Origin of the sequence: Mesorhizobium sp. LSJC269B00 (assembly GCF_000502815.1) — a bacterium.
Classification (GTDB): domain Bacteria; phylum Pseudomonadota; class Alphaproteobacteria; order Rhizobiales; family Rhizobiaceae; genus Mesorhizobium.
Window position 1 is genome coordinate 1 of sequence record NZ_AYVN01000003.1, and the last position, 57,671, is coordinate 57,671.

General features: G+C 60.1%; 43 protein-coding genes, 4 pseudogenes and 1 other annotated feature (1 of these 48 running past the window's edge). Of the genes and pseudogenes, 20 read left to right on the forward strand and 27 right to left on the reverse strand.

What is annotated here, in order from left to right; translation table 11 throughout:
* Positions 1-542 precede the first annotated feature (542 nt).
* From fni to X771_RS156705, 9 genes and pseudogenes are all read right to left on the reverse strand, one after another.
* A complete protein-coding gene (fni, locus tag X771_RS156740; protein ID WP_031202500.1) occupies positions 543-1,589 on the reverse strand; it encodes a type 2 isopentenyl-diphosphate Delta-isomerase in 1,047 nt (348 codons plus the stop codon).
* Between the two features lie 85 nt (positions 1,590-1,674).
* A complete protein-coding gene (locus tag X771_RS156735) occupies positions 1,675-2,577 on the reverse strand; it encodes a hypothetical protein (protein WP_023687318.1) in 903 nt (300 codons plus the stop codon).
* Complete coding sequence (locus X771_RS156730; RefSeq protein WP_023687319.1) at positions 2,574-4,124, reverse strand: hypothetical protein; 1,551 nt, start codon at positions 4,122-4,124, stop codon at positions 2,574-2,576. Before X771_RS156730 ends, X771_RS156735 begins: the two co-directional genes overlap by 4 nt.
* 146 nt (positions 4,125-4,270) lie before the next feature.
* Positions 4,271-5,272, reverse strand: a complete 1,002-nt coding sequence (locus X771_RS156725; protein ID WP_198025816.1) for a polyprenyl synthetase family protein — start codon at positions 5,270-5,272, stop codon at positions 4,271-4,273.
* Between the two features lie 121 nt (positions 5,273-5,393).
* Positions 5,394-6,737, reverse strand: a complete 1,344-nt coding sequence (locus tag X771_RS156720) for a cytochrome P450 (RefSeq protein WP_023687321.1) — start codon at positions 6,735-6,737, stop codon at positions 5,394-5,396.
* Positions 6,737-7,579 carry an SDR family oxidoreductase gene (locus X771_RS156715; protein WP_023687322.1) on the reverse strand — a complete coding sequence of 281 codons (843 nt, stop codon included), beginning with the start codon at positions 7,577-7,579 and terminating at the stop codon, positions 6,737-6,739. Before X771_RS156715 ends, X771_RS156720 begins: the two co-directional genes overlap by 1 nt.
* 168 nt (positions 7,580-7,747) lie before the next feature.
* Positions 7,748-7,873 (reverse strand): annotated as a pseudogene (locus tag X771_RS1000000169855) (ferredoxin); the annotation flags it as partial.
* A gap of 1 nt (position 7,874) precedes the next feature.
* Positions 7,875-9,164, reverse strand: coding sequence for a cytochrome P450 (locus X771_RS156710; RefSeq protein ID WP_023687323.1), 1,290 nt, complete (start codon positions 9,162-9,164; stop codon positions 7,875-7,877).
* Positions 9,165-9,254: 90 nt separating this feature from the next.
* Positions 9,255-10,457: a cytochrome P450 gene (locus X771_RS156705; RefSeq protein WP_023687324.1), complete on the reverse strand. Its 1,203-nt coding sequence runs from the start codon at positions 10,455-10,457 to the stop codon at positions 9,255-9,257.
* Positions 10,458-12,083: 1,626 nt separating this feature from the next.
* Here X771_RS156705 and X771_RS156695 point away from each other — a divergent pair.
* The 4 genes and pseudogenes from X771_RS156695 to X771_RS156680 all read left to right on the forward strand — a co-directional run bounded on the left by X771_RS156695 (position 12,084) and on the right by X771_RS156680 (position 16,313).
* Entirely contained in the window at positions 12,084-12,617 is a 534-nt protein-coding gene (locus X771_RS156695; protein ID WP_023687326.1) for a peroxiredoxin, read from the forward strand.
* Positions 12,618-12,686: 69 nt separating this feature from the next.
* The gene (gene rpoN, locus X771_RS156690) at positions 12,687-14,123 is read left to right on the forward strand and encodes an RNA polymerase factor sigma-54 (RefSeq protein WP_023687327.1); all 1,437 of its coding nucleotides are present in this window, start codon (positions 12,687-12,689) and stop codon (positions 14,121-14,123) included.
* A gap of 57 nt (positions 14,124-14,180) precedes the next feature.
* Positions 14,181-15,403 (forward strand): annotated as a pseudogene (locus X771_RS01000000164795) (MFS transporter).
* Positions 15,404-16,127: 724 nt separating this feature from the next.
* On the forward strand, positions 16,128-16,313 hold the full coding sequence (locus X771_RS156680; protein WP_156935974.1) for a hypothetical protein: 186 nt from the start codon (positions 16,128-16,130) through the stop codon (positions 16,311-16,313).
* 148 nt (positions 16,314-16,461) lie between these two features.
* On the opposite strand, the pseudogene X771_RS01000000164800 reads toward X771_RS156680, so the two are convergent.
* The 5 genes and pseudogenes from X771_RS01000000164800 to X771_RS156655 form a co-directional block, all read right to left on the reverse strand.
* Positions 16,462-17,608, reverse strand: a pseudogene (locus X771_RS01000000164800) (IS3 family transposase).
* Positions 17,217-17,325: a sequence feature (AL1L pseudoknot), on the reverse strand. It overlaps the preceding pseudogene by 109 nt.
* A 200-nt stretch (positions 17,609-17,808) precedes the next feature.
* Positions 17,809-20,376: a DEAD/DEAH box helicase family protein gene (locus tag X771_RS156675; protein WP_084566734.1), complete on the reverse strand. Its 2,568-nt coding sequence runs from the start codon at positions 20,374-20,376 to the stop codon at positions 17,809-17,811.
* 847 nt (positions 20,377-21,223) lie between these two features.
* Entirely contained in the window at positions 21,224-24,694 is a 3,471-nt protein-coding gene (locus X771_RS156665; protein ID WP_023687332.1) for an AAA family ATPase, read from the reverse strand.
* Positions 24,691-25,950 (reverse strand): DNA repair exonuclease, encoded by a 1,260-nt coding sequence (locus tag X771_RS156660; RefSeq protein ID WP_023687333.1) that lies wholly within the window; start codon positions 25,948-25,950, stop codon positions 24,691-24,693. Before X771_RS156660 ends, X771_RS156665 begins: the two co-directional genes overlap by 4 nt.
* 71 nt (positions 25,951-26,021) lie before the next feature.
* Complete coding sequence (locus X771_RS156655) at positions 26,022-31,610, reverse strand: DUF3320 domain-containing protein (RefSeq protein ID WP_023687334.1); 5,589 nt, start codon at positions 31,608-31,610, stop codon at positions 26,022-26,024.
* 476 nt (positions 31,611-32,086) lie between these two features.
* Here X771_RS156655 and X771_RS1000000166490 point away from each other — a divergent pair, with 476 nt between their 5' ends.
* Complete coding sequence (locus X771_RS1000000166490) at positions 32,087-32,974, forward strand: thermonuclease family protein (protein ID WP_081731062.1); 888 nt, start codon at positions 32,087-32,089, stop codon at positions 32,972-32,974.
* Positions 32,975-33,007: 33 nt separating this feature from the next.
* On the opposite strand, the gene X771_RS156650 is transcribed toward X771_RS1000000166490, so the two are convergent.
* The 6 genes and pseudogenes from X771_RS156650 to X771_RS01000000164815 form a co-directional block, all read right to left on the reverse strand.
* Entirely contained in the window at positions 33,008-34,162 is a 1,155-nt protein-coding gene (locus tag X771_RS156650; protein ID WP_023687335.1) for a DUF4236 domain-containing protein, read from the reverse strand.
* Between the two features lie 59 nt (positions 34,163-34,221).
* The gene (locus tag X771_RS156645; protein ID WP_031198374.1) at positions 34,222-35,262 is read right to left on the reverse strand and encodes an OmpA family protein; all 1,041 of its coding nucleotides are present in this window, start codon (positions 35,260-35,262) and stop codon (positions 34,222-34,224) included.
* Positions 35,259-36,572 carry a membrane protein gene (locus X771_RS1000000165855; RefSeq protein ID WP_023687337.1) on the reverse strand — a complete coding sequence of 438 codons (1,314 nt, stop codon included), beginning with the start codon at positions 36,570-36,572 and terminating at the stop codon, positions 35,259-35,261. The genes X771_RS156645 and X771_RS1000000165855 overlap by 4 nt, the downstream gene beginning before the upstream one ends.
* Positions 36,572-37,390 (reverse strand): hypothetical protein, encoded by an 819-nt coding sequence (locus tag X771_RS156640; protein ID WP_023687338.1) that lies wholly within the window; start codon positions 37,388-37,390, stop codon positions 36,572-36,574. Before X771_RS156640 ends, X771_RS1000000165855 begins: the two co-directional genes overlap by 1 nt.
* Complete coding sequence (locus tag X771_RS156635; protein WP_023687339.1) at positions 37,383-38,816, reverse strand: hypothetical protein; 1,434 nt, start codon at positions 38,814-38,816, stop codon at positions 37,383-37,385. Before X771_RS156635 ends, X771_RS156640 begins: the two co-directional genes overlap by 8 nt.
* Before the next feature lie 293 nt (positions 38,817-39,109).
* Positions 39,110-39,579: pseudogene (locus X771_RS01000000164815) on the reverse strand (IS1595 family transposase); the annotation flags it as partial.
* A 90-nt stretch (positions 39,580-39,669) separates the two neighbouring features.
* Here X771_RS01000000164815 and X771_RS01000000164820 point away from each other — a divergent pair.
* Together X771_RS01000000164820 and X771_RS1000000167980 are read left to right on the forward strand one after the other, a co-directional pair.
* Positions 39,670-39,873 (forward strand): DUF6471 domain-containing protein, encoded by a 204-nt coding sequence (locus tag X771_RS01000000164820; RefSeq protein WP_023731283.1) that lies wholly within the window; start codon positions 39,670-39,672, stop codon positions 39,871-39,873.
* Positions 39,874-40,161: 288 nt separating this feature from the next.
* Positions 40,162-40,755: a hypothetical protein gene (locus tag X771_RS1000000167980; protein WP_155923866.1), complete on the forward strand. Its 594-nt coding sequence runs from the start codon at positions 40,162-40,164 to the stop codon at positions 40,753-40,755.
* Between the two features lie 374 nt (positions 40,756-41,129).
* Here the strand turns inward: X771_RS1000000167980 and X771_RS156630 are convergent, their stop codons facing one another.
* The 4 genes from X771_RS156630 to X771_RS156620 form a co-directional block, all read right to left on the reverse strand.
* Positions 41,130-41,627 (reverse strand): hypothetical protein, encoded by a 498-nt coding sequence (locus X771_RS156630; protein ID WP_023687341.1) that lies wholly within the window; start codon positions 41,625-41,627, stop codon positions 41,130-41,132.
* A gap of 938 nt (positions 41,628-42,565) precedes the next feature.
* Complete coding sequence (locus tag X771_RS156625) at positions 42,566-43,177, reverse strand: nitrogen fixation protein NifQ (protein WP_023687343.1); 612 nt, start codon at positions 43,175-43,177, stop codon at positions 42,566-42,568.
* 331 nt (positions 43,178-43,508) lie between these two features.
* Positions 43,509-43,700 carry a ferredoxin gene (locus X771_RS1000000166495; protein ID WP_081725572.1) on the reverse strand — a complete coding sequence of 64 codons (192 nt, stop codon included), beginning with the start codon at positions 43,698-43,700 and terminating at the stop codon, positions 43,509-43,511.
* Between the two features lie 40 nt (positions 43,701-43,740).
* Positions 43,741-44,958, reverse strand: a complete 1,218-nt coding sequence (locus X771_RS156620; protein ID WP_023687344.1) for a cytochrome P450 — start codon at positions 44,956-44,958, stop codon at positions 43,741-43,743.
* Between the two features lie 493 nt (positions 44,959-45,451).
* Between X771_RS156620 and X771_RS1000000167985 the strand changes: the two genes are divergently transcribed.
* On the forward strand, positions 45,452-45,664 hold the full coding sequence (locus X771_RS1000000167985; RefSeq protein WP_156935975.1) for a hypothetical protein: 213 nt from the start codon (positions 45,452-45,454) through the stop codon (positions 45,662-45,664).
* Between the two features lie 137 nt (positions 45,665-45,801).
* Here the strand turns inward: X771_RS1000000167985 and X771_RS156615 are convergent, their stop codons facing one another.
* Together X771_RS156615 and hemP are read right to left on the reverse strand one after the other, a co-directional pair.
* Positions 45,802-46,893, reverse strand: coding sequence for a hemin-degrading factor (locus tag X771_RS156615; protein ID WP_023672205.1), 1,092 nt, complete (start codon positions 46,891-46,893; stop codon positions 45,802-45,804).
* 30 nt (positions 46,894-46,923) lie between these two features.
* Positions 46,924-47,064 (reverse strand): hemin uptake protein HemP, encoded by a 141-nt coding sequence (gene hemP, locus X771_RS1000000167990; protein WP_023687345.1) that lies wholly within the window; start codon positions 47,062-47,064, stop codon positions 46,924-46,926.
* A gap of 501 nt (positions 47,065-47,565) precedes the next feature.
* On the opposite strand from hemP, the gene X771_RS156610 reads away from it, so the two are divergent.
* Genes X771_RS156610 through nifW form a run of 5 tightly spaced genes read left to right on the forward strand, consistent with a single transcriptional unit; the run spans position 47,566 to position 51,106 of the window.
* Positions 47,566-47,886, forward strand: coding sequence for an iron-sulfur cluster assembly accessory protein (locus X771_RS156610; protein WP_023687346.1), 321 nt, complete (start codon positions 47,566-47,568; stop codon positions 47,884-47,886).
* Positions 47,887-47,941: 55 nt separating this feature from the next.
* Positions 47,942-48,292, forward strand: coding sequence for a hypothetical protein (locus X771_RS1000000167995; RefSeq protein ID WP_156935976.1), 351 nt, complete (start codon positions 47,942-47,944; stop codon positions 48,290-48,292).
* Between the two features lie 36 nt (positions 48,293-48,328).
* The gene (gene nifS, locus X771_RS156600) at positions 48,329-49,495 is read left to right on the forward strand and encodes a cysteine desulfurase NifS (protein ID WP_023672209.1); all 1,167 of its coding nucleotides are present in this window, start codon (positions 48,329-48,331) and stop codon (positions 49,493-49,495) included.
* 25 nt (positions 49,496-49,520) lie between these two features.
* Positions 49,521-50,729: a homocitrate synthase gene (gene nifV, locus X771_RS156595; protein WP_023687347.1), complete on the forward strand. Its 1,209-nt coding sequence runs from the start codon at positions 49,521-49,523 to the stop codon at positions 50,727-50,729.
* Positions 50,726-51,106: a nitrogenase stabilizing/protective protein NifW gene (gene nifW, locus X771_RS156590; protein ID WP_023687348.1), complete on the forward strand. Its 381-nt coding sequence runs from the start codon at positions 50,726-50,728 to the stop codon at positions 51,104-51,106. The genes nifV and nifW overlap by 4 nt, the downstream gene beginning before the upstream one ends.
* A gap of 52 nt (positions 51,107-51,158) precedes the next feature.
* Here nifW and X771_RS1000000168725 read toward each other — a convergent pair whose 3' ends face one another.
* Positions 51,159-51,368 carry a hypothetical protein gene (locus X771_RS1000000168725; protein ID WP_023708822.1) on the reverse strand — a complete coding sequence of 70 codons (210 nt, stop codon included), beginning with the start codon at positions 51,366-51,368 and terminating at the stop codon, positions 51,159-51,161.
* On the opposite strand from X771_RS1000000168725, the gene X771_RS156585 reads away from it, so the two are divergent.
* The 7 genes from X771_RS156585 to X771_RS156555 form a co-directional block, all read left to right on the forward strand.
* Positions 51,292-52,143 (forward strand): electron transfer flavoprotein subunit beta/FixA family protein, encoded by an 852-nt coding sequence (locus tag X771_RS156585; RefSeq protein WP_023672212.1) that lies wholly within the window; start codon positions 51,292-51,294, stop codon positions 52,141-52,143. The genes X771_RS1000000168725 and X771_RS156585 overlap by 77 nt on opposite strands.
* 17 nt (positions 52,144-52,160) lie before the next feature.
* Positions 52,161-53,270, forward strand: a complete 1,110-nt coding sequence (locus tag X771_RS156580; RefSeq protein ID WP_023687349.1) for an electron transfer flavoprotein subunit alpha/FixB family protein — start codon at positions 52,161-52,163, stop codon at positions 53,268-53,270.
* 10 nt (positions 53,271-53,280) lie between these two features.
* Complete coding sequence (locus X771_RS156575; RefSeq protein WP_023687350.1) at positions 53,281-54,588, forward strand: FAD-binding protein; 1,308 nt, start codon at positions 53,281-53,283, stop codon at positions 54,586-54,588.
* Between the two features lie 11 nt (positions 54,589-54,599).
* Positions 54,600-54,899 (forward strand): ferredoxin family protein, encoded by a 300-nt coding sequence (locus X771_RS156570; RefSeq protein ID WP_023687351.1) that lies wholly within the window; start codon positions 54,600-54,602, stop codon positions 54,897-54,899.
* Between the two features lie 738 nt (positions 54,900-55,637).
* The gene (gene nifB / locus X771_RS156565; protein WP_023687352.1) at positions 55,638-57,116 is read left to right on the forward strand and encodes a nitrogenase cofactor biosynthesis protein NifB; all 1,479 of its coding nucleotides are present in this window, start codon (positions 55,638-55,640) and stop codon (positions 57,114-57,116) included.
* Between the two features lie 31 nt (positions 57,117-57,147).
* The gene (locus X771_RS156560; RefSeq protein WP_023687353.1) at positions 57,148-57,342 is read left to right on the forward strand and encodes a 4Fe-4S dicluster domain-containing protein; all 195 of its coding nucleotides are present in this window, start codon (positions 57,148-57,150) and stop codon (positions 57,340-57,342) included.
* 98 nt (positions 57,343-57,440) lie between these two features.
* Positions 57,441-57,671: the 5' portion of a nitrogen fixation protein NifZ gene (locus X771_RS156555; RefSeq protein WP_023687354.1), read on the forward strand. It continues 90 nt past the right edge of the window; 231 of the gene's 321 nt are visible here — the first part of the coding sequence; it begins with the start codon at positions 57,441-57,443; the stop codon falls past the right edge of the window.

Here is a 57,671-nt window from a genome sequence, read left to right on the forward strand (position 1 = left end):
ATCCATCCGGGTTCGAAAGCAAAATGTCTTTGACGGCAGCGCTGGCGGTCTTAACTTCAGTCTTGGTCATGGCGGCGTTCCTTCGCGGGAATCAGGTGACGTGAATAATCACCAGCCTGCCATGACCGCCCCCTCTCAGCGCAGAACTCTCAGCACACTACCGGGGCAATGTGCATCGGTGCCTAATTTGCATAACACCAAGCAAACACAAGGGATTGAGGCTGACTTACCTTCTCCGTTGCTTGCAGGAATACTCCTTCATTGCAATGGATTTGCACCATCTGCTCCTGCCGGTCTCCCGCCGCACCTGGTGTTCCGGCCCTTTCAGGGGCTCGGCTCGATCGGCGTGACCACCCTGATCAAGCATCGACATAGCCGTCGAATACCGCTTTACTCTCGGCTGTCCGTTCGGGGCATGGCGGGGTGCCTCCCCGATCACGAAGCAGCACCCGAACAACCCCGTGACCAGCGCGTCCCCGCTTCCGAGACTTTCTCACTCAGTAAGGCTATGCGCCCGCCGCCACCTGCGGGCTACGCCGGCATCAACCGGCGGGCAGATGGGCCGAGGGCAATAAGCGGGCCTGGCGCAACGCCGCCAGATCAGCCGAGCCGGTGCAGAAGCAGGCGACGGCCAACTGGCGGATGACGATCTCGAAATGCGCGACAACGGCCTCGGTGGATACCGTAGCCGCGCGCAGCACGCCGGCTGCCTGCCCGGCGATGTCCGCGCCGAGGCGGATAGCCTTGGCCACGTCGACGCCGTCGCTGACCCCGCCCGACGCGATCAGCTTCACCGCTGGCAGCGCCCGACGTACCGCCTGCACGCTGGCCGGGGTCGGGATCCCCCAATCGGCGAACGCCATCGCAACTGTACGGTCGGCGGCATCGGGGGCCCGCTCGCCCTCCACTGCGGCCCAACTGGTGCCGCCGGCGCCGGCGACATCGATCACCGCCACGCCCGCCTGAACGAGCGCACAAGCCACCGAGGCAGAGAGGCCCGACCCCACTTCCTTGGCCACGATCGGCACGCCGACGCTACGTGCGGCGCGAGCGATCTGGGCCAGGACGCCGCGCCAGTCGCGGTCGCCCTCCGGCTGTACCGCTTCCTGCAGCGGATTGAGATGGACAATGAGTCCATCGGCCTCTAGTGCATCCACCGCCCGGCGCGCGAGGTCCAGGCCGTCGGCCTCGCGCAGTTGCGCGGCGCCGATATTGGCCAGCAAGGGAACGTCCGGGGCCAGGCGGCGCAGCGCGCGCGTCAGCCCCTGGGAGTTGCGGGATTGCAGGCTCACGCGCTGCGAACCGACGCACATGGCGATCCCCAAGGCTTGCGCTGCCTCGCTCAGATGGCGGTTAATGGCCTCGGCGCGTGGCATGCCGCCGGTCATGGAGCTGATCAGCAGAGGCGCGCGCATGGTCTTGCCCAGCAGCGAGGCGCTGAGGTCGATCTGGGTCAGGTCCAACTCGGGCAATGCGCAGTGTTCGAAACGAATGTACTCCCAGCCAGCGGCCTTGGCCCGTGCCGTTGGCCGATCCAGCACTATGTCCAGATGGTCGTCCTTGCGCCGGCTCAACTTGGTGTCGCTGATGCTCGCTCCATCCGCGTCATCGGGCGACGGCGTTGCGTCGGGTCGGACCGACGGCAGCGCGCGCACGCCGCCGTTTTCCGCTCGTTCAGGCCGGCGCACGCTGGGCTGCCCCCGCAAGGTCGCTGCGGTAGCGACTGTTTGAGGTCTGGTAGTACTGCACGCCGATGGCCGCCATGGCTTCGATCAGCGGTCCCCACGGCCGGGGAAAGCGTTCTTGCGCCATCACCCGGTGCAGCATGCGTGTGTGGCCGGCCAGCTCGTCCTTGAGGAACTCCACGACAGGCATGGCCGGATAGCGCTGCAGCAGCAGGATCGCCGCGTTGTTGGCCTCGCCGGCCGACCTATCCTTTTCTTGTCCATGCAGATCGTTCTGCAAGCGCCCTATCGCGGAGATGAGCCGCAGGACCTGGCGAAACGCCGGATGCGCGCGCAAGGTCGCCATGTCCAGCCCCCACAGCAACGACAGGCAACAGAACACGTTCGTGTAGGCGATCGAATCCACGCCGTTCTGCAAGTACTCGGCGTAGGACCAGCGCTCTGCCCCTGCCGCCTGCGCGTGTCCGGCGCGCAGCGCCGCGCAGTAGCACCGGGTATCCTCGAGAAGCTGTGCATAGTCGCGACGATCGTAGGCGAGCCCGGCGAGCGAAGCGCGCAGCACAGCACAGCCCTCGAATCCTGGTAGCGCGCACGGCACGCCCTGCCCCAGCGCCTGCTCCACCGCGGCGAGCTGCTCCTGCGCGATCAGGTCAAGGTCGTTGCAATCGTCCAGCCAGAACAGCAGCGCCAGTTCGCGATAGAAGGCCACGATCAGCGTTTCGTCCAGCGGATCGCGGCCGGTGCGGGCGCTGGTGTCGCGCAGGCTCGGATGGATGCGCTGTAGGATATACTGGCCGCCCCTGACTGCTTCCAGGCCATGCTCGTCGGCGAACCCGGTCAGGGAACGCCCCCATTCCAGCACCTGCTGCAGCGCGCGATCGGTCGGGATCATGGCCCGGCTCCTGTTCCCTCGGCCAAAACATGCCGCCCCCAACGAAGCGCCAGCCACAACCCGGCGAGTTCGGCCACGCGCACCACCCGGGTCGGGCAATACAGTTCCTTGCCGATCCACAGCGGCGTCTGGGGCAGTGAATGCGCCACGTGGCAGGCGAGCATCCACTTCAGCGCCCGCGCCACCGCCTGCGCGATGCCCCGGCGCCGGGTCGGCTCTTCGCTCCCGTCCATCACGTGCAACGCGAACAGCGCATAGGCGGTTTCCTCGAATGTGGACGCGCGACCGGCGCCCCAGCCGCCGTCATCGCGCTGCGCCTGCAGCAGCGCTGTCAGCGCGCGCTCCTCGCGCCACTGGGGCTTGCCTTGCGCGAGCGCAGCAATCGCATGCGCGGTGGGATACAGCCACGAAACGTGCCATTTTTCGTTGTCCCATAGACCGTGCGGGTTGCGATTGGCCTCGACGTAGGCGCTGGTGCCGGCGGCGGGTTTTCCTAACATTCGCAACGCATGCAGGGCATGGATGTTGGTCGACACCGAGGCATTGCGCTCGCCGGGGAAGGTGACGAACAGCTCGCCGGTTTCGAAATGGCGCAATGCATCGACCGCCGGGTCGCGGCCTGCAAGGCGAAGGACGCACAATGCAACGGCGGTGTCGTCCGCATCGGCCGCGAAGTGCAAGGCCGGGCCCAGACCGCGCACGCCGAGGCGGGCGTCAAGCTGCGCGATGATCACTTGCACCGCCTCGGCGAGCGCGGGATGCGCGAACAGACCGGCCAGATGCAGGGTGTACAGCGACCAGCATGGCTCGAACACATTGATCGGCCAGACGTTGGGAACGACACCTTCGATGCCGGTGCGCGTTGCCCGCGATGCCGCCTGCAGATACCCGTCGGTGCGCCCGACCTGCGGCGTTCTTCCCTGTGTCACGGCGTGCGCACGCCACGCGGCGGTGGCCGCCGGACTGATGCCGATGCTGCCGTCGTCGTCCGGGCATGCGGTGGCCGGCGACGCCCCCCAGGCTTCCCAGGAGTGCAGCAACGGATGGCCGCTCGGCAAGGTCGCCACAGCCCCCAGCTTGACCAGGCGTGCTTGCCGCAACGGCAACAGCGCCGGGTGGCGCGGAAACGCCAAGGCGCCCAGCAAGGATGCGGCCTCGTCGCACAACTGCGGCAGGATCAGCTCCGCGCCGATGGGCGCGTCTTCAGGCACCGCATGCGCGTAGGGATCGGGCTGGCGCTCGAGGAACCGGATTGCAGCCTGGACTGCGTCGGCGGCGCCGGGAAGAGGATCGGCACGCTGCAATGCCAGCAGCGCCGCCCAGGTGGGCGCATGGCGAAACAGCGGGAAGTCCGCACCTCCCCATCCGCCATCGGCCTGTTGCTGCGCGATGAGCCACGCGTATGCCTCGTGCCGACCGGTGACTTTGCCGTCGAACTGCAGAGCTCGCGCCGTGTCGTATACGGACGGACCGACGCTGCCGCCGTCGCTCATCTCGCTCAGCAGGTGGCGCAATTCGGAAAGGATCTGTTCGGACAGCGCGTTCACGCGGGATTTTCCTTCTGCAGAGGGCTATGAGAACAGAAACGGGCAGACGCCGCGCACGTCGCCGCCGACACGAACACAGTGCAGCATGCAGCGCCCGCCCGGCCGATCGCAGCAGCACAGCGGCAAGTCCTTATGGATGGGCGCGCTCATGCGTATGGCGCGGACAGATAGACGTTGGCCCGCTGCAGCATCTGCGCCAACCCTTCCGCACGCGCCCCCAGAGGGGCGATGGCCTCCCCGGCGTCGTGCAACAAAAACAGCGCGAACTGGCGCGCTGCCTGCAACCCCATGATCGACGCGCAGGTCGGCTTCTGCGCGGCCGCGTCCTTGCCGGGGGTCTTGCCAAGAGTCGCGGTATTCGCCGTCGCGTCGAGAATGTCGTCGGCCACCTGCAACGCCAGGCCATAACAGGCGGTGTAGCGATCGAGCGCACTGTACAGCGTAGTGTGCGCGGCATCCTCCGCGATGGAGTATAGCGCGCCCATGCGAACCGACGCGCGCACTAGCGCTCCGGTTTTCATCCGGTGCATCGCCAGGATCCTGTCCAGCCCGGCGTGCTTTCCGACCAGCGACAAATCCATGGCCTGCCCGCCTGCGGCACCCTCGGCGGACACCGCCTGCGCCAGTTCACGCACGAGCGCGATACGATTGTCGCCCGGCGCATCCAGGCTCGCCAGGGTCAGGAAGGCGTGGGCCTGCAGCGCATCGCCGACCAGGATCGCAGTGGCTTCGCCGAACTTTACGTGCACGGTCGGAAGGCCGCGGCGAAGCACGTCGTCGTCCATCGCGGGCAGGTCGTCGTGGACCAGGGTACAGGCGTGCATCATCTCGATGGCGGCAACGACGTCGTCGAGCATGTGCGCCGGCGTGCCCGCCAGTGCGCCGGCAGCCAGACAGAGCAAGGCTCTGGTGCGCTTCCCGCCATGCAAGGTGGCGTAGCGCATGGCTGCCATCAGCTCTGTCTTACCGTCGTCTTCGGCGCAGAGCAGACGCGCCAGCGCCTGTTCGACCCGCTTTGCGCCGTCCTGCATCCAGATCTCCGGGAGCAGCCCGCCAGATGCGCCGCGCGCCTGCGCGCCCAACCCGCCGAATGCGGAAACGCCAGTTCGGTCGTCGTGTATTGTGGAACCGGTTTGCATGTTGTTCATGTCCTTGTAGCTGAGACGGCCACGGCGAGCGCAAGTCGTCACACGAGTGCGTGCGCTGAGTGCAGCAATGCCGCGCCCCGCCGGCGCCGCTGCCTTGCCACACAGGGCGTGCGACGCCAGCTCATGAGAAGCCTATGCGGATTGCCATGGACGGATGTGCGGTCGGGTAATAGCGCCGGCCTTTTTCGACGTCGCTCAGCAACTGCGGCCGCACCCCGGCCTTGTGCATGGTCAGCGCCAAGGCGATGCAGAACTGCACCATTTCCAGCCATACCAGGTGGTAGCCGATGCAGACGTGTGGGCCGGTACCGAACTGCAGCATGTCCACGGGCCGGACCGGTTCTGTGCGTAGCAGCCACCGCGCCAGGCGGAACTGATCAGGCGCCTCGTGCAGCAGCGCCGAGGTCGAGAAATGCAGCAGCGGGATGCATAGGTGGGTGCCCGCGGGAATACGCCGTTGGCCGAGTTGCAATTCCTGCAGCGCGCGACGCGGCAGGAGCGTGGTCGCCGGATGCAGGCGCAGTGTCTCGCGGAACAGGGCCTCGGCGACCGGACACTGCGCCAGGTCCGCGTGCCGGGTCGGCACCGCGCCCACGCGTTGCGCCTCCTCGACCAGGGCGTCCCACAGCACAGGCTGCCTCGCCAGCTCGATCACGATCCAGGCCATCGTCGAGGCAGTGGTGTCGTGACCGGCAAGCAGCAGCAAGCGAATGTTCGCGACCAGGACGTCATCGGAGAGCGGACCGTCGCTGCTGTCAAAAGCGCTCACCATGTCGTTGATGAACCCGGTGCGCGCGGCATGCGCGCGCGCATCGCGGACGAACCGGCGCAACTGCGCGTCGATCCAGTCGCGGGCGGAGCGGCCGCGCCGCAAAGGCAATCCGGGCAGGTCGACCGGTGGCGCGATGATCAACTGCAGCAATTGCCGGTACTTGCGATGCCATCCCGGCAGGTCCTGCGCGGGGATTCCCATGAGGCTGAAGATGAGCTTCAGCATCAGGTCGCCGGTCTCGCGCAGGATAGTTACCTCGCCGCGGGCGCGCCACGCCTGCACCCGCGCCTGGATGACCGGCGCGAACAGGTCGCCGATCCCGGCCTGGGTCAGCCCCTTGGGCAAGAACGCTGCCTTGATGGCATCGCGCGCCTGCCGGTGCGCGCCGCCGTCCAGGGCAACCAACGTTCCGCCAAGCAATTCGGGCGCGATCTCTTCGATCAGCGCCGAGGACACGTCCTTGTGCTTGAGCAGAGAGAATGCGTCCGGATCCACACAGGTCATCAGATGTCCGGCAGGGCCGAAATCCAGCCAGAAGTGGCTGCCCAGCGTCCGTTCTGCGCGTTGCAGCAGGCGCGGCAGGTCGCAGACAATGGCGGGAAGATGCCCGACCAGGGGGAAAGCGCCGGGCATGACCGGGATGTCGGATCGCAGCCGGTGCCGACGGTTGAGTGGGTTGAGCAGTATGTCCATCAGCAGCGCGCCGCCGTCGCCGATTCGGTGTCGCCGGCAGGGCGCGCGGCGCAGCTGTTGCCACCGTCGGCGTATGTCGGCACATGCGCCAGCATGCCGCCATCGATGCACACGACCTGGCCGGTGATGAACGCAGCATCGGCGGAGAGCAGGAACGCCACGAGCGCGGCCACGTCCTCGGGGCGGCCGACGCGCTGCAGGAGCTGGTGCCGGCGCAGATGCCGTTGCATGCACTCGTCCAGCTTGGCGAGGAGACGCTCGGTCATGATAAGACCCGGCGCAACCGCGTTGCAGCGAATCTGCGCATGACCGTACTGGGTGGCGAGCGAAGCCGAGAGCATGTTCATCGCCGCCTTCGACGCGCCGTAGGACGTCTGCCCCTTGTCACCGCTGAGCCCTTGGCACGACGACATGTTGACGATCGCGCCACCGCCGCGGTCGATCATCCGTGGGATGGCCTGCCGGCAGCAGAGCAGCGTGCCGCGCAGATTGGTCGCCATGGTCTGGTCCCAGACTGCCAGGTCCAGGTCGAGGATCGCGCAGTCGCGCGGGGTCAGATGCATGGCGCTCGCATTGTTCACCAGCAGGTCGACCCCCCCGAAGTGCCGCTCCGCCGTCTCGAACAGCGCTGCCACCGCCTGCTCATCGGCGATATCCATGGCTATGGGCAGCGCGTGGCCTGCTTCGGCCGCGATCTGCGCGGTGCAGGCGATGGCCGCCGAGCCATCAATGTCGGCCACCACCACTCTGCCGCCCCCGCGCGCGATGGCGAGAGCGCATGCCTTGCCGATGCCGGCGCCGGCGCCGGTCACCACGGCCACCTTGCCTTCAAATCTTGCCATCGTGTCTCCTGAATTGCATTGGTCTTTCGCAGCATGCCGCTCGGCCTGCGCCGGAGAAGGCGCAGGGTCCGCGCTGGCGCGCTCGTCATGGCCAGCATCGCTTTCGATGACCCGAATGGCGGCGACCGGGCACTGGTTGGCCGCAAGCCGCACGGCGGCGTGCAGCGCCTGCGGGACCGTCGCCACGCACACTTCGGCCACCCCGTCCGGTTCGCGCTGGCGAAAGGCGCCCGGCAGCGTCAGCACGCACTGCCCGGTAGTTCCGCACAGATCCTGATCGACCACGACGCGCATCTCAGCCCTCCTGCCGATGCAGCCGCACCGGCAGCGCGCGGAACGTCCTAAGGAACGCGGAGGGCTCCCGGGTCGGCTGCTCGGCCAATGCCAGCGTGGGGAAGCGCGCCTGGATCCGCGGCAGGCTCTCGGCCAACTGCACCCGGGCCAGTTGCGCACCAAGGCAGAAGTGGATGCCGTGGCCGAAGGCCAGCATGATCTTCCCGTCGATCGATATGCCAGGACTGGTGCCGTAGAACCGCACGGGATCGAAGCGGTCCGGATCGGCGAAGGCGTCCGGGTCACGATTGCCGGCCGCGATCAGAACGCGCACGTCCGCGTTCTTCGGGATCACCACGCCGCCCAGTTCGATGTCGCGCTGGGCGATACGCGGAATGGAGCTGAACATGGCGGGCGCGTCGTAGCGCAGGGCTTCTTCGACGAATGCCTTTACCCCCATGGCATCTCCTTTCAGCCAGTGCCGCTGTTCGGGATACGCCAGCATCGCCAGGACAGCATGGCCGATGGCCGCGGCAGTGGTGGCGAAGCCGCCCAGCAACATGCCCCAGAGCATGCTGATCAATTCCGTATCCGACAGCATCTCGGCATCGCCGTCGTGTGCGCCGACCAGCATTGACACGATGTCGTGGCTGGAATCGGAGCGCTTGCGCTGTATGAGGTCGCCGAAGTAGGCCTGAACCTTGGCGCTGGCCGAGTCCGCCGCGGCGAGCTGGGGATCGCTGGCGTGCGGGCTCAGGCCTTCCAGAATGGCGCTGATGCCGGTGACGAGCCCGAGAATGTCGTCCGGGGGCATGCCGAACAGTTCGCCGAAAACCAGCATGGGCAAGGCCAGCGCGAATTCCCGATGCAGGTCCACCGCATCCCCGCGCTCCAGCGCGGGCGCCATGCCGTCCAGGCGCGCTGCGACAATGCGAGCGATGGTCGGCCTCAGGTTGTCGATCTGGCCGATGGTGAAATCGCGCGAGATCAGCCGGCGCAGACGCGTATGCGTTGGTGGTTCCTTCATCGCTAAAGTGGACGCCAGCAAACTTAGCGACAGGCTGGTCGCCGCACGCGGGAAATAGCGCGCCAGTTCGCCCGGCGCCGGTCCCCGAAAAGCATCGCCAGTGGCTTTAAGCGCCCAGTAGATGTCGGCGTGGCGGCTCAACAGAAAGAGGCCCGACGCCGCGCGATGTACCGGATCGTGCTCGCGCAACCACCGCATGAATGGGTACGGGTCCTGAATGCACGCTGGCGACGCGAGTTCGGCGAAGGCGTCCCGGCATGCTGCCGTGGTTTCTTGCACGTCCATCTTGGTCACCTGTTGGTTGGCTGATCTGATCGGCGCGCGGCAGGGGCGCCGGAATTCGAGGACATCGCGATTCCTCGTGGCGTCCGCGCATCACCAGAGCACCGGGAACTCCACGAACCCGCCAGTGATGATCTCCTTGCGCAACTCCAGTTCTTCGGGCGCCACCGCCAGGCGCAGCGCGGGAAAGCACTGGAAGATCGAACCGAACACCGCTTTTAGTTCCAGCCTGGCCAGCGCCAAGCCGATGCAGCTGTGCGGCCCGTAGGAGAACGCCAGGTGCGGGTTTTCGTCACGTCCGATGTCGAAGATTTCCGGGTCGTCGAAATGGCGCGGATCGAACGACGTCGCCGGCAGGCCGACCAGCACCTTGCTCTCTGCGGGAACATGCACGCCCGCGATGGTCACGTCGGTCCTCGGATAGCGCATGATGCCGTCCCAGCCGGCGCCCGGCGGGTACATGCGCAGGATTTCCTCCACGGCCTTGTCCACCAGGGATGGATCGCCCACCAGGCGTTCGCGCTGTTGCGGATGGCGGAACATGGCCAGCAGGCCAAATTCGATCTGTGCCACGGTGCTCTCGTGCCCCGCCACCAGCATGCCTGCCGCCAGGCCGATCGCCTCTTCCTCGGTCGCCTTGCCCTGGTCGACCGCCGCGAGCAGATCCGTCAGCACGTTGTCGCCCGGATCCTGGCGCTTGTCCCGCATCTTGCCGCGAATGTAGGCGCGGAGTTCTTCCCAGGCCAAGCGCGACGCGCTTCGCGGGCCGCTTTCATGCTGGTGCGTCATCACCTCGTCGGACAGCCCTGCAAAAAAGGCGTGATCCTCGTAGAGCACGCCCATCAGCGCGCCAATGACCATCGCAGGAAGCGGAAAGGAGAGGTGGCGCCGCAGATCGGCGGGCTGGGGCTGGGCCGCCAGCGTCTCGAACAACTGCGCGGCGATCGCCTCCACCTGCTGCGCGAGCTGCTTCACCCTGCCGTTGCTGAAGGCCGGCGCCACGATCGTGCGTAGCCGCGTATGCTCGCCCCCCTCGTGCGAGACCAGCCATCCTGGCGAACCGAGAATCACCGAATCCGGGGTGAATGCCGCCGGCGGCATTCCCGCGGGCCGGAACGCCGCGTCGGTCAACACCGCCTTGGCCTCGTCATAGCCTGTGACCCACCAGCCTTCGTGCCCGGACGGGAAGCGCACGTGGTGGATCGGACCATTGGTGCGTAGCGCCAACATCTCGGGCGATGGCTCAATGTGATCGAGGCGCCACATCGGCAGCGTCGGCAAGGGTTGTTCGGACATGGTGGCACTTCACTCAATAGCGAGGGCGGAAGGTGACCGGCGGGCGCTGCGGCAGCGAAGACCTAAGACGGCATATAGATGACGTCTCCGAAGGCAGACCGATTATCAAGAACGGCTAACGCGTAACTGTCTAGGCACATCGCGCGGCGAGATGCGGAACGTTATCTTGCACCTTCGAGGTCAGGACAAAGTCGGCGCGGTGGGCATTTGAGCCGCCGCCGGCCAAGCTTTCCTGCGCAAGGGTCGACAAGGGCGGCGAGCTGTTGGGTAAGGGCGGTTTCGCCGAGCACACCATGCCCATAGACGCTATCCGACGCGGATTTGACATTTTGCTTTTCTTTCTTCGTTCCATTCGTGCCATCCACGAAATGAAAGTCGGTCGGCGGCTCCCGGCCCGCAACGAAGAGGCTTCAAAACTCGTGCCAATTTGGCCGACCGAAGAAAAAAATCTGTGATGCTTTTAGGGGCTTAGCCTGAGGCCAGAGAAGAGCTAGGCGAAATAGGCCGGTGTCGCGGGCCAACAAAGGCGACCGAACAGTGTCGGACAGAACGCCTCGGCGACCTTTAGGTCGGGCTTGCGACATTCTGGTCCAGTTTCGAACATAAGAGGGCGGCAAACAGACACGATTGGGGAATTCGATCCTCACGGGGCCAAGGCGCTTGCCCAAGAGCGCGCGCTCATGTTGCCGCGAAAGGCGCGTGTTCGCGGTGCCTGCGCACCCATGAATGCTAGCGGCACACGCTACGCAATGACTGGAGTGCCCGCCAGCCTCAGGTAGTGCATCGGCTCGGCTTCCGGTCTTCTTTGCCCAGCCGGGGCCGAAGCGCCGAATATCCGCACCATACAGCATCGTTGTTGCCTGTGTGACGAGGCGGTTATAGCGCGCGCCAGATCTTCTAAGACACGGCCTCCGAGAAGGAGGGGGCGGTCAACAGCACCTCTATTCGAAATGGCACGCCGCTTGCTGCTCCTGGTTAGAGCACTATCAAATCACGATGAAAGCGACTTGCACCATGCCCGACACGCGAAGCTCTAGACCGTGGCCTAAGGAGACGGTGCTCCTTCCAGCTGAACATCGGGACATCGTCTCCTCCGGAAGTCCGTTCTGGATGGCCGCTTTGCGCATGGCTGGTCCGATGCCGGCACGCCAACACGGGCCGCGCGCGCAAATGCGGTTTGCCGGTTCTGTTCAGCATGTGAGTGCCGAAGAGTCCCCGTCAAAGGGTCCCCCAAGCCAAGGTCAGCGGGTCACCGCCACATATCGACAACACGCTGAACCAGTCCAGTGACGCGGGTCTGTTGCGTAAAGTCACATTTGAGGCCTGCACATGCTTGCGACATTGGCTACTTCCGGCCGCTATCACTTTTCCCTGGGCACGCGAGCGAGTGATCGATCCCGCTTGCAGCGCCATAGCCGTGGAAAGCAAACGGCTCGACGGTGTCCAGCTCGCTCAGATCGATTGCGTTCGGATGGCAAAGGCCAGCAGCCAGGACGTCCCCATACGTCGGGATCAGGAGGTTGCGAGCCGCGAGTCCTTCCGTGCCCGAGCATACGAGCCTTTTCTCGGTATTGCGTCAGCCTCTGCCAGAAATCAACGGCAGTTTTCTTCTTTAGGAGCAACTTGATGACATTTCAAAAGAAAGTTCCCTTCGTTACCTTTCTCACGCGTGTTCACGATAAGTCGGTCCAGGGGCCAAATCCATATCGCTGGGAAGAAAAGACATCTGACGACTACTTTGCCGGCAAGCGGGTCATCCTGTTCTCGCTGCCTGGCGCCTTCACTCCGACCTGCTCGACCTACCAATTGCCCAAGTTCGAAGAGCTCTATGATGAGTTTGAGAAGGAGGGAATTGACGCGATTTACTGCCTCTCAGTCAACGACGCCTTCGTCATGAATGCGTGGGGGAAGTCCTTGGGCCTGAAGCAGGTCAAGCTCATCCCCGATGGCTCAGGCGAGTTCACACGCAAGATGGGCATGCTGGTTGCCAAGGACAATCTCGGATTCGGGATGCGCTCATGGCGCTACGCCGCCCTGATCAACAATGGCGTGGTGGAGCACTGGTTCGAGGAGGAAGGTTTCTCCGACAACTGCGAGGCCGACCCGTATGGCGTCTCATCCCCGCAAAACGTTCTTGAAACGCTGAAAGCCGCCGCATGACCTAGAAAACGTCTCACTGGCGCCATTGCAGGCCCCAAGAGGCTCCTCGACAGGATTATCGCACTCACCATGCAATCTTCAGCAAGCCTGTTTCAGCGCCAGAAGCAATCCATCGTCGCATCGCCTCAACTCATTGAGTCGATTCGCTTGCTGCAACTGGCGCATACCGAACTGCATCAGTTCGTGGAGCGGGAAATCGAGAAGAACCCGCTCTTGGAATCTGCGTCAAACGATGGCGGGCCTTTTGACGATGCTTCGATTTCAGGAGCGGATCAGCCTCTCGGCCCTGGTGCAAACGCCGTTGAAGGACTGACCGGGGCAGGGTCGCCTGAACGGCTCGGTCAATGGAAATCACTTCGCAACACGACCAACAACCCGCCGGGCAATGGCCCTTCCCTCGACGAGTTTGCCACCCTCGCCGAAACATTGCACGACCATGTCGCTCGTCAGATCGCCCTCACTGCGTTCACACCACAGGAGCGGCTGATCGCTGGCCAGCTTGCCGCCGATCTGGAAGACACTGGCTATCTTCGGGCAAACCTTTTGGAGCTGGCCGAGAGCCTTAATGTCCATGAGGCTGTTGTGGAACGGGTTCTCGGAACCTTGCAGCAATTTGATCCACCGGGAGTTTTTGCGCGAAGTCTCAGAGAATGCCTCGAGATCCAGTTGCGCCAGCGAAACCGGCTCGACCCGGCAATGGCAGCTTTGGTTGCCCATCTTGAAATGCTTGCGCGACGCGATTTTGAGGCACTAAAGCAGCATTGCGGCGTCGATGAAGAAGACCTTCTCGACATGATGCATGAGATTCGGGCGCTCGATCCCAAGCCTGGGAACAGATTCCAATCCGGTGCGTCTGAATCAATTATACCCGACGTCTGGGTCACGCCATCGCCGCAAGGCGGGTGGCAGATCGAACTTGATCCCGCCACGCTGCCGAAGCTGCTGATCAACCAAACCTACTATGCCGAAGTCACGCGTCAAACTGCCCAAAATTCGAAAGATAAAGCATTTCTCGACGAATGCTTGCAAAACGCGAACTGGCTAATCCGCAGCCTGGATCAGCGCGCCAAGACGATTGTTAAGGTTGCGGCTGAAATCGTGCGTCAACAGGATGCCTTTTTGGAACATGGCGTCGCCCACCTGCGGCCTCTCAATCTCAGAACCGTCGCTGACGCGATCGGCGTGCACGAGTCGACGGTAAGCCGGGTGACCTCGAACAAGTACATGCTTACCCCGCGCGGCGTCTTTGAACTGAAGTATTTTTTCACCGTCGCGATCGCGTCCTGCCAAGGCGGCGATGCGCACTCCGCCGAAGCTGTCCGGCATCGGATCAAAGCGATCATTGCCGCAGAATCTCCCGGCGACGTGCTTTCCGACGAGGACATCGCTGTCCGGCTGAAGGAAACCGGCATTGATGTTGCGCGCCGCACCGTCACAAAGTATCGCGAAGCAATGAACATCCCCTCCTCCGTGCAACGCCGCCGGGAAATGCGCTTGTGTTTTTAGATTTGGGTCAAGGCAGCCAACATCACGTTGCATTGCATCAAAGTGGAGACTTCGTCCATGACCCGATCCGCAGCAGGCGTCATGAACGCTGTTCTGCACGACCCAGAAAAGCCCGTCCCACCGTCTGGTCCCGCATGGGGTGCCATCATTTCGCTTTCCTTGGGCACCTTCGGGCTGGTCACGGCAGAGTTTCTGCCTGTCAGCCTGCTCACGCCCCTCGCGCATGATCTCGGTATCAGCGAGGGNAGGGAGCGGCTGGACAGGCGATGACGGCGACAGCTACCGTCGGGGCGATCTCGGCGCCGACGGTGGCCATCATCACAAAGCGCCTGGACCGCAGGACCGTCATGTGGGCCATGACGCTGCTGCTGATCCTGTCGGACGTTCTGGCGGCCGGCGCGTGGTCGCTGGCGGTTCTCCTGACTGCACGCGTCGTGCTCGGCATAGCGCTCGGAGGCTTCTGGTCGATGTCGGCAGCACTGGCGATGCGGCTCGTTCCAAGCCACCTCCTGCCTCGCGCTATGTCGATCATCCTCACCGGCGTTTCCGTAGCTACCGTCTGCGCAGCTCCAATCGGCGCTTATGTCGGCGAGATCTGGGGATGGCGAAGCGCCTTCATGCTCGCCGCAGCCGGCGGCGTCGCTACACTGCTCGTGCAGCTCATAACCATTCCGAGACTGCCTCCGATTGGAGTGACTAGCGTCCGCAGCCTGCTGGATGTGGCAAAGATTCCGATGGTCAAGGTTGCGCTTTTTGTCATCCTGCTGGTGGCTTCCGGCCACTTCGCCGGAATCACCTATATCCGCGCCTTCCTCGAAAAGATTCCCGCGCTTGACGTTGAGACGATCTCGCTTGTGTTGTTTGCTTTTGGCATCGGCGGATTCTTCGGCAATTTGGCCGGCGGGCTTCTGGCCGAGTACAGTCTCAAGGCAGTCGCGGCCCTTGCACCGCTGCTCATAGGGATAGCGGCTGTTTCGCTACTGACGGCGGGAGCATCGGCCTTCGCCTCGGGGATTGCGGTTGGCGCGTGGGGCTTTGCCTTCGGCGCGGTGCCGGTGGGATTACAGACGTGGATGGTGCGGCGGGCCGTTCCCGAGCAGGCCGAAAGCGCCGGTGTGCTGATGGTCATAGCATTCCAAGTGGCAATCGCAGCCGGCGCGATTTTCGGCGGACTATTGGTGGAGAATGCGGGGATTACCAGCGCCATTGGCTACAGTGCTGTTGCCACGTTCGTCGCTGCCCTCATAGTGTTACTGCTCGGGCCGAAGCGCGAAACCTAGACCGCCTGACAGGAGAATCCAGCAGCGCAGCAACCCATCACCCGAACAGATTGAGGCGGACACCATCACCGCCCTGCTTGAGGCCGAAGAAGAGGAGCGCGAAGAGGGCGACCCTAGTCGACACGAGCAGACCCCTGAGGAGAGAGCCGCTTGGCCTGACCTCACAGACGAGGCAAGAAGGGGATGCCAGAGGGGCACCTTGAAGCCCTTGGAGAGCACATCGCCGACCTCCTGCGGGAGTATCGCGGGGCACTGGCGAGACGTAACCCCGAGATCGTCAGGGCGGAGCTTCACATTTACCTAAAGGCGCACCAGCTTCGGATAGACCCCTCCTCCCCTTCTACCGTGATGCTGGCCTTGCGGTGCTCAAGGGGCACGTGAAGGCCTATGAGATGATGGGGAGAAGGCGGGAGGACATCCCTACGCCCCAGCCTAGCGCCGGCAAGGGGCCGCTCCTCTCGGAGGCTTATGACCTGTGGCAGAAGGGCAGCCCAGCGAGGGGAGGAAAGCAGCCCCTCACCCCATACCCTTCGCGAGGCAGAGCGGCCGATGCGCTACTTCACTCAATGGCATGGCGACGTTAGGCTAGGGGACATCGGGGAGGACAAGGCCCGAGACTTCCGCAATGCGCTCGTCAAGATGCCGACGAGGATGACGGACAAGCAGAGGGCCTTGCCGCTTAGGGAGTTGCTTGCCGGGGACCTTGGGCCGCATGAGCCTGTGCATGGAGCCCAATCTGCTGTCGGCTATCGTCAGTGGGGCGGAGAAGGAGGGTTTGGTCGATGCGGTGTCGGGCTTCACCAATCCCTTCAAGCGCCTCGCCCTCACGGTAGACCGGCGCGGAGAGGATGGCAGGCGGGCACCGTTCGCTGAGGCGGACCTCAAGGCCAACTTCGGGACAGGGGTCTAAACCGCAGGGAAGCGGCCTGAGGGCGGCGGTGGTGATGCTGCTTACTGGTTTCCTATCATCGCCCTCCTCTCAGGGGCGCGGCTCAACGAGATCGCTCAGCTTCGCATTATGAACCGCACCGGGTTTTCCGGAGGCCGTTTCGTTTGAGTCACGCCGCCATGGCTGGCTCCTCCAGGCTGGCATAATAGCGTTCCTCGGCTTCGGCCGGCGGGATGTCGCCGATGGGCTCCAACAGCCGGCGAATGTTTGAACCAGTCGACCCATTCAAGGGTCGCGAATTCGACGGCTTCGAAGTTGCGCCATGGTCCCCGTCGATGGATCACCTGGGCCTTGTAAAGACCGTTGATCGTTTCGGCGAGAGCATTGTCGTAGCCCTCGCCGACGCTGCCTACCGAAGGCTCGACGCCGGCCTCCGCCAGGCGCTCGGTGTATTGGGCGGCCTCTGTCGCTGTGATGGATGAGCCTGCCCCCCTGCGCGGGNCCCGCCAGCCGACGATCCTTCGCGCATAGGTGTCGACGACAAAGGCGACATAGACGAAGCCCATCCAGGTCGCGACGTAGGTGAAGTCGGAGACCCACAGCATGTTCGGCGCCGGGGCATGGAACTGGCGATTAACGTGATCGAGAGGGCAAAAGTGCGGCCTTGTCGCTCACCGTGGTGCGGATCGGCTTGCCGAGGATGATGCCCTCAAGACCCATGGCCTCATCAGGCGGGCAACCGTGCAGCGGGCGACGTCGAAGCGCTCGCGCTGCAACTGCCGCCAGACCTTGCGAACGCCGTAGACGCGGAAGTTCGCCTCGAACACGCGTCGAACCTCATCCTTCAAAGCCTCATCCCGCTTCGCCCGAGCCGACAGCCGGGAAGGGATCGATGCGCTTGGCGACATGGTCGTGGTAGGTCGACGGGGCGATCGGCAGCACCTTGCAGATCGGCTCGACTCCATGCGCCTGGCGGTGATCGTCGATGAACGCGATGAACCGGCGGTCGAGCTTCGCCTGGGCAAAATACGCGGAAGCCTTGCGAAGGATCTCGTTGGCCTGGCGAAGCTCGCGGCTCTCGCGCTCCAAAGCCTTGAGTTTCGTCGCCACATCCGTAGGCACACCGGCGAGCACGCCACTGTCGCGCCGGCCTTCTTCACCCACTCATGCAGCGTCTGCGCCGTGCAGCCGATCTTGGCGGCGATCGACGAGACCGCCGCCCACCGCGAGGCATGATCGCCTTCGTGACCCAAAACCAGCCGCACCGCACGGGCTCGGACCTCGGGAGAGAACTTGTTGGTCGCCTTGCTTGTCATGGCTCCACCTTCTCAGGAGTTGGAGCCTCCGATCAACCCGGGGCGGTTCATAGAGCAGACTCACTGGCCCGGATAGCGTTGCCCGTGCCGTCTCTACCTAGCTCCGGATTGGCGCGGGGTCGATGGGCACGGGGGGAAATCGCTTTCGCAGCCCCTACGAGTTGGCGTCACAAGTTAGCGACCCCAAAACTTGAGAACTATTAAGTGTCTCGCAGACGGATACCTCGAAGCCGCTCAAATATGGCATCTGGCTGCCATTCGGCTCTAGCGCACACCGCCGTCATCTCCGCATAGCGGTCCAATGGAGCCATCCGCTGCAAGCTCCTAAGCATCTGCATTGTGTCTTCAAAGAGGGCCTTAAAGCGCGAGGTGTCAGATGCCCACATAATCTCGGATGGGGCCGCTTCGGGGGATTTTTTTGGAAGCGCGGCCACGATGATCAGACCGAGAATCTGACTCTCACCATGGCTTTGAGATACCCATTGAAGATGGTTATAGGCTTGGCCGACATCCGCCGCGTTTACCACACTGTCCTGCCGCTTTTTGCTTTTCAACTCGACCAGAATGCATTTTGAGGCCGAAGGAGATAGCCAGAGAACGTCAAGTGTGCTGTTCGTGTCAGACTCTTGTTCAGGGCGCGTCGCCTGGAATCCAACCAACTCGCCTAGGGTTCTCAGTGCTTCTTCGTGTTCACTCGCGGACCTGCTCTGGTCGAATAGCGGCGAAATCCTGCGCTCATATTTTGCAAAATGGTCGTTCTGAATCCTCACATCGTTGATGAAAATTTCAAGCAACCTGGAATGAAGTAGATTCCTCGGCTTTTGTTCCTGCGCCGCCGACTGGGTTGACTGAGGAATAGGCAGCGCAAGAGTATGATTTGTCCGGGATTTCGCTTCGGAGTATTGCTTTGCTGCGGCTTCAGTATCTCCTTCAAGCTCATACGTCATTCCGATTTGGATGTTGTACCACCCTGCTAGCCGTCGATCTGCTACAACAACCCTGTCCACGATTTCACCGAGCGCCATCCTCGCAGCTTGGGAATTGCCATCCCAAATGAAAGCTCCAAAATCAGCCTCAGCTAGGGCAGCCTCCGTAAGTAGCTGGTCATTGTCCGCCGCCTGCAAGCGTTGCTCTTCGGTAACGTCCAGACCGCGTACCGAATCTGTATAGTAAGCGAGCCAGTTTGGGTCACGGCTGACCATCTGGTTCACCAAGGCAGGGAATGTCGTAATGTCTTGAATTGTGAATTGCTGGACCATTGATTTGCCTAATAACAGTTGCCGTCTGAGCAGATCCGGAAGATGGGCTAGGTTGCGCGGCGTCATTAGCCAGGACACGAGCTGCGGATCCACTGCAAAGATAGCCGAATAGTCGTTGCGTCCGCGATTTGTTCGGCCAAACATCTGAGTGATGCGATTAGCTAGCTTGGCAGCGAAAGAATTCCGCATTTCCAAGAAATCGAACAGGTAGGACTCGTACAGCGAAAAGCCTGTCGGCAAGCCGTCAGCCAGCATTACCCGACAGGTAGCATGGGGCAAGTCGATCCCATCCACACGGCCAACCAACACGAAAGCGCCTGGGCTTGTAGATTTCCGAAAGGCATCAAGCGCTTCGGTAAATTGTCTTTGCGGCGGGGGCGACGCGATTTCACGATATTTCTCTGCAGCCGCATAGCTGGATGTAGTAATGAGGAGCTTATTAGAGCCTGCCAAGTACGCCGCAACGCGAGCAGGTTTGACATTGCCAACCCCCGCTTCGGTGAGCCTTGACGACTCCGTTAGTATGATCATCCGCTCGCCCATGCCAGCATCACTCTCCGGCTCAATTTTGAGCGAAGGTCGCTTTCCGAAGGCGCGGCAAAAATCTACCTCGCTGGTAAGAGTCGCCGACAAATAGACTCGCCTAACTGCGGGATCGGTAAGGTAGTCGATACGCTTCGAAGGGAGGAACGCGGGAGCAATCTCGATGGAGGAGCGGGAGATAAACATTGGGCAGACGTGGAGATGGTCGGCCAAATGTTGGAGCGCATAGGCAGTTTCACCTTCGTAGAGGCCGTGCTCGCGGAGTATCCCGAGTAGGTTCTGCTCTTTGCTGAGCGCAAGCATAGCTGGCGGAGGAACCAGCACCACGCGATGGACAGAGCCCCCAGAAATAACGTTGTGATAATAATCGGCCCGGCCAATTGCCACAAAATGGGGTCTAATGAGCTCCACAAGACGAGCAAAAAGCTGAGCATGGTCGTCAGAAGATATTTTTAGCGTATAGCAGTCTCGTATTATTTTTTCTGCAACGTGTGCATCGTCAAAGATAATTGCCTCCGGTCGGTTATCTCTCTTAAATACTGATCGGCTGTTAAAAAGAGCCTGATAATTTGTCAGGCAAAACCCTTGCCCTGTGATATAAAGTTCGTTTGAGAAACTTCCGCCCATACGCGTGGAGTGAGGGAAGCCCAACTTGTTTGTCACTTCACGAGAAGTTTGAGTGACCAAATCATTTGTGCCGCACAGATACAGGACACGCGCAGTACCCTCGTTGACCAAGCTTTGGGCGATGAGAAGGCCTACCAGTGATTTGCCTGCGCCGGTATGCAAGGAAATCAAAACATCTTTCTTGTCTCTCGCAAGATTCCATTGTTCCAATGCTTTTGATTGCCCCTGCCATAGATCGTTGGGCGACTCAGCGAGAGCGGGCGCATTCCGAAAGATTTCGACTGGATTTGTTGGGCGAGATGCACCCGAAGGCCTATTCAGGCTGCTGAAATCAAACATGACGCCAATCCTCCAATCAAAGACAACATTTTTGCTGAGTCGCCCCGTGCGAACAAGCTCACCACTGCGAAATTTCCGGCGTTAATCGAAATCTATTCGGCCGGGTCTTTTCTTAATACTCGCCGACGTTATTCTGAGGGCAGCTGTACGGCCTCCACTAGTGCCCTCTTCGCCTTCTCCGGGTCCTGCCCCGCGTAGCCATGCTGGCTTAGATCCAGGCTCTTCGCCCGTTGGCTATCCGATGCCCGACCACCCAAGTTATAGTCCACTCGTCAAAGCTCTCTGCCCCTGCAAGCATGGTAGATGCCTATCCTCCGGGGGCAGCACGAATGCATTTTCGGCAAGCGTCCTAGCCCTGAACGACCTGATCTTATCCTTGTAGTGCTGGGCGGAAGGGTTACGCCCCTTGAAGGGCTGGCGGTGGCGATACAGTCGCGCACCGCGATGCCACCCGACCACCACGCGCGGATCTTTGCCTTCCTCCGGAGCCGTCCAAACGATGTCGATCCCGTCGACAAATTCGTCGTGCTTGCCTGAACCCAAATTCTGGATGCGCACCTGCCGTTCCAATTCGCCCTTAATCGTCTCGAAGCGCCGTAAACGTACCCGTCATTGGCTGCAACAAAGTTGCATTCTTCGGCGCAATAACCCTGCTTACTCGAAATGCCCCGCCACCGAGAGGCGGGTCATCCGCGCTCCGCCCGGAGTAGTCGTTCATCCACGCAACATTGCAGAACAAAATAGGCATTTCTCAGCCTCTATGGGACGTCATGATGGATTCGATCGAAGGTTCCTATGTCAGCCGAGTTGGTTAGTTGAACCGTTTTGACGCGAATTCTAATCGAGCCTAATCCAGCTGGTGAATGGTAGATTGTGGCACAACAGCCTTGGCGATTTCACATAGGTGCTTGTGGTGCGTGAGATAGATGACCTGACCTGTGTTCGCCATCTCCCCAAACAATCTAAAAACTTCCTCCGAGCGAATATGGTCGAAGGTTTCCATGATGTCGTCGGCGATGAAGGGAACCGAGGGCCGGAATTGGGCGAACTCGTAATAACCGGCGAGCCTCAGTGCTAGGTAGAGCTGAAAGCGCGCGCCCTTTGAAAGCGCATCGGTGACCTTGGATTGCCCGTCACCCTGCACCGCGATGAGAACCTCACCACCTTTTACAGGCTGGGTTGTCAGCCCCGAATACTGGCCACGCGTCATTAGCTTGAACGCGTCTGATGCGCGCGCCATCATCCCGGAGCGGTGGCTCTCACGGTAGAGCCGCAAAGCATTTCCGGCCGACATAATGCCAAGCTTCAGTTCGATATAACGGGTGGCCTTCTCCTCGATTTCCAACAGGGTCGTGCGCCGTTCGGCATCCAGGCGAGCAACCGCACTATCACCGCCGATTGCGTCCAGCTTGTCGGCCGCGCGCGTCTGCCGGATCAGCTGTTGCTGGATGGTTTCATCGAACTGGCGAAGCCGCTGCTCGCCCTCAGCCTTCTCGACCGCGAGGCTGTCGAAATCGATCGCGTCCAGGATCGAGCGTGCCTGGTCGAATCCATCGACTGCGAGTTCCGCCACTACCCGTTCCTCAAGTTCGGCGACGGTAGTGCGCAAGCCGTCGCGCTCACGCAGCAGCTCGTCGCGTTCGACTACCTCGGACAGAGTGGCGACGCCAAAGACGCCCAGCACTTCATTCTTGCGGCGTTCGTGTGCCGAAATCTCGGTGTCGAGGATTTCGCGCGCCTCCTTGAGGCGCTTCAGCTCGTTGCCGAGGCTTGCCTTCGTTTCACGTGTCCGCTCGGCACGCTCCAGGCGCTCGGCAAGGCGGGTGGCCAACTGCTCCGGCTCGCCATCCTTCGTCGGCTCGTCGGCTTCGACCGCAACGGCGATGACCTCGACCAGAAAATTGGCCCTGTCGGCCTCCATCTTGTCGATACGCAGCTGCAGATCCTCCCGTTCCTGCAGGCTTCTTGACAGTTCGGCCAATTGATCGAGCACAGCGCCAACGCCTGACGCGGACAGACCGCTTTCGAGCCACGTTCCCTTGAGCGCTTCGGTAATGCCGGCCAGCCATTCCTCCTCGCGACGCTCCGCCACCCCTACCGCAACCCGTCGGGCAGCTAGATCCTCTTCTTTGGAACTCACCATCCTGAGCGCCTCGGCATACTCGGCGTCCACCTTGCGCTGCCGGTCCAGAAACAGCTCCGCGATGGCCATGATTGCTTCGAGGGTGTCGCCGGGCTCTGATACTATGCCGACACTTTCCAGCGCCGCTCTCATTTCCAAGTGTATCTGCTCGCCGGCGTCAGCGGCTCGCTCGGCTTTCAAGCGAGCAAGTTCGATCTGCTCCCAGGCAGCGAGCGCATCGCTGCGCGCCTCGATCTGATCCTCGATCCTTTCGATCAGGCGCTCAGACGAAGGTTCCAGGGCTTCTCCGAGGAGGTCGCTGGCGGCCACACGGATTTCCAACAATTGGGTATCCGCATCCTTGACGAGCTGTTGGCTTTGGATGCCGTTTCGTGACAGGTTGGCCGTGGCCTCGGCCAGGGCACGCGTCATTGCCCGGATCTCGGCCAGATCCGCCGCGCCGGCCAGCCGGCCTGCGCTGGCAACGTCATCGCGCGTCAGTGCCACGGCAAAATCGTCAGCGGTGTCACCAGTCAACACTGCGCGGTGCGTTGCCCACGCATCATCGCGGAGACGGCGGATGGCGGCAGCCGCTTCATCGTCGACAACGTCGACCGAGGCTCGAAGGGCATCCAATCGTGCGGCGAGCATTGCATGGTGGCCCTCGTATTCGGCGAGGCGTTCGGCAAGCACCGCGGTGTTCCTTGCCAGTACTGACGCTACTGTCTTCCAGGCGGCAATCTGCCCGGCGCTCGGAACCGCAACGTTGACGAGAGCGAGGGCATCTCCGTTCCATGGACGCAAGCGAGCCAGCGATGCCTTCCATCGGATTGTTCCCGCATCTCCCGCCTCGCGAGCCGTCTTGATCTCTGCCTTGTGTCCGCTTGCTCGCGCTTTCGACAAAGCCGAGCCCAGCCTTGCCCTGGCGGGTTCGGGCACCGCCCTTTCCTCGCCGACCCGCTGCCTTGCCACCTGCAACGCATCGAGTGCTGCCGCCGCCTCGTCGCGGGCGGCGCGCGCGCCCGTAGCAATACCGGACCTCTGCTCGACCATAGCGCGAACGACGCCAACTGTGACGGCAGGCAGAAGCAGTGCGGCAGGATCCGGCTCGGAAGACCGGCCCAAGGCGGCAAGGCAGCTTGCCACGGTGTTGTTGAGGATTTGCAGCCCCATCCTGCGAGTGGGCAAGTCAAAGCCAGCCGCGGTATGGCGCACCTTGCCCTCCGCAAGGCTGCGAATGCGTTCGGAAATCGACAGGATCCGTTCGTCCTCGTCGACCGCAGTGACTTTTGCCGACAGCCGCTCGACCTCATCGATGTTTGCGGACAGTCGCGTTCTGAAGCTGGCATCGTCATCGATTAGTTCGGTGACACTTCCCGTCCATGTCCGGGCTGGGGAGGTGATGTCCGGCAGCTGATCCAGCCGGGCAATCTTGCGGCGCATATCCGCCAGCATCGGCGCAGCACGTACGTAACGAGCAATGGTATCCAGCCTGGCCACCAGCACCGCCCGATCGCTGATGGTTCGGCCGTACTGCTGCGATGCATCGAGACGTTCGGCCTCCAGCCCCTCATAGGTCGATGCAAGTGTGTCGATCGCATCCCTGCGCGACTTCACGTCAACAAGGCGCTTCTTCAGCAGCGCCAGTTCGGTGCCATGCGCCTGCTTCCGATACAGCGCGTCTGCTTCGGCCTCGAGGGCGTTCAACGTGTCGCTTGCGTTCCCAAGACCGGCGCTGGCCGTGAAGAGGAGCTTGCCGAGGTCGCCCCGCGATTCCAGGATCGATTTTCCGCCGGCTTCCAGCGTCTCGTCATCGAGTGAAAACATAGTCGTGTAAGCGTCACGCGACAGTCCGGCGAGATGCGCCGTGATCGCCACCTCGCTCATCGATTGGCCCGTCGCGTTCAATAGCGAATTAGTACGCTGTTTCGTACGCGTGAACGTGTGCTCGGAGCCGGCCAGTTCCAGAACCCCACCGATGCGCATGGCGCTGTACTCATGCAGGAAGTTGTAGCGGCTCCGTTCCTCGATGCCGAACAGCAAATCTAGATAGGCGGAAAGCGCTGTCGATTTGCCGGCCTCATTCAGGCCAAACACGATATGCAGATCAGGTCCGGATTCCGGTTTGGGTCCGAAGTCGATCGTACCATCGGTGAACTTTCCATAGCGAATGAGGTCAAGGCGCTGCAGCCTCATGACGCTCCACCGGACTTAAGGCGGGAAGTCACCAAGTCTGCGCCCTTGGAAAGCACCTGATCGAGGAACCGTTCCAGCCCGGCTTCGTCCTTCCCAGCAAAATCCCGTCCGTCGGCCGGAAGGTCGGCGACCATCCTTTGGACGAACGCCCTCGCCTCGGCGCGGAAGGCATCCGAGGTGGCATCGGCGCGCATGGATTGCTCGAGTTCGAAAATTGGATCAGCAATATCCTCGGCCGTCTCCGCCCGAGGTGGCGCGAGGTCAAGCTCGAGCTTCTCCACCCACGTATGGCCTAGCTGTTCCGCAGCCTGTTCGGCTTCGGCAAGAAGGAGATCTCTGTCGCGGATCAGCGCCCATAACAATGGTGATGTTCCTGTTAGGCCAACGCGGGCCACAGCATGACGCGACCGGACGGCGGCCCGCATCTCTTCGAGTGCGTTTCGAACACGCGCGACGGCCTCGGACCACTCCACTGCTCCCGTAAGGTCGACGCTGACCCTTTCGAACTGCGCAACGCAGGTCAGCCTTTCCTCGATCTCCACCGAACGGTCGTCTCGCACCGTCACAAGGGTGACTGATTTCTCGCCGGCCTCGTTGATATCCCTCCCCTGCGGTATTCCCGGCATCACCACCGTGCTTGCGCCGGAATGGACTTGGCGAAGATGAATGTGGCCAAGCCCCCAATAGTCGAAACCGTGGGCGTGCAGGTCAGCGATGCTGCAGGGCGCGTAAACGTCGTGACCGGGCGATCCGGCCAGACTGGTATGCATGATGCCAATATTGACGGCTCCTTCGCGAGCAGCCGGATATTTGGGCAGCAGGCTGTCCGGCGCCTTAGGGTTCGCAAAGCTCAAACCATGGAAAACGACGTCCACACCGCCGGCTGTCTGCAATACCGACTGAGCACGACCGCCAAAAATGGTCACGGTGTCAGGAAACACCAGCTGTTTGGAAATCCGCGACAGGGCGTCATGATTGCCGCGGATCTTGAAAACCCTGATGCCGGCCTGGTGCAGGCGTGTCATCTGCGCTGCCAGGAACCGCGCCGTCTTCATCGAGGTTTGATCACCATCGTATAGGTCGCCGGCTATTACCAACGCATCCACGCGTTCCTCTAGGCAGAGATCCACTATCGAAACGAATGCCTGGCGGCTGGCGTCGCCCACGAGCCCGGCAAGATCGGGATTACGCATCGCGAGCGAACGCAGCGGCGAGTCGAGATGAATATCGGCCGTGTGTACGAATCGAAATGCCATTCGGCCTCCGCCAGCAAAAGAGGTGTTCCGAGCTTCAACAGAGATTGCAACGAGGGCTCTACAATGCCCGGTCACACTTCAGCTAATGCCTCGCTCGCGGACTCGCCGGCCACCAACAAACCGTCTTGGGGCCGCAGCAAGCCTTTGGCAATCAAATCGGCGACCCCAGCTGAAATCAACTGCCGCAATTGTGCACTTGTGGCTTTGAAGCCCAGCATTCTCGCAACGGTTATTGCGATTTCTTCCTCCGTCGCACCGAGGTTGGATTTCACGACTTCCATGGCGCCTTGGGCGACTTCGTCCTGCGCAATCATTTCGGGCTTGCGCAATCCAGCGGACACGACGCCGCTGCGATCCCTGAGACGAACAGGAGCACCTGGCTTGAAGCAGAAGCTGCCTCGACGGGCTACTGCACCACCTCTCTGCGCTAGGCCTACCCCTCGCTCGATTGCATCCTGAATCCTGCCACCGGCCCGCTGCAGACCCCACGCGCCCCGAATACGCGAAACTATTTCGTCGACATGGATTGGTGTTTCTATAGCCACCACCTGCTCGACCAGTCCGGCCATGATTCCGCTGGGCGTCTCGTGGAGTTCGAACGATCCCGGTCGGTTTAGTTCGGCCTCTTCGTAGGCTCGATTGGGTATCTCGGATCCCTTTGTGCTTTCGAGACCGAGTTCCGTCACGTTGCCTCTGTCGACCGTAACAACCTGCACGGCTACAGCACGATTTCTCTGGACCCCCAATTCGGCCCGCTCATCGAGCTCTTTTCTCGCAGCCTCAATCGCTAATATGGTTCGCTCCAGCTGCTCGCGTGGCCTCTGAAACCAGTCAGCGTTCCAGATGCGATGGATTATCCAACCATGGTCTTCCAGAACAGACTGCCGTAGCCGGTCTCGATCTCGGGCCGAGCGCGACGAATGATATTCTGCGCCATCACATTCGATGCCAAGAATATAGCGGCCTGGCCTCTCCGGATCAGCAACCGCGAGATCGATGAAGAAGCCTGCAATGCCAACCTGAGCATGAACCTGGTAACCCTTTCCGATCAGCGCGTTGGCTACCTGCTCTTCAAAGATTGAATCCATTTCGCGAACCGTGGCCTGGGCAAGCGAAATTCGCCCTGTTCTCGCGTAGTGCAAGAAGAGCTTGAAGGCGAAGATGCCTTTCCCTTTGCCACGCTCCAGGTCTATGTCCTCGTCTGTGATGGACGCGAATACTTCGCAGCTGCGCTTGGCGCGGCTTATGAGGACGTTGAGCCGACGCTCGCCGCCTTCCGCACCAAGAGGGCCGAAACGCATGGCCATGTACCCCTGCGCATTCTTGGCATACCCCACTGAGATCATGATCACGTCGCGCTCATCGCCTTGAACATTTTCAAGGCTCTTGACGAAGAATGGCTCGCTGGGGTGCGCGTGAAAGAACTCCTCCGTATCGGGATTTAGTCGCCGCAGCCCTTCGAGTTCATCCTGGATCGCGCGGCGTTGGCTAACCGAAAATGTTGCAACGCCTAGAGTCTCTCGCGGGTTCACCTTCGCATGACGGATGATCGCTTCGGCTACTGCTCTCGCCTCTACCGGATTGGTTCCTGTGCCACCGGAATCGAAGACCCCCTCTGGCACATGATGAAACCGCAACCCCATGCCTGCCTCTTGAGTATAGGGGCTTGGCACGATGAAAAGCCGGTTCTCGTAGAACTGGCTGTTCGATACGGCGATCAGAGATTGGTGACGGCTACGGTAGTGCCAGCGGAGCATACGCTGCGGCAAGCCGCGGGCCGTGAACAGGCCGAGGATGCTTTCGATGTCGGCGACCTGCGCGCCCTCACCCTCGTCATCTTCAGACTGCGAGCCTGTCACCTTGGCGAAGAATGTCGTGGGTGGCAGTTGGCGTTCGTCGCCAACAACGACCACCTGATTGGCCCTGGCGATCGAGCCGAGCGCGTCCACAGGCTGTATCTGAGACGCCTCGTCCATCACAAGAAGATCGAAGGACATCCTGCCGGGCGACAGGAATTGGGCCACCGAAAGCGGGCTCATCATGAACACTGGCTTGAGTGCCTGGATGGCAGGCCCTGCCTTCTGCATCAACTGCCGGATAGGCATGTGGCCCCGTCTGCGCGCCATCTCAGAACGAAGCAATCCGACTGGTCCAGCTCCGCCGTCTCTTGAAGGAATTTTTCGGTGATGAGCCGTCACAACTTCGATGGCACCGGCCTTGATCCTCTGTCGGTCCAGATCCGCGAAGTCACGTACAGCCCTGGAATGCAATTCCCCGTCGAACCTTGCCAGCTCCGGCTCATCGGTCGCCATCGCTAGAAACATTCGTTCGTAGTAGGCCATATCGAAGACTGATCGCGCCGATCCTGTTGTAATCTGGCCGTCGGCCAGGCCGTCTATCAACTGTCCCAGTCCAGCCTTTCGGGCTGTTTCGGATCGCTCTCCATAGGCAACCCATTTTGAGAGCTGTTCCTGATGATCAAGCCACCCCTCCAGTCGAGAAACAACCTCGACTATCGCGACGTCTGGAAAATCGTCTACTCCAAACAAGGAGGGAGCATCGGCTTTCAAATCCCCTGCAAGCGCCTTCAATTCCCGCGCTGCCGCTTGGGCCGCTTCACGCGCTGAACGCGCCAAGTTTGCGATCTCTTTTCTTTCAGGCAACCGCGCAGCCAAATGCCGGATTGAGCCATTTTCTCTCAGCCAAAGTTCGGCTTGCGCGAGAGCGGCCCAATCGGATCCTCGACCGAGCCACGACGAGCCGAATGCGAACTTGCCAAGGCTTTCCCCGTCCTCGATCTCTTGATCAAGCGCTTGTAGTCTGCCTAGTCGGCGTAGTATCTCCACCCGCTCACTGATCAGATCTGGAACGTCAGTCAGAACCTGTCGTGACGCGTCATCGGCTTGAGCTACAGTGCTTGCCTTCGCTTCCATCATTTGCAGCGAGGCCCGCTCGGCGGAAGCCACGTCACCTTGCAGGGATGACGCAAGGTGGCCTAAATCGTTCCAAAACCCCTCGATAATCGGCTGACCGATGTCGATCACCTTACGAACTCGGACCGCACGCGCGCCCGCTTCAGAGCGCTCCGCCATCCGCCCGGCTATAATTCGCGGTTCCGAGCCAAGTCCCCTCAGCGTGCGCATCCACTCCACTAAGGCCTGGAGTGGTGCCGAAGACGATCTCTCACCGCGCCAATCGGCTCCGAAGGCGGAACCGCCAAAGGCGTCGCCTTCGCGCACTTTTGCTGCGGCCGCCTGGCCCTTCATTAGAATGTCGAGGAGACCCACTATCTCCGCCGCAGGCGCGCTAGGGGCCACCAAAATAGTCCGCACAAGTGCAGTGGCACGACGGTAATCGCCATTCAATGCTTTCAATATTCCCGTGTGCTCGGCGAGCGCTTGCCGCGCCGCGGCCACGTTGGTACTCCAAGCGGCATCAACAACTTTGCCCTGAAGCTCGGCTCTAGCAGTCTCTAGCTTTGCTACGCTGTCGGCAAGGTCACCAGCCTGTTCCAGCCCGGAGTCCCAAACTGTGGCTGCGAATGCCTCAGGGCTCGCATCGGGGGCTGCCGCAACTCTCTCGCCGGTCATCACTAACCTGAGGAGTCCTGCAAGCGTGTCCGGTAAAACCGTAGACCCCAGTTCTTGATTTAGCCGCTCAGCTTCTTCTCTTAAGCGTGGGAGCAACACGGTTAGCTGGCGCGCACGAACGAAACCATCTTTCGGAAAGTCTGAAGGAAGCTTAGCAAGCTCTGTCTCGAGACCTTCAATTGGCGTGTCGATAGCCGTCGCCACCAACTGCTCCGACAGTTCCTCGGATTTGCGGTTGAAATCTGTTCCTGTCCAGAGAAGCGATGCAATGTCCTTTGGACGCTCATCCCAAACCGGCGAGACTAGCGCCTCGGCAGGAAGTCCAGGTGCGGACGCGAGAAGCTCAGCGCGATCTTCTACCTCGCCGCTGTCGCTGAGGATTTGCGGAGGCTTCGCCTCGATCCGCTCAGCAATATCGGCCAGTTTGGCGTGCAGAGCCTTTGCTTGATCCAGCGACGACGCAATGCGTGGGACGAGCCTCTCAATGGTCGTTGGTAGGACGACATCCAGGCCAACTCCCCGCCATGGGTGGTGGATCGGCAAGCCGATCTCGTTGATCCGCTGAGACACGTCATCGAGAAGTTTGCGACGTTGCGAGACACCGTCATTCGTCCAAGCGGTGGCATCCTCAAGTTCAATATCAACTGTCTTTTGCCCGTTCTGCCTTAGTCGGGTTAGCTGGCCAAGAACCTGGTATGGAGTGAGTTCGGACGTTCCAAATGGAACATGCATCCTTGTAGCATGTGCATTGAGTTTATCCCTAGCCTCCAGCAGGCGTTCAGTAAGGGAAGAAGCAAGCTGTCCGCGAGGCGATCCGAGTTGCCAGGTGCGCCGCAACTCCTCCAGCATCATGCGCTTGTTTGCCTTGTTGCTATGGAGCTCAAGGCAGGCGTCCCCCACCCCCGCAGTGTCAAGCCGTCGCTTTACGACCTCAAGTGCGGCCATTTTTTCCGCAACGAACAACACGGTCTTTCCATCGGCAACGGCCGACCCGATAATGTTTGCGATCGTCTGCGATTTTCCTGTCCCGGGAGGACCTTGGATAACGAGGTCGCGACCCTTTCTTGCATCATGGATCGCCAGCGTCTGAGAACTGTCACTGTCGACGATATGCAACATTTCGGCAGGCGCGATATGCGGATCAATCGCAATGTCGTCCGACATCAGCGGTTCGCGTGTTTCGAAACCATCTGAAAGAAGCGAGCGGATCTTCGGTTGTTCGATAATCTTTGCGCCATCCGGCCAGAGATCCGGATCCAGGTCACGGTACATCAAGAACTTAGCGAACGAGAAGAAGCCGAGCACCATATCATCGGCAAGAACCTGCCAACCCTCTTTGGTCGACACTGCTTCGGCAACGGCTTCGAGATAGGCCGAGACGTCGAAGTCGTCTCCTACTTCAGAACGCGGCAGGGCGAGCTTGTGAATGCGGTCGAGATAGAGTTCCAAGGAGAGGTTTGCGGTAAGATCTTCCGTACGAGCTCGCAGCCGAAACTTTTCTCCAGCGGCCCCTCGCTCCAGCCGTACCGGGACCAAAATGAGAGGAGCCTGACGGATGTTTTCTTTGTTGCTCGGGTCAATCCACTTCAGCATGCCAAGGGCCAGAAAGAGGATATTGACGCCCTGCTCTTCCTCAAGTGTGCGGGCATCGTGGTAGAGATCAAGGAGCCGGCGCTGCAGCCCCGTTGGGGTCATCCTCGTCTGAAGCTTGGTGTCAGAATGTCGCGCAGATACCCCTCTGTCGTCGAATCCTTCGTCCTCAGGCTGAGCAAGAGCAACGGGGGAATAGTCGATTTCCTCGTCTGGAGGGCTGCTTTCAACCTGGCCTGCCTTCGGCCGATCCGGCTTGCCGGCCAGGAAGGTAAAAGCCTTTCCTTCGCTCACCAGCAATCGATAGATCTCAGACGACCTCTCGTCGACAATATCGATCGTCTTCGCGCTCTTTGAAAACCGTGGCACATTCAAAAGTCGGTTGCGAGCAGAAAGGTCGAGCAATTCCATCCTGGCTCGCTCGAGCTTTTCCTTTAAAGGCAGATCGCTTTGGAAGACCGATTTTTCAACTTCCGACACTCACACCCCCCTGATAGGCTGGACACATAGAGCCTAGACAAGGGCAGTCCGCAACATAAAATGCTGGTTTTTCAACCTCGAATGGCTGCCACCAACACTTCAATCGTTTAGTATTGTGAGCACTGCGGCTTGGTGGAAAAATTGCGGATGTTTGTTTAATGTTCCGGACACTTCGCATCCCCACCTTGATCTCGAGGTTCCCTTTCGGACAAAATGCCATCATACGTGTGGACGAGGTGTTGGCAGCTCTGGCATCCGCCTCGCCGGCCACGACCAACTGGCGCACAAGCCGACTTCTTTTTGAATCGGCCTCCTAATTTCATTCCGAGAAAACTTGTAGGCTCCAGCGCGGAAAGATGGTCGTGTTTACGGAAAAGGTAACTACAAAGTCGTGACTTCGGGCTGATCTGCGAAGGCACCATGGTGTTCAAAGCGCCGAACTACAAGGCAAACCAGCGCCAGCGAAAAAGGCGCCTATGAATGGTGCAGAGGCACGTTACAAATCATGCAGCTTGCGTTTCGCAAAGGATCGGAAATTGAATAACAATCGCTATTCTCATCGTCGCCGCGCGCGACCAAGGCGCGGCGCTGAACCAATCGTCCGCAGACGTTTCTCTCCAGATGTGCGCTTGCCTCTGATCCTGGTGATCGTGGTGGCCTTGGCTGCTTACGCGACCCACTATTTTACAGGCTCGGGTGACCAGTTACGTGGTCTCGATATAGCAAACTCGGCCGGGTCGAGACGGGCGCCGATAGTAGGCATAGCATCGGTGATTGATGGAGACACGATAGAGATCCACGGGCAGCGCGTCCGCTTCAACGGCATCGATGCACCCGAAAGCCGCCAATACTGCAATGACGCTAGCGCACATCAATACCCCTGCGGGCGCCGGGCGGCCGAAGCATTGGCGAATTTTCTTGCGGCTTCGCAGCCTGTCCAATGCACATTTGTTTCATGGGATCGGTACCGTCGCTTCGTCGGTGATTGTCGGCGCGCGGACGGTGTCAGCGCCGCGTCCTGGATGGTCGAACATGGCCAAGCCTTGGACTGGCCCCGCTATAGCCACGGCGCCTATGCGCAACAGCAAACTAATGCTGAAACCGCAAAGGTTGGAATCTGGATTGGGACGTTTGACAACCCTTGGGATTGGCGCGAACAACATGCCGAATCTGCGAGCCCAACCAAAAGCCCCCTTGGGCTTGTCAGCCGTCGCCAAGTAGCACAGAGCTACTCATGCCAACCTCGCCGCTTGTGCACGCAGATTTCATCTTGCGAAGAAGCACGTTGGTATCTCGCCAACTGCTCATGGGGGAGCAAGTTGGATCGAGATAGCGACGGGATTCCGTGCGAAGGCGTTTGCTGACCTGGGCTCACGCTTTGAGCCCATCCCCAACCATCACTCCCTAGTGTGCGCATTTAGCGTTATGAATTGGCGGTCGGAGCTTCGATGCAATTGCGCGAGTGCCGATAGAGCCTGGCAAAAGGGCTGGCTGACGTTTGTCTTGGAAAATTCCACCAGCTCGTTAAGTCCGGACGGGCTAGAAAACCGCAACGCTTCGTAGCGGCATACAGGGATCTGCCGATTGTCTTTGAAGCGCTTGTCAGGCCCGCCGTTTTTGTTTGGGTGAGCCCAGGTGTAGCTCACGATCTCCGCATCAGATGGAACTTTGCCGGTCTCGATAAAATTACTCGGGGCGAATTGGGTCTGCAGATCGGCATATCCGACTGCGCCGTATCGGTTTCCGTCCTTCACCAGCACTAGGTCAGGCATGAAGAAGAGCACCTGCCGACCCACATGGATTGAAGGAGGAGTAACGTTGCTGCGTACAACCTTCGGCAAGGAGCTTGTAAGGGTCGTGGGCTTTTTGTCGACCAGCATGCTGGCCCCGGCATTTCGCTTCCAAGCAGTCAGATCCTCTATCTTGCCGCCGGCAGCGACATGCCATCTCCCTGCGCAGCCGGTGAGAGTTTCGAACGCGCCGACAAGTCGCCCGTAGGCGGCCTCCGCGTCTTTTTCCAGATCGTAATAGAGCACGCTCACCCGGCGGTAACTGTCAAACCATTTGCCAATGAGCATACCCGGCAAAAAGGCACCGATGCCCAGCACCGGTGCGGCACCTCCGAGCTTGGTCCCCACAAGGAAACCTGCAATCCCGAACAAAACCGCGAGTGCTACGGACAGCCGCGTCTGCGATTGCCTGGCATTGATTTCATCGAGCACATTGGCGAATGTCTCGTCACGCATTTCCACCACATCGCGGGACTCGATTTCTCTCATCACGACGCCGTCAGAGACGTATTCCGGGCGCGAGGATTGTGGACGGGGTTGCGGCGCAGATGGGGTCTGAGAGAGCTGAACTACCTTCTTCGCGCTGGCCTTGCCTAAAGTGCCACGATAGTAGAGCCCACCCACGCCGGCGTGGATGTAGTGACCTCTTGGCCCAGTGCCGATGCGGAGGCCCTTCACGCCAACGGAAGCGCCAACCCCACCGGACGAAAAGTTAAAGCGGAATGGTCCCGCACTGATCGATTTTCGAACGTAAAACCCCATAGCCCAATCCCCCCAACTCAACTGCCGTACCGACTAAGGCGCCAGTCTCTCGTCCCCATTCATGGCTTGGCGCCACCAACCGGCGCCAATTTTGATCGCTGCCTCACCCTAATCTCGATGCGCCTTCGAGCCCGTACATCGCCAATCTGCGCTCCGTCGGTGAGATGATCGCCGGGCAGGATGAGCTGACCACCAGACATCGGCAAAATCGTAAACCCCTTTAATGCGGGCATGTCACTGAGCACACTTGTAACTGAAATCGCGCGGGCCAGCCCAAGACCGGCATTGTCGGCGGGATGGAGTGAGCCGATTTCCACTTTCCCTGACAGGACCGGTTGGAGCCCCTTGTCCATGTTGGAGGATTCGCCCGCCATTGCCTGTTCGTCCGTGTGTCCAATTACCTCAATCACGTCGACACCGTACGAGGTCGCAGTCCCGGCGATGGTCTTCGCAAGATCGCGCAACTTTGTTTTGAAGGCATTCGAAAGCTCTGCGCTTCCGGTATCGAAATTATAGCCATCCAGTTCGCTGAGACTGATGATCGGCGGCCAATCGTGAGGTTTTGCTGCTTGCGTCGGCTCTGCAGCCTCCTTGAGCACATCAGCCAGATCCTGCAGCCCTTTGTCGGTGCCGGCGTAACCAAATTCTCTCAAGACCTTCGCCGCATCTATCATGGCCTTGGTCTGATCAATGCTTATGTCGTTGTCCGCAAGGACTTTCGCGACAGGGGCATTTCGCACGACCTCCTCCAGAGAAATACCTGCTTCCTTGACCGACTTAACAGCATCCTTGGCCAGGACCAGCTCGCGCCATTGTTCGTCGGGAACGGTTCCTCCCCTCGTGGGCTGAAACACCGCTTTTATCTGAGCCAGAAGCCGCTTGTTCTCGGCTTCGAGCCTCTGCACGTTTTCCTTGTTTGATTGAGTGGCTCGCAGTGCCTCATCGGTCTCTTTCTGCTTTTTCGTGATGATAGCACCGGCTGCTAGCAACAGGCAGAACACCAAAAGCAGCATCGTCTCGGCCATGGTCAGGCCCAGTATCAAACCGCGGCCAAAACCCTTGCGCTCGAAGGCGACCGAAGTCCCGCCAGCGTCACTCACCTGCCCCACCAACTGGTTCGCTTAGGCGGTTCCGTTCGTTCGGCGGGAGGCTCGCTTCCCAGAGTTTGGAAAGCGTCTGGTTGGGGCTCAGGCTCGACCCGAATTGGTGCGCTCTCGACGGTGTCATTTGCGGCCAGATCTGCCAGTGGCTGTTCAATCGCGATAGGAGCGTTGAGAGGGGGAACATGCCTCGGCGCGTGAAGGGTTCTTCCTGCCAAGGTTGCGACAAGGTCTCCGGTGTCCTTGCTTTGCTTTTGCACCACTGCGGCAAGCGCCTGGGTCAAGCGTTGTTGCGCTTGGACGCTCTCCGCTGTTTGCTCTGCGGCTGCCACAGCCTTTTCCACACCTGCGGCCACTTTAGCCACAGCATCAACGATGCCCGCCATGCGGGCTTCTTGTTCCTGCGAAGCCGTCTCTGTTTTGACAGCATACTGAGCGACCGCGCTGCCAAGAAGTTTCACCATCGGCGCCAGATCGTTCTTAAGGACCTCATCAGGGACGACAACCTTCTCCAACTTGGTGGCTACGCTTTCGGCCTGTTCACCCAGTCTGCCAACTGAAGAGGACATTGAGCTGTTGGCTTTGTCGAGCAGATCGGCTGCCGCCTCGACGCGCTGTGCGATCGACGAGAACTGACTTTCGATCTGCCCAAAATTGTGGCTCAAAGCATTGCTGAGCTTTCCCGAGGCCTCTTGAACTGGTCTGATCGATTCCATCGCGATTTTATCCAGGGCCGATCTTATGTGCTCTCCGTTCCGCTCCGCTTGAACGGCGATTTCGGCAAAACCCTCCTCCAACATCTGATTGCTTACGCGGCGAAAGTCAGCGAATTCCCTGGTTACACTTTCCATCTCGGCTCTTACACGCCGCGTCATATCCGCGAGTTCGTGCCTGACCGTCCGTTCGATGTCGGCAGGATCGCGGCGCATCTGATTGTAAAAGATCCGCAAAGCAATGCCCGTGATCGTCGACGTCACCGCGATACCAAAGTTCCTCACGATTGTGTCGGTGGATCCTTCGGAACCAAACTGAAACAGCGATACGCCGAGACTCGTCAACGTAAACAGGAAACCCATGTAGTAGAGATTGTCGCCTGTTTGCTCATCGTGGAGCCGTAGCTTGCCGGTGAAGACGGACGCGGCAAGATAGATGAGCATCAGGCACACCGGTGCGCTCGCCGCCATTATAGGGTCTGCGCCCGACAGCTTGGCTATTGCGATGAACACGCAGCCACCCAGGGTTAGCGTCGCAAAGACGAAAAGGGGCAGGCTCGGATGTCCTAAGAACGACTCCCCTCGCTTCTTGGCCATTAGTTTAACCCCTCCAACCCTACCAGCTTCTCAAAATCACCATGATGGCTTTGAACCCACCGGGTCCAGAACTCTGCATGTTCGAAAGAGCCAAATGGCTTCTTCGCCCTATCGACGTAGAGTATCGTAAACCCGACGCCATCGAGCGATGTCCCGTAAGTCCTGTCAGCCGCGCTATCAAGGTACTTCTGATAATCGAGACCCGAACGATATTGTGAGTACAGCGCCGTATGTTCGATCATATCTGACGCGACTATTATTCGCTTAGCGGTCTTCTCTTTCGCCAAACTGCTATCGAATAGCGACAGTTTGATTTTCTGAATTCCGGCCATGATCGGAGATTGGCTCGCGGATTCTCCATTGGGAATCTGGTCGGGAAGGTTCGTCAAAGGGTCCTCGAACGCATCTTCCCATTTCTTCTGCCGCCGAGACGGATTGTTCGTCCAGCTGTCGACCGTCGAGCCGTCGCCCGGATTGCATCCATCAAACATCACAGTCAGGTCGCCGGGCCTCGCGCCCAGCGTCAATATCTTGAGATAGCCGCCAGGCTCGACGCGCCCAATGGTCTTGCGGAATTCATTCTTCAGATCCGCCATGGTTATCGGCGAAATCGGGTCGGTGGCGTCGATCAAGACCGCTGTCAGGCTCACAGGTCCGTTCAGTGGGCAATTCGTGCTGATGTCGATTTGGTCCTTCCCGGATCTCGACCACATCCAAACAAAACCGGCCAGCATCACAGCCGACAGCACGGCCAATCCGGCTGCTGCGACAATTGTGCCGCCACTGCCTTTCTTTCTTCTGCGACCCCGCCTAGCCATTCACGCTATCCGGATGAAGCTTGTCGAGATCTCGGTACTGTTCGATCCCGCGCTCGCATTCCAGCCCGATGAGCCGCACCTGAGCGTTGAGTTCTTCCTGCGCGTCACGAATTGAGGCGCCCAGGTCCTTCTCGCTCCATTCATCGTCGGACGATATCAGGGGTTTTATGCGCTCAAGTTTGTAGGGTGTGGCAAAATGTTTTGGCGCTGGCTCTGTGCGGGCCTGGAAATTGGCCTCCCTGTACTTTGAGAGAAGCTGGTTGCAGGCTCGCTCCAGCTGGTCTTGATGCTGCGCAAAGAGCGTCAGCAGCCTCGACCGATGGTCGATGATCGCTCGATGCTCCCTGCGTCTGCTCCCCAGCCGCTTGACGATGTCCTCCACCTTCTCGTTGTGCTCATCGCGCACCTCTTGCAGAGCCTCGATGAGCTCGCTCTTGCGCTCGATGTAGTCTTCCCGGCGAGCCACCAATCTGTTTTCGACACCCGCATAGCCCGGGTATGGGTCGAGAACGAACCAGCCGTCGATAAACGCAAAGATCGAAAACATGAGACCAATGCCGAACAGAAGCCAGGATTTCACGTCCATAAGGCCAGCCGGATTGGCGAGCATGCTGCGCACGACCTCGACGCCGGCTCCGTCCACAAAGGACCCGCTAACCTCGCGGTAATGCGCAAGCGCTAGGTTTATGGTCAATGCCAAGCCGATATAGGCCACTATCGACAGCGCGCCGATCAACTTCACAAAAAGCGATCTGTGAGTCACCAGGCGTGCACAGAATATTGCGAGCAGCAGAGCGGCGCCGATGTTCAAAAACGAGAAAGCGGCGGCTTCGAGGAGCCCGCCAAAGAATCCCTGTTCATTTCCCTTTGCGAGGAAATTTCCGTTCATCGCCGTTTCAATGAGGAACAGGAAGATTAGCAGGGACACTCGGAAACCATGGGCCGCTCCGTGTTGAACCCTCACAGCCCGGACAAGCCCGTGCTTCTGTTTGAACCAGTCGTGTTCTTTCTCCGCATCGTTGAGCGATTTGCGCAATCCGTGAAGTTCGTCCAGGCCCACCGCGATCGAGGCCTTGAAATCGGAAACACTGGCGGCGTTCGCCTGACGGATCAGACCAAACTGCTCTTCAAAGTCGAGGCCAGCCAATCGGCCGGAGAGTAGCTGTAGGCTGTCTTCGAGTGTGTGATGTGCGGCCTTCTTTTCGTCCTCGACCCTCTCGATAACTGTGTGCTCTATATCGTCGAAATTCTTGGCCGTTTTCGGGGGCTGGTTAGCCTCGCCTCGCTGCGTTCCCCGACCTTCAAGATCCATTTCGCGATCAATTTTCGCGACATCCAAGCTATTGAACAATTGGGTGCTGGCGCGGAAATCGTGATTTGCCTCTAGTAGAGACTCCCGCAGTTTATTTAGCTTTTCGAATTTTATTCCCACAGCACCGCACCCATTTTTGTACCTCTGCCCGCACAAATGGCTTCTATGCACAGTAGAAGCAAAGGGCAACTGCGTCTTCGCAACTTTGCGGTCCACTGCTCACGAGACGATCGTCTGATGTAAAAATGACAACGATAGCTGCCGTGGCAAGCGGACTCGGGCCAATGAATAGGCCAGGCAGCATACTCTTCTCCGCCGGGCTTTGTGGCGAAGGAACTGAAGATCACGCCAATGAGCTGCTAAAAATCGACTCCAGAGGCGTTCGCGCAGTAGCAGAAGCGCGCGCCCTCGGCGCGCACCACGCCACCAAAGTAAGCGCCGTCAATCTCGACCTCGCCTTCAAGGGTTTCGTTCTTGGTTTCAGCCGACAGGCTTCGCGCAGCTTGTGAGCCAGCACAAAGGCGGTCTTGTACTGCACGTCCAGATCGCGAGAGAACTGGACCGCCGACATGCCCTTCGCGCCGTTAACAAACAGGCAGATCGCGGCGAGCAGATCGACAAACGACAGCTTGCGCCAAGGCGAAGATCGTGCCCTCGTAACCGAGAACTGCGCCCCCGCAAGCGGCGCACTTGAACTTGCGACGGGTCGGAATGTCGTAATGATCCAGGCACCCGCATTTCCCGCAAACAGGCTCGCCTTGAGTCGAAGCCCAGCGAAGGCGCTTGAACGCGTCGTAAGCCTTTTCCTCGCCACCTTGTAAATCTCTTTCAGAGAAAGGGAGCGGCTTTCGGCGGAAAGGAGGAAGTGTGGGGCTATTGTCATCATATCCGGTTATATGCGGGGCTTGTATCGCCAAATACAGGGGCCTGTACCACCGACTGTGATGATATTTTTTGAGGCGAGGCTATGGCAGGCAAGGACGACCCGCAGACCGTCGAATACGAGACGAAAGCCAAGAACCTTTTGAAGTCAGAGTTGAAGCGGAAGGGCGTTACCTATGCCCAACTCGCCGAAAAATTGGCGACTATGGACATTCACGAAACCGAGCGTAATTTGAACAACAAAATAAGCCGGGGGGCTTTAGCGCTGCGTTCTTACTGCAATGCTTAGACGCTATCGGGGCATCCTCATTGCGGCTTTCGGAGTAGTTTTACTCGGGGCGGCCTTACCGCCAGACGAGCGCAAGAGCACTCAGCCCCAACATTCCGAACAGCATCAAGAGACCATAGGCAACCCTGTTGCGGCAAGCCTCCGCCAGTCCAACAGGCAAATGAACCCCCAAGTTACACTAACCCATGCCAAGCAGGTCACGATGATCGCAGTTCCGATCTGTGTGCCCAGTGGAACGCTGCCGACGCTGCCCAACAGTCGGCGAACTGGACCACCATTGGCGCTATCGTGGGTGCTTTCACGCTCGCCGCTGCTATGGCCGCTGCTTACTACGCCAAAGAGGCTGCTAGGCACACCCAGCGCAGCGCCGACATTGCCGAAAAGGCTTTGCTCGATATCGAGCGCCCGTATTTGTTCGTCACCGCCACCAAACCGTTGGTGGGGGTGACGCACGATTGGGCTGACAAGCCCGACAACAAAAGACCAATTCCGGAAGCGGCATACTCGATCAAGAATTTCGGACGCACTCCTGCCATCATAAACGAGATTCGGGCGAGCCTCCGGCTTTGCAACTTGCCGCCAACTCCGCATTACCATCCCGGAGAAATCAATGACGTTGAACGGGTGCTCGGGGCAGACGATGCTCTTAGCCCTGCAGCTTTTGATCGCGGCGGCCCTATCACAAACAATGTGCTGAATGAGCTTTTCCTGTCCGATACTCACATAGGGGCGGGTTCCCTTCCATATGTATCTGTATGGCGAGATCACTTATACGAGCGTCAACGGGATCACCGACCAATTCGGATTTATCTACCGCTACTCGCCTCCCGGCAATACGTTCCATTTGCAGGACATTCCCGGCTACACCTACCGCCACCGTGACGTGAAGAAACATAAGCAAAACGATGACTTATCGGCCTAGACTTGCTCCGAACGCGTAAAAGCGGCCTCGGGCGGTTGCAAGATCGCTACAATGTTTATTTTTGATATCCGCTCGGTAAGGCGCTTTTCGCTTAAGCAACTAGGCGTTCTCACATTTTTTGTTCAAGAACAAGGCGTTACACAACTTTCCTACGAGGCGAAAGCGCCTTAAGTGTCAACGTTTACATACGCGAAAGTGCCTAAACATCCTGCCTGCTGCGGATGGAAAAACGCTGACTGTAAAAGCCCGCCAACCTTTCGGCGGGCGGGCTTCCACTGCCGGAACTGGAGAGTGTCATGTCGACAGCCCCGACAGGTCGGAAAGGGGTCGCTGGTTAGCGGCGCGAGATCAGCAAGCAGAGCCGGCGCAGCTCACGATCATAGGTATCTTCGTTGCTAAGCACTTCGACGCAGCGCTTCTTCATCCGAGTGACCTGGGCGTTCGACATATCGCCGACAACGCTAGCCAGATTCGGGGTGCTCGAAGCGGTCGGGTTGCTGGGGTTGGCGGCTGGATTGGTTCCAACGCCGACATTTACGTCGGTACCGACCCCGGTGACGACACCGACATTGGCGCGGCCGGTGCCGATGGAAGCAGTCGCTCCGCCAGTGCCGCCGACGGAGGCTGCGGCATTTGCCCCAGAACCGCCTAGGGATACGCTAGCCGTAGCGCCGCTGTTGCCGCCCACATTAGCGCTGGCGCCTCCGCTGCCGACGGATACCCCGCCGACGCCTCCGACATTAATTCCAGCTGCAGTCGCTGGCATGCAAAGAATTACGAGAACACATCCGGCAGTCAGACTGCCCGTAAGAATTTCAAAAATTCTTGCCATAGTACGCCTCCTTGTTGCCCTGCAAAGGATGGGACATTTTTTGGGACCTACGGACCCCATAGTGACGCACTAGAGTTGAAAAACAACTTAACGGCCCGCGAAAGATTCGTTCTAGGATCATTACTTGGTAATTCTCAGGAGTCAGATATAATAAAATTTTACTTTGGCTCCTACGTGATTTTTCCATTTGTCAGATAATATCATTCCCTAAGCACTCCAGGTGCGGTGCAACAATGTTCAGGGATGACCGTCCGGCGATCAGTAAGCGGCTACTACCGCCGATCGGACATACAACGCTATATTAGCACCTTTTGACGAACCCGACCGGCGGGCCGAGCCAGAATCCCGTCAGCGCAAAACCTGCAAAATCGCTTCCGATGCTCACCATTGACTAGCACGGAGGAAGTTCTGAGCGCCAAACACGGTGACCATCAACCTACGGCCGCTGGTAACTGTCGACGTCGAGCATTTCGCCTGGTTGAAAGCTATGTGGCGCCGAAGCGGAAGAAAACACTGCAGACCCCGTTTCCTAAAATCGTATCAGTTATAGAGGAGCAAACACGCCAGAAGTGAGATGACGCTGCCTAGCAGTTGGTCTGCCGTCAGGCCGGAAAAATAGACGAGATCGAACGCCAGTACAGCCATCGCTCTAGCCACTCATGAATTGGAAAACCTAACGAGCTGGTCACCAAGTCCGGCCTGCTCAAGATCGCGCAACGTGTCCTTCAACTCCTTGCGCTTGTAGCGATTGATGATGCCGGCTTAGGTTGTGGCGGCATCTAACAAACATTCGACTCGCGCCTGCCATGACGACGACCTGCCGAAGCGAGCATCGCGAGCGCACAGTATTCAAATCCCCCAAGGCGTCCGTCGAGATTTGACAACAGACAGATGGCGCGGCGCGAGCTCTGACGCTGTACGACTGACGCAAGCGGCTCTCAATCCTGGGCGTTGTCCTTGGTCCGTGTGAGGCGGCTTTCGCCTTCCTCCGGGCCGAAGCAGCTTTCGAAATCATTGCAGTCCCGGCAACTGGGGGAGCTGCACAGCGAAAAGCCTTCGGCCTCGCAGAGCTTTCGGTAAAAGTATTTTTTCCATTTCATGTTTTGGGTGTTGCCGGCCGCCAGCGTCGGAAAATGCGAGGCGAGCAGGCGGCCGAGGTCGCTTCGACTAAAAAGGCCAAGGTCTTGCCAGAGGTGGTCATTGCGCATGGCACGCCGGGCGATGATCTTGGCGAAGCGGGCGCTTGCCTTGTCGTCGGGCCGGGCATGCGCCAGCAGCAGTCCGCGCAGAAGTTCTTCTTCCAGATCCGGCTCAGGCTCGCTCCCCTCTTCCAAGGCAAACGCGTTGATAGGAAAAGCAGGGAAACAGCGGGACAGGACATCGCGCAACTCGGCGCGCGAAAGTCCGGTTGCCTCCGTCGCCGTCGCCTCGCCGGCCTCGATCTCCTCGAGCGCACGTGAAAGCACACAGGCAAGCACATGCTGGTCGAACCTTCTCTCCAGCTGCGGCCATTGGCCGGTGCTGAGCCGGGCATAATGTTGGGCAAATATGGTGCGTTCTCCTGGTTTCGCCCTATCAAACCATGCAGAGACCCGGCCTGCCGCAACATGGGTCGGGCAGTTCTTCGGTACGGCACTCCGGGTCGCCTCGCGTCGAGTAGTTCGGCAATTCTCGTCTGGTCCATCGGCTCTGGCGCAGAATTCTGTGATTCGAAGAGGTTCGCGAACCCCGGCCCTGCCGTTTGCGCCTCACGGGGAACACTGGCGCCGGAATTTGCCCCGCAGAGTTGGACGTGAACCGTGCGGGACAGAGGTCGCGTGCTGAGTGCGGCCACATGGTTCAAGCCGCCAGACTCACGGTTGAATGCCGTCATCCAGAGCGTCAGCGAGTGAGTTCCAGCGCACGTTCAGGACAGGATCGCGCGCCTCGTGATGCAGGCAGTTCCTCCCCTTCCGCAACTTCAATGTCACCAGGCAGGATGTAACCGTCATTATCGAGTTTAAAGATGTCCGGCGCTTGCGCCGCGCATCGCGCGTGGCCCTGGCATTTGGCCTTTTGGACGATGATGCGCATGGCGCTGCCTCCATTGTCTGTGCCCGGGCTCGGGGCGGGCCTAAGACCAGTCCAGGATCAAATTTTCGATCCCGAACACATGGCCGCCAGAAGTTATCGGCGCCGTACCCTGCTTGATCCTGAAAGCCGGGATGCGCGCCAGCCACTCCTCCAGGCCAATGACAATCTCGCGCCGGGCAAGGTGTGAGCCAAGGCAACGGTGGGGACCATAGCCAAACGCTGCGTGGCGGTTGTCCTCCCGCTCCAAATCAATCGTGTTGGGGCATTCGAATTCCGCCGGGTCACGATTGGCAATCATCGTGGCGCAGGAAACATAGTCCCCCTTCCGGATCGGCGCGCCTTCGAAGTCGATATCTTTCGTGGCCACGCGGATCAACTGAATGGGCGGATAGGCCCGCAGCAATTCTTCGGTTGCGAGCGGGATGCGGTCCGGTTCGCTCCGCAGCAATTGCTGATCTTTGAGGTTGCGTGCGAGGTACGCCAAGTCAAAGCCTATAGCTGCTGCGACCGTGTCGAGCCCAGCGACGAAGACAAGCACGCCGATGCCGCGGACTTGGGTGTCAGTCAGCCGGCGGCCCTCGACCTGTGCCTGCACTATAAAGGTCATGAAATCGTCAACCGCCTCACCGCGGCGCATGGCTGCAAGTTCGTCGATGAATGCCACGATCGTCCGGGCAGCCACAGGTCGTTCCTTATCGTCGCCGTGGAGCAGATCTTTCCCCCAGCCGACGAATGTATCGAGTCGGTCATCAGGCAACCCCAGAAAGCGAAGAAAGGTGCTCACCGCGAAAGGAAAGGCAAAATCCTTCATCACGTCGCAGCTTGTGCGCGACGCGGCGATCCTTTCGATCAGCTCGACCGCCCGTTCGCGGACAGCCGGTTCCAAAGCCAACACCCGCTTTGGCGAAAGCAGCGGATTAAGCAGTGAGCGAAAGACGCCATGGGCCGGTGGATCGAGCTCAAGCGGGATCGTCGGCCAGTTCTCACCCAGTATGGAGGAGAAGATGCTGCGATGGCTGGAAAAAGTCTCTGCGTCCTGCAGCACCTTCCGCTGGTCCGCGGCACGGGTGATGACCCAGGTACCCCGGCCATCTTGCGTGTTGTAGCGGGAGTAAAAGATCGGAGGCCCGTCATGTACGCAAGCGACAGCTGCGTGTGGATCCCCGTTGGGTGTTGGTGGCATCCCTGGCGATGTAAACAGGCTGAAGTCCCTCACCATTTCGGGCGGGACATGATCTGGAACGGGGTTGGTCGCCATTTTGTTTTCTCTACATTGGCGTTCATGGCTCAATTGAGATTGCACCGCTGTTCATAAAGTCGATTTCCAGCATGGGCACGTCTCTTGTCGGGCGCCTTCTAGATTCTGTCGCCTGATACAGCCCACCTGCACCAGCGCGGATGAGATGGGTTGCGAAGTCGATCAGAGGGGCATCTCCGCCGCGCTCCGGTCATGAAGCAAAGCGGCCGCTTCCCCGTTAGGGTTGAGAGACTGGTCAATCACCTCTGCCCTGCTGATCAAATTGTCGAAGCAAGTCGCGTGCCGGATAGGGTAGCCATGGCGGTGCACCAAGCAATGCCAGCCTGCGCTGGGTCTGCCGCTGATGATCACCTGTCCATCATTCTTATGACAACGTCCGACAACCGACATCCGTGGTCGGTTTTGTCGAGCCCGCGACATCGGGCTGTTCGGCTTGGCTGTTGCTGCACAGCCTGCCGGGCGACGAGCGAGTAGATCGCTCGCACGGCCCGGATTGAGCAATGACGCGATCCAGCGCAAGGATCGGGTGCGGTCCGAGAAGACCCGACGGCGCTTGCGCGAGACGATCGGAAATATCAAAAAGGTCAAGCCGCGCTTCGGTTCGGCGCTGATGGCGTATGCGTTTTATCGCTCGCAGGCGCTGCAAGGCTTTTCGGCAGACGGCGATGCACTCGTGCGCACCGGTGCCGACCGGCGACCAGCTTGACTGTATAGATGCGGTCCATTCCGGCGTGCATCACCTGACCATGCGCATGCGCTACGACGGCATCCTTTCCGCTCATGGACCTAGATTTGCTCGCGAGCCGCTGTCGGAACGTGGTGCTGAGTCCTATCGCGGCCAATTCAATCCGAGGACCTGTCGGCAGTCAACACACCCCTGGAGGTCGGACCGGGAACGCGTGGCAGACTCTCGGCCAGAAACCGCCAGTCGCTGCCCTCGCGTTCGCCTTCCTTGCGCGTGCCGAAGAACTGGATGATCATCTTGCCGTCCGCGCCATAGGCTTCAATGGACGTAACGTGACCATCCCTCGTCGGCTTGCGCACGGCCCAGACCTCGCGGATGCGATGGGTCCTAAGATGCAGATGGAAGGTCTCTTCGAGCACATTGATCCGCGGCCCGATCTGCTTGACCGACCTGATCGGGCCGGAATGGATCTGAATGCAACCACGATTGCCGACAAAGCACATGATCGGCATCTCGTCTTCGGCCGCCTGTTGGAACAGGGCGCCAATGGCATCATTGTCGAGTAGCCAGGCGTCATCCTCGTCGGCCATACGCATCGCCTGGCAGCGGCTGAGCTTCAGTGTCTTCAACATATGGTAGAACTGATGCACGTCGCTTAGCCGGCCCCAGTGCTCGCGTAGGTCGTCGACCGTGGTGGCGTGGTCTGGACTCACTGCGTTATCGCGCGCCCCGCTCGCCTCGAGCGATATGATCGGCTCCTGGTCGGGGGATACAAGCTCTGCCGTCAGATCCTGATAGGCCTGCAGGTTCGAGGCGGGCGTGAGATGAGCTTTGTGCATCGCCTCGCCGGTGGCATCAAAGAATTGCAGGCTGCGGCGGATCTCGGCCCCCTCGCGCTTCTCGACGGCGAAGCCATACGCCCACGCTTTCGGGAAGATGCGCAGGTCGATCTCGTCGCCGAGCAGTATGGCATGCTGGTTGCCGGTGACCACTTTGCCGTAGACGCCAATCTTTTGGTGCACGGCACTTTCGTTGCTGGTGACCGCCATCACCTCGCCGACCGCTTCGAGGCCGGTCAGCAGATCATCGACGCGCGGCTCGATGCGCACCGCGCCGTGACCACAATGCGCCGCGACCAACTCGGCTTCCGAAATGCCCAATCGAGCGGCGAGATCATGCTCCCGGATCTTCGGATTGTCTTTGCACGCCCGCCGGATTTCGTCGGGCGACGGTTTCTCGCGTTGGTCCATGCTTACCCCTGTTTCTACGACGTGTGAGGATCATCTGCCCTGCCCGGGAACCTTCAGCCGATAAGGCGCGCCGAAATGCTCGATCCTGATCTGCTGCTGGCCCATGAACAAGGTGTCGCTGGACAGCGTGCGCACGGCGTCGCACCAATGCGAAAACCGGCGAGCAGCCACATGCCGATGGCATCCCATCGAGCCGGTCGGCGGCTACTGGGCGGGTGGTGAGCCAGTATGGATGTTGTCGCAATCGGCCAAGCGGGCATTCGGATGCCACGAGCGGCGCTGCTTTGCCAACAACGCGTATCTGACCACGGTCCTGACATGTTACTCCCTTGCTTCGCCCCATCCATCGCGATGGCACCCACGGCATGGTTGTGGATCGGCATGCTCTTGCCGTCTCGCCAAACGGAGCTTCAAAAACCGTGCCAATTGCGCCGAGGCAAGCTCAGAAGAAGTTCTGTCCTTGGTGATGTGAGTTCACCCAAGAACTCAGGCCAACATCCCTCGTGCCGGACCCGACAAACCCGACAGCACGTGTCGATTGGCCGACACCTTATCAGCAATCAAGAGGCACCAGTGCGAGAGATGCCGCGCTGTGTTGATACGTTTTTTGGCTTTGGCACGGTGCATGCAACGTGATGGGCAAGCAGGTCGCGGACTGAGGAGAATGGAGCCATGATTACGCTCACCGACAACGCTGTTGCCGCCTTCAAGACTGCTCTTTGCCGTGCCAGCGAGCCGGCGGAAGGCTTTCGCATTATGATCGAGGCCGGCGGCTGCGCAGGCTTCAAATACTTAATGGGCCTGGAGAGCGTGTCGCGCGAGGGCGACGCGATCACTGACACAGATGGGGTCAAGCTGTTCGTGGACGCGGGCTCCCAACCCCATGTAGCCGGCATGACCGTCGACTTCCTCACCGGGCTCCAATCTTCCGGTTTTGTCTTCGATAACCCCAATGCGCGCGAAAAGTGCGGCTGCGGCAAGTCCTTCAGTTAAACGCCCGAAGCGTCTGTGCGGCCGACAGAGTGATTTTGCGGCAGAGGAGACTTATATGGCCGGCACAACAGATGTCCCCATCCTAAAAAACAAGACAAGGTCAAAGCCGATCTCGGGACCGCCATTCGCTCCCAGTAGGATTCAAAGAACGTCGCCTCCCGAAGCAGCTCGGTTCCTGGTGGCACCCGAGCTGCTTGCGGACAAATCGCGCCGCTGCGCCAAATTCGGCTCATCGGTAGCGTTATCGCGTTCGGGCGTCCTTACCTGCGGGCTGACCTACGGCCACTGCGAACATGTCCATATCGACGGAGATCCGGTTTACGTCAAACACTCCGGGCGCCTGCGCGCGCTGCCAGTTCAAATGATCATCAACGGCATGCGCCAGAGGCTCAACGAGTCGGTCTAGCGCTCGCGTCATTCTGTTTAACTGAGGATCGCACCTATGAAGCCTGTCTACCTCGACAACAACGCAACCACACGGGTCGATCCTGAGGTCGTGCAAGCGATGTTGCCGTTCTTTAGGGATCAATTCGGCAACCCTTCGTCGGCACACGCTCTTGGCGCCTCAGTCAGTGCGGCGGTGAGAAAGGCGCGGAGGCAGTTGCAAGCTCTGATCGGCGCGGAGTTCGAGGATGAGATCACTTTCACCTCGGGTGGGACAGAAAGCGACAATGCAGCGCTTCTTTCAGCGCTCGAGGCGGCGCCCAACCGAACCGAGATCGTGACGTCCGCGGTCGAGCATCCCGCCGTGCTGACGCTCTGCGAGCATCTTGAGAAGACCCGCCGCCTCAAGGTGCACAGGATCCCGGTGGATTGCCGTGGTCGGCTCGATCTCGACGCCTATATGGCCGCCCTCACCCCACAGGTTGCAATCGTGTCAATAATGTGGGCGAACAACGAGACTGGTGTGATCTTCCCCGTGGCAAGGCTTTCCGAGTTGGCCAAGGAAGTGGGCGCCCTATTCCATACCGATGCTGTGCAGGCGGTCGGCAAGCTTCCGATGGACCTGAAGTCGACCGCAATCGACATGCTGTCGCTCTCCGGCCACAAGCTGCACGGGCCGAAAGGGATCGGTGCGCTTTTCGTAAAACGTGGCGTCGATTTCCATTCGCTGATCAAGGGGGGTCACCAAGAGCACAACCGGCGTGCTGGAACCGAGAATACGCCCGGCATAGCCGGGCTCGGCACGGCGGCCGAACTCGCCTTGAAATTCATGGACGACGAGACCACACGGGTAAAGTCGCTCCGCGATCGCCTGGAGGGCGGGATCCTCCAGCGCATCCCAAGCACCTGTGTCACTGGTGATCCCTTGCAACGGTTGCCCAACACCGCAAACATCTCCTTCGAACATGTCGAAAGTGATGGAATTCCACTTCTCCTCAGCCGCATTGGCATCGCGTGTTCCTCTGGCTCGGCCTGCACCTCCGGCTCTCTGGAACCAAGCCATGTCCTAAGCGCGATGAAAACGCCACACGCGGCAGTCCGCTTCTCCTTGGCGCGGGACAACAGCGAAGAGGACATCGACCGGGTGCTCGAGGTCATGCCGGGAATCGTGGGGAAGCTGCGCAGCTTTTCCGGTTCTGGGCCGGGTAGTCCGGTCTATGCGTGAGCCGCAGAAGAACAGGCTGCCTGTCATGACCGGTCATGTCTCCCTCAACGATACGACCTTGCGCGATGGCGAGCAGGCGCCGGGCGTCGCCTTCACCACGACGGAAAAGCTGGAGATCGCTGAGTCTCTTGCGGCGGCTGGCGTGACAGAGATCGAGATCGGCACGCCGGTCATGGGCGTCGACGAGATGGAAACAATTCGCGCCGTGGTAGCGCGGCGTCTTCCGGTTCGGCTCATGGCCTGGTGCCGGATGACGTCGTTGGATCTCGATGCAGCGATCGAGAGCGGCGTCCAAGCGGTCAATTTGTCGCTGCCTGCGTCGGACATCCAACTTGCCGCCAAGCTCGGCCTCGACAAGGCGGGAGCGCTCCAGGTCATCGATCATATGGTCAGGCGCGCCGCCGATGCCGGCTTCTTCGTCGCGGTGGGCTGCGAGGATGCCTCGCGGGCCAATCGGGATCATCTCGCCCGCGTTATCGAGACGGCCGCACGCGCCGGCGCAAGCCGCGTGAGGCTGGCCGACACAGTCGGTGTTCTCGACCCGTTTTCGACCTTCGAACTTGTCGCCCAGCTCGTGGTGCAGTCTCCAATCGACCTTGAATTTCATGCGCACAACGATCTCGGACTTGCTGGCGCCAACACGCTGGCGGCGATCCGCGCAGGCGCGCGCCATGCCTCCGTCACCGTCCTGGGGCTCGGCGAGCGTGCGGGCAATGCCGCGCTGGAGGAGGTGGCCGCCGCAATGGCAGTCTTCGACGGCGCAGACACCGGCATTGAGCTGACCGCATTGCCCGACCTCGCCGCCCAGGTGGCTTGGGCCGCCCGCCGGCAGACCGCAGCCACTAAGCCGGTCGTCGGCGCCGATGTTTTCACCCACGAATCCGGCATTCACGTCGCAGGGCTGCTGAAGGACTCGCGTACTTATCAGGGGCTCGATCCGACTCTCGTGGGCCGCTGCCGGCGGATCGTCATCGGCAAGCATTCCGGCGCCACTGCGATTGCCCATGTGCTGAGCGAAAGCGGTCGCGATCTCGACCCGGATCTGGCAGCCGCGATGGTGGCCCGCGTCCGACGCGAGGCGGCCGAGACCAAATCAACCGTCACTGCAACTCGACTGGTCGAGCTCTACGATGGAATGTGCAGCGAGGCATCCCTCATCGAGCTGTGCGGGTCCAAGTCAGCCGTGCGCGAGCGCACAGAGGCCACAGTTTTGCGACCAGGAAGAATGCAATGAATTGTTCCGCTGACAGCCGCCCCATGGATGTCACCGACATCCTCGCACGACTGAAGCGCTTGTCGGCTGCAGAGGAATTCTTCTCAGTCCTAGGCGTCGCCTATGACCCGAAGGTACTGAATGTCTCGCGGCTCCATATCATGAAGCGTGTGGGCCAATACCTCGCCGAAGAAGATTTCTCCGGTCTGCCCGACCAGGTGATTGCCGCGAGGGTGCGCGCGACGCTCGAACGAGCTTACGAGGACTTTGCGATTTCCTCGCCGCTCACGCATCGGATTTTCAAGGTGCTCAAGGACCACGATCCGAACAAACCTGCCGCGCCGGGTCACACCTTTGTTCCGTTCGACTCGGTACTGAAGCGGTTCGGACGGGAATGATCGGCGACAAGGGTGCGACGCGACAATGTCGAGCAGCCGCCAAATGCGGTCATCACCACAGCGCCGTCAGAAGCAACCAGCCGAAGTTGTAGGAAAGGGGGAGCGCAAGAGACTTGGCACGAATAATGCGGACAAAGGAGATAACCGCAATGCCGGACCCGGACAGGAGCCTAGAGAAACCGCCAATGCACATCGTAATCTGCATCAAGCAGGTGCCGGACTCGGCACAGATAAGGGTCCATCCGGTCACGAACACGATCATGCGCCAGGGTGTTCCGACCATCATCAACCCTTACGACCTGTTCGCCCTCGAAGAAGCGCTCAGACTGCGCGACGCACATGGCGGCGAAGTCACTGTGCTCACCATGGGTCCGCCCATGGCAGAGGACGCGCTGCGCAAGGCGCTCGGTTACGGCGCCGACCGAGCGGTGCTCTTGACCGACCGCTATTTTGCCGGCTCCGACACGCTGGCAACCTCGTTCGCCCTTTCCCAGGCAATCGCGAAGATTGGCGAGACGTTCGGCACGCCAGACCTCGTCTTCACCGGCAAGCAGACGATCGATGGCGACACCGCCCAGGTCGGGCCCGGCATCGCCAAGCGCCTCGGACTCCTGCAACTGACCTATGTCGCGAAGATCCCTTCTGTCGACCTTGCTGCACGCGAGATCAAGGTCGAGCGCCGTTCCGAAGGCGGCACACAGATGCTGAAGAGCAGGCTCCCTTGCCTCATCACCATGCTGGAAGGCACAAACGAGATCCGCCGGGGCTCGATCCAGGACGCCTTGTGCGCCGCGCGCAGCCAGGTCTTGAAATGGAGCGCGGCCGACGCCGGCATTGAGGATCTCACCAAATGCGGCCTGCGCGGTTCACCGACGGTCGTCAAACGTGTTTTCGCCCCTCCTGCTCGAGCTGAAAAGGCGGCACAAATCGACACCGCCGAGAAGGCCTTGCGCGATGTCGCTGACGAACTCATCACCGCAATCTTCACCCGCCAGCCGGCGCTGGAACATGAGCTCGCCTTTAACGGCGGCGCGTGACGGCAAGGAGCAAAACGATGTCGACCGCGAACGGAGAAACCCCTCGCCCTGCCGCCGGCCGCGCCGGCATAAAGAAGGAATTGCCCGCCCATTTCAAGGACTATCGGCACGTTTGGGTTTTCATCGAGCTCGAACGTGGCGAGGTCCATCCGGTATCATTCGAACTGCTCGGCGAAGGCCGCAACTTAGCAGACAAGCTTCAGGTCCAGCTTGCAGGCGTCGTGCTTGGACCGCCGGGAGAGGCCGTCGGGAACGCCGTTGCCGAAGCATTCGCGTATGGCGCTGACCTTGTCTACATCGCCGAGGCGCCCCTGCTCGCCGACTATCGGAATGAACCTTTCACCAAGGCGCTGACGGATCTGGTCGATACCCACAAACCCGAAATCCTTCTTCTCGGTGCCACCACACTGGGCAGGGATCTTGCCGGCTCCGTGGCGACGACCTTGCAGACGGGGCTCACGGCCGACTGCACCGAACTCGATGTGGATACCGACAGTTCGCTCGCCGCCACGCGTCCGACTTTCGGCGGTTCCTTGTTGTGCACGATCTATACGCTCAATTTCCGCCCGCAGATGGCGACCGTGCGGCCGAGGGTCATGCCCATGCCGCAGCGGACGGATAAACCGGTCGGGCGTATCATCCGGCACAAGCTTTCGCTTGCCGAGGACGAGATCGCTACCAAAGTCCTCGGCTTCCTGCCGGACAATCAGTCGGCGAAGGCAAACCTTGCCTATGCCGACGTCGTGGTTGCGGGAGGCCTTGGTCTTGGCGCGGCGGAGAACCTGCAGCTTGTGAAGAACCTCGCACGAGCAATCGGCGCCGAGCACGGCTGTTCGCGTCCGTTAGTCCAGAAGAGCTGGATGCCAGCTGATCGGCAGATCGGCCAAACTGGCAAGACGATCCGGCCGAAGCTTTACATAGCGGCCGGGATTTCCGGCGCCGTCCAGCATCGGGTTGGCGTGGAAGGGGCGGATCTCATCGTGGCCATCAACACCGACCCGAACGCGCCGATTTTCGATTTCGCTCACCTCGGAATCGTCACCGACGCGATCCGCTTCCTGCCCGCACTGACGGAAGCCTTCACCCGGCGGCTGTCGCCCCACAGTCGCGATAAGCTTTCGAGCTAAGGGGATGGACATGATCGAGGAAAACTTCGACGCCATTGTTGTTGGGGCAGGCATGTCCGGAAACGCAGCTGCTTACACCATGGCCAGCCATGGCCTGAAGGTGCTGCAGTTGGAGCGGGGTGAATATCCGGGCTCCAAGAATGTCCAGGGTGCCATCATGTACGCGAACATGCTGGAGAAGATCATCCCGGATTTCCGGGATGATGCGCCTCTCGAGCGGCATTTGGTTGAACAGCGGCTTTGGGTGATGGACGACACATCCCATACCGGGATTCACTATCGGTCGGACGACTTCAATGAGGCGAAGCCCAACCGGTACACGATCATCCGTGCCCAGTTCGATAAATGGTTTTCGCGTAAGGTGCGCGCGGCCGGCGCGACCGTTCTGTGCGAGACGACCGTGACGGAACTCATCCGTGATGCCAAGGACAGGGTGATCGGCGTCCGCACAGACCGGGCGGGCGGGGCCATCTACGCGGACGTGGTCGTTCTCGCAGAAGGTGTCTGCGGACTGCTTGGCACTCGAGCCGGCCTGCGCGAGATGCCAAAGCCGCAAACCGTGGCCCTCGCCGTCAAGGAAATGCATTTCTTGCCCGAAGAGGTCATTGAGCAGCGGTTCGGCGTAAAGGGCGATGAGGGCTGCGTGATCGAGGCGGTGGGCACGACCTCCCGCAGCATGGCCGGGCTCGGCTTCCTCTATACCAACAAGGAGTCCATCTCACTGGGCATTGGCTGCCTCGTCTCCGATTTTGCCGCGATGGTCGAGAGCCCCTACGTTCTCCTTGATGCCTTGAAGAGCCATCCTTCGATCCGGCCGCTGATCGCCGGCTCGGAAGTGAAAGAATATTCCGCACACCTCATTCCCGAAGGCGGCTACAAGGCTATTCCGCAGCTCTTTGGCGATGGTTGGGTCGTGGTCGGCGATGCCGCGCAACTGAACAACGCGATTCACCGCGAGGGTTCGAACCTCGCCATGACCTCCGGCCGCATTGCGGCTGAGGCAATCGTCGAGGTCAAGAGCCGCAACGGTCCGATGAACAAACGGAATCTCGCCCTTTACAAAGCCATGCTGGACAAGTCCTTCGTGGTCAAGGACCTGAGGAAATACAAAGACATGCCGGCCTTGCTCCACACCAATTCCAGCAATTATTTCACGACTTATCCGCGGTTGATGTCGCAAGCTGCGCAGAACTTCATGCGTGTCGACGGCACGCCGAAGATCGAGAAGGAAAAGGCGACCACGGCGGCCTTCATCAAGGCGCGCTCGCGCTGGGGGCTGGTCAGCGACGCGGTCCGCCTTGCATTGGCGTGGCGCTGAGGGGAGACGATATGACCAGCGCAGCGACGAAGTCACGTGTCGAGGACAAGCTTTACCAGAACCGCTACTTGGTGGATTCCGGCCGCCCGCACATCAAAGTGCGACCGCACCAGAAGCCGAGCGCGAATTTGCTCGCGCTGACCCACGTCTGCCCGGCGAAATGTTATGAGTTGAACGACAAGGGTCAAGTGGAGATCACTGCCGACGGCTGCATGGAGTGCGGCACCTGCCGGATTTTGTGCGAGACGAGTGGTGAGATCGAGTGGAACTATCCACGCGGCGGTTTCGGAATCCTCTTTAAATTCGGATGACCGGCGCACGCACACTTAAGGCGGCGATCATCCAGTACAGCTGAGTCTCGGCCATGCCATTTTTTGCTTTAATCGCCAATGAATGAAGAGACATTGCATGAATACTGTTCTTGCATAATTCAGCCTCAGATAAAAAATGCAGGTTCACTCTGGACGACAACCGCTGAAGTCGTCTCTATGAGCCACCGGGCCGCAGATCGGGTCGACGAGGCCCTGAACCGCCCAGGCACTCGCCGCCTCATATCACAGGCCGTAACAGATCAAGCGAATTGCGGCTGCCGGCCAGTCGCATCGGCGCCTCCGCAGCAAGGTATCTCCTCTTACGGCCGCATCCGAACCATGCCGCTTGTCGCCCGCATCTGACGGCACGCAACCGGCTGATCGACGCGATTGACTAGGCCGGTTGGGTTCTTCCAGGGCGGCTCGTATCCTCGGCCTCACGCCATGGCAAATCAGCTACGCCCTGGGCCGGCATGGTATCAAGGTGAAGAAATTCCAGACGTCGCGATGACGTCAAGCGTAAGCAGCCCGGAGTGGTCTCGCTCACACTCTGCGCGCCCGAGGCTGCTAGCCTCGCGACCCTATTTGCTTGTCCACTGTCGTAAGCCCGACAAAGGTGTGTCGGAGCAATCCGAAGGAATCTGACACGAGAAGCCTATTCGTGAACCGAAACAGCTCTTTGAGCTGGCATAGCTCTTGCGCTTTGAACTGCGACATCACGCAGCAACGGAGCCGTTCATGTCTGCACCGGCAATTTCGCTTGAGAGCCTCAGCACGACATTCGGTGACCAGTTGCTTGGCACCATGAAACCCGGTGGCTGCGCGTCTTCGTCCTGCGGCTCGTCGACAAAGCCCGACGACACGGATCCGGCTGTCTGGGAGAAGATCAAGGATCACCCCTGCTTTTCAGAAGAGGCGCATCACTATTTCGCGCGTATGCACGTCGCGGTCGCGCCGGGCTGCAACGTCCAGTGCAACTACTGCAATCGCAAATATGACTGCGCCAACGAAAGCCGGCCTGGGGTAGCCTCTGAAAAGCTGACGCCCGATCAGGCGCTACGCAAGGTGATCGCGGTCGCCAATGAGGTGCCGCAGCTTTCCGTGCTCGGCATCGCCGGACCGGGCGACGCCTGCTACGACTGGAAGAAGACGAAGGCGACCTTCGCCAGGGTCGCCAGGGAAATCCCAGACATCAAGTTTTGCATATCCACGAATGGGCTGGCGCTGCCCGACCATGTCGATGAGCTTGCTGACATGAATGTCGATCACGTGACGATCACGATCAACATGGTCGACCCTGAGGTCGGCGCAAAGATCTATCCTTGGATCTTTCACGATCATCGCCGCTACATCGGCATTGAAGCCACCCGGATCCTGCACCAGCGGCAGATGTTGGGCCTGGAGATGCTGACCGCGCGGGGCATCCTCACCAAAATCAACTCGGTGGTGATCCCGGGCGTGAATGATGAGCATCTGATCGAGGTGAATAGATGGATTAAGGAGCGAGGCGCGTTCCTGCACAACCTTATGCCGCTGATTTCGGACCCGGCCCACGGCACGCACTACGGTCTGAGCGGGCAGCGCGGCCCAAACGCCATGGAGATGAAGGCTCTTCAGGATCGTGTCGAAAACGGCGCCCAGTTGATGCGCCACTGCCGGCAGTGCCGGGCAGATGCCGTGGGCCTGCTCGGAGAAGATCGTGGCCAGGAATTCACAGTCGACCGGATTCCCGGCGAGGTCACCTACGATGCCAGCAAACGCAAGGCCTATCGGGAGCTGGTCGCGGAGGAGCGCCGTGATCACGTCGAGGCTAGGAGAGAAGCGATCGGATTGGTCAAGGCAGCGAGCCCCGGCAAGTCCCTTCTCTTCGCGGTGGCGACCAAGGGCGGCGGCCGCGTCAATGAGCATTTCGGCCATGCGAAGGAATTCCAGGTTTATCAAGCCTCGCTGAAAGGGATCAGCTTCGTCGGGCATCGGAAGGTGGACAAGTATTGCCTTGGCGGCTGGGGCGCAGAAGCCGCCCTCGATGGCGTCATCGCAGCGCTTCAAGGCATAGATATCGTGCTGTGCGCCAAGATTGGAAATTGCCCGCAGGATCAGCTCGCGGAGGCTGGAATCAGAGCCATCGACGCCTGTGCCCATGACTATATCGAGACAGCAATCAGCGCGATTTACATCGCCGCATCTGGGACCCCCACACTCGCGGCGACGGCCTGAGCTGTCTCATTCATTCGGACCAGGAGTTAAAATGGCTTTCAAGATCATCGCATCCCAATGCACCCAATGCGGCGCCTGCGAATTCGAATGTCCTTCCGGCGCGATCAAGTTCAAAGGCGAGAGCTACGTGATCGAGTCACAGAAGTGTACCGAATGCGAGGGGGTCTTCGAGGCGCAGCAATGTGCCTCGGTATGTCCGGTGCCGAAGACCTGCGTTCCTGCGTAACGGACATTGGACTGCCGACATGGTTGGGGGCTGCCTACGCAGGACGCCTGGAACGCCTTGTTCGCAATCTCAGCCGCAAGAGAAATCAGGGAACGGACATGTCGCTCGGACGCGAAGAGGAGATCGAAATCCGCAGGCCTCCACGATTCATGCCTGGAGAGCGGGTACGTGCCACTCGCCACATAAAGAATGACGGCACCTATCCTGGCAGGGAGATCGGCGAAAATCTCGTGCGGAAGGGGGACGAGGGATATGTGCGCGACATTGGCACCTTCCTCCAGCAGTTCTTCATCTATGCGGTCGAGTGGATCGACCGTGGCACCGTCGTC

Coding starts and splice junctions, on each gene's coding strand:
- X771_RS156640 (WP_023687338.1), bottom strand. CDS start 37,390: ATGGCTAGGCGGGGTCGCAGAAGAAAGAAAGGCAGTGGCGGCACAATT.
- nifW (WP_023687348.1), top strand. CDS start 50,726: ATGAATTGTTCCGCTGACAGCCGCCCCATGGATGTCACCGACATCCTC.
- X771_RS156620 (WP_023687344.1), bottom strand. CDS start 44,958: ATGGCGACCAACCCCGTTCCAGATCATGTCCCGCCCGAAATGGTGAGG.
- X771_RS156650 (WP_023687335.1), bottom strand. CDS start 34,162: ATGGGGTTTTACGTTCGAAAATCGATCAGTGCGGGACCATTCCGCTTT.
- X771_RS156720 (WP_023687321.1), bottom strand. CDS start 6,737: ATGGACATACTGCTCAACCCACTCAACCGTCGGCACCGGCTGCGATCC.
- X771_RS156710 (WP_023687323.1), bottom strand. CDS start 9,164: ATGGACGTGCAAGAAACCACGGCAGCATGCCGGGACGCCTTCGCCGAA.
- X771_RS156610 (WP_023687346.1), top strand. CDS start 47,566: ATGATTACGCTCACCGACAACGCTGTTGCCGCCTTCAAGACTGCTCTT.
- X771_RS156680 (WP_156935974.1), top strand. CDS start 16,128: ATGGAGCCCAATCTGCTGTCGGCTATCGTCAGTGGGGCGGAGAAGGAG.
- X771_RS01000000164820 (WP_023731283.1), top strand. CDS start 39,670: ATGGCAGGCAAGGACGACCCGCAGACCGTCGAATACGAGACGAAAGCC.
- X771_RS156705 (WP_023687324.1), bottom strand. CDS start 10,457: ATGTCCGAACAACCCTTGCCGACGCTGCCGATGTGGCGCCTCGATCAC.
- nifB (WP_023687352.1), top strand. CDS start 55,638: ATGTCTGCACCGGCAATTTCGCTTGAGAGCCTCAGCACGACATTCGGT.
- X771_RS156585 (WP_023672212.1), top strand. CDS start 51,292: ATGCACATCGTAATCTGCATCAAGCAGGTGCCGGACTCGGCACAGATA.
- X771_RS156580 (WP_023687349.1), top strand. CDS start 52,161: ATGTCGACCGCGAACGGAGAAACCCCTCGCCCTGCCGCCGGCCGCGCC.
- X771_RS156665 (WP_023687332.1), bottom strand. CDS start 24,694: ATGAGGCTGCAGCGCCTTGACCTCATTCGCTATGGAAAGTTCACCGAT.
- X771_RS156695 (WP_023687326.1), top strand. CDS start 12,084: ATGACATTTCAAAAGAAAGTTCCCTTCGTTACCTTTCTCACGCGTGTT.
- nifS (WP_023672209.1), top strand. CDS start 48,329: ATGAAGCCTGTCTACCTCGACAACAACGCAACCACACGGGTCGATCCT.
- X771_RS156725 (WP_198025816.1), bottom strand. CDS start 5,272: ATGAACAACATGCAAACCGGTTCCACAATACACGACGACCGAACTGGC.
- X771_RS156570 (WP_023687351.1), top strand. CDS start 54,600: ATGACCAGCGCAGCGACGAAGTCACGTGTCGAGGACAAGCTTTACCAG.
- X771_RS1000000165855 (WP_023687337.1), bottom strand. CDS start 36,572: ATGGCCAAGAAGCGAGGGGAGTCGTTCTTAGGACATCCGAGCCTGCCC.
- X771_RS1000000166490 (WP_081731062.1), top strand. CDS start 32,087: ATGAATGGTGCAGAGGCACGTTACAAATCATGCAGCTTGCGTTTCGCA.
- X771_RS1000000167995 (WP_156935976.1), top strand. CDS start 47,942: ATGGCCGGCACAACAGATGTCCCCATCCTAAAAAACAAGACAAGGTCA.
- X771_RS1000000168725 (WP_023708822.1), bottom strand. CDS start 51,368: ATGATCGTGTTCGTGACCGGATGGACCCTTATCTGTGCCGAGTCCGGC.
- rpoN (WP_023687327.1), top strand. CDS start 12,687: ATGCAATCTTCAGCAAGCCTGTTTCAGCGCCAGAAGCAATCCATCGTC.
- X771_RS156715 (WP_023687322.1), bottom strand. CDS start 7,579: ATGGCAAGATTTGAAGGCAAGGTGGCCGTGGTGACCGGCGCCGGCGCC.
- X771_RS156560 (WP_023687353.1), top strand. CDS start 57,148: ATGGCTTTCAAGATCATCGCATCCCAATGCACCCAATGCGGCGCCTGC.
- X771_RS156675 (WP_084566734.1), bottom strand. CDS start 20,376: ATGTTTGATTTCAGCAGCCTGAATAGGCCTTCGGGTGCATCTCGCCCA.
- nifV (WP_023687347.1), top strand. CDS start 49,521: ATGACCGGTCATGTCTCCCTCAACGATACGACCTTGCGCGATGGCGAG.
- X771_RS156575 (WP_023687350.1), top strand. CDS start 53,281: ATGATCGAGGAAAACTTCGACGCCATTGTTGTTGGGGCAGGCATGTCC.
- X771_RS156615 (WP_023672205.1), bottom strand. CDS start 46,893: ATGGACCAACGCGAGAAACCGTCGCCCGACGAAATCCGGCGGGCGTGC.
- X771_RS156660 (WP_023687333.1), bottom strand. CDS start 25,950: ATGGCATTTCGATTCGTACACACGGCCGATATTCATCTCGACTCGCCG.
- X771_RS156630 (WP_023687341.1), bottom strand. CDS start 41,627: ATGGCAAGAATTTTTGAAATTCTTACGGGCAGTCTGACTGCCGGATGT.
- X771_RS1000000166495 (WP_081725572.1), bottom strand. CDS start 43,700: ATGCGCATCATCGTCCAAAAGGCCAAATGCCAGGGCCACGCGCGATGC.
- X771_RS156735 (WP_023687318.1), bottom strand. CDS start 2,577: ATGATCCCGACCGATCGCGCGCTGCAGCAGGTGCTGGAATGGGGGCGT.